This is a genomic window from Salipiger mucosus DSM 16094 (assembly GCF_000442255.1).
Lineage (GTDB): Bacteria > Pseudomonadota > Alphaproteobacteria > Rhodobacterales > Rhodobacteraceae > Salipiger > Salipiger mucosus.
The window spans coordinates 1-56,350 of record NZ_KE557289.1; the positions used below are offsets into that span (position 1 = coordinate 1).

At 67.1% G+C, this 56,350-nt stretch carries 48 protein-coding genes, 6 pseudogenes and 1 riboswitch (1 of these 55 cut by a window edge); of the genes and pseudogenes, 29 read left to right on the plus strand and 25 right to left on the minus strand.

The genetic code is table 11. The features are described from left to right. Both SALMUC_RS30765 and SALMUC_RS26215 read left to right on the plus strand, forming a co-directional pair. On the plus strand, positions 1-261 hold a 261-nt coding region (locus SALMUC_RS30765; RefSeq protein ID WP_037372998.1), incomplete at its 5' end, for a hypothetical protein. 90 nt (positions 262-351) lie between these two features. Next, positions 352-1,713 carry an ABC transporter substrate-binding protein gene (locus SALMUC_RS26215; RefSeq protein ID WP_020041637.1) on the plus strand — a complete coding sequence of 454 codons (1,362 nt, stop codon included), beginning with the start codon at positions 352-354 and terminating at the stop codon, positions 1,711-1,713. Between the two features lie 33 nt (positions 1,714-1,746). On the opposite strand, the gene SALMUC_RS26220 is transcribed toward SALMUC_RS26215, so the two are convergent. Beyond that, on the minus strand, positions 1,747-2,808 hold the full coding sequence (locus SALMUC_RS26220) for a hypothetical protein (protein ID WP_020041638.1): 1,062 nt from the start codon (positions 2,806-2,808) through the stop codon (positions 1,747-1,749). A gap of 463 nt (positions 2,809-3,271) precedes the next feature. Further along, positions 3,272-3,490, minus strand: a complete 219-nt coding sequence (locus tag SALMUC_RS26225; RefSeq protein ID WP_020041639.1) for a hypothetical protein — start codon at positions 3,488-3,490, stop codon at positions 3,272-3,274. 264 nt (positions 3,491-3,754) lie between these two features. Next, positions 3,755-3,886, plus strand: a riboswitch (FMN riboswitch). 72 nt (positions 3,887-3,958) lie between these two features. Here SALMUC_RS26225 and SALMUC_RS26230 point away from each other — a divergent pair. Further along, positions 3,959-4,432: a 6,7-dimethyl-8-ribityllumazine synthase gene (locus SALMUC_RS26230; protein ID WP_020041640.1), complete on the plus strand. Its 474-nt coding sequence runs from the start codon at positions 3,959-3,961 to the stop codon at positions 4,430-4,432. Positions 4,433-4,472: 40 nt separating this feature from the next. On the opposite strand, the gene tkt is transcribed toward SALMUC_RS26230, so the two are convergent. Then, complete coding sequence (tkt, locus tag SALMUC_RS26235) at positions 4,473-6,479, minus strand: transketolase (protein WP_020041641.1); 2,007 nt, start codon at positions 6,477-6,479, stop codon at positions 4,473-4,475. Positions 6,480-6,613: 134 nt separating this feature from the next. Between tkt and SALMUC_RS26240 the strand changes: the two genes are divergently transcribed. From SALMUC_RS26240 to fba, 4 genes are all read left to right on the plus strand, one after another. Beyond that, complete coding sequence (locus SALMUC_RS26240; RefSeq protein WP_020041642.1) at positions 6,614-7,399, plus strand: triose-phosphate isomerase; 786 nt, start codon at positions 6,614-6,616, stop codon at positions 7,397-7,399. Continuing rightward, entirely contained in the window at positions 7,396-7,857 is a 462-nt protein-coding gene (gene derI, locus SALMUC_RS26245; protein WP_020041643.1) for a D-erythrulose-4-phosphate isomerase, read from the plus strand. Before SALMUC_RS26240 ends, derI begins: the two co-directional genes overlap by 4 nt. A gap of 65 nt (positions 7,858-7,922) precedes the next feature. After that, the gene (locus SALMUC_RS26250) at positions 7,923-8,891 is read left to right on the plus strand and encodes a class 1 fructose-bisphosphatase (protein ID WP_020041644.1); all 969 of its coding nucleotides are present in this window, start codon (positions 7,923-7,925) and stop codon (positions 8,889-8,891) included. A 3-nt stretch (positions 8,892-8,894) separates the two neighbouring features. Continuing rightward, entirely contained in the window at positions 8,895-9,929 is a 1,035-nt protein-coding gene (gene fba / locus SALMUC_RS26255; RefSeq protein ID WP_020041645.1) for a class II fructose-bisphosphate aldolase, read from the plus strand. 55 nt (positions 9,930-9,984) lie between these two features. Here the strand turns inward: fba and SALMUC_RS26260 are convergent, their stop codons facing one another. The 5 genes from SALMUC_RS26260 to SALMUC_RS26280 all read right to left on the minus strand — a co-directional run bounded on the left by SALMUC_RS26260 (position 9,985) and on the right by SALMUC_RS26280 (position 14,850). Continuing rightward, entirely contained in the window at positions 9,985-10,440 is a 456-nt protein-coding gene (locus tag SALMUC_RS26260) for a GFA family protein (protein WP_020041646.1), read from the minus strand. A 131-nt stretch (positions 10,441-10,571) separates the two neighbouring features. Further along, positions 10,572-11,522, minus strand: a complete 951-nt coding sequence (locus SALMUC_RS26265; RefSeq protein WP_020041647.1) for a D-ribose ABC transporter substrate-binding protein — start codon at positions 11,520-11,522, stop codon at positions 10,572-10,574. A gap of 93 nt (positions 11,523-11,615) precedes the next feature. Next, complete coding sequence (locus SALMUC_RS26270) at positions 11,616-12,650, minus strand: ABC transporter permease (protein ID WP_020041648.1); 1,035 nt, start codon at positions 12,648-12,650, stop codon at positions 11,616-11,618. Positions 12,651-12,661: 11 nt separating this feature from the next. Further along, the gene (locus SALMUC_RS26275) at positions 12,662-14,212 is read right to left on the minus strand and encodes a sugar ABC transporter ATP-binding protein (protein ID WP_020041649.1); all 1,551 of its coding nucleotides are present in this window, start codon (positions 14,210-14,212) and stop codon (positions 12,662-12,664) included. Further along, the gene (locus tag SALMUC_RS26280) at positions 14,209-14,850 is read right to left on the minus strand and encodes a DUF2291 family protein (protein WP_020041650.1); all 642 of its coding nucleotides are present in this window, start codon (positions 14,848-14,850) and stop codon (positions 14,209-14,211) included. Before SALMUC_RS26280 ends, SALMUC_RS26275 begins: the two co-directional genes overlap by 4 nt. A gap of 526 nt (positions 14,851-15,376) precedes the next feature. Here SALMUC_RS26280 and SALMUC_RS26285 point away from each other — a divergent pair. From SALMUC_RS26285 to SALMUC_RS26330, 10 genes are all read left to right on the plus strand, one after another. Then, positions 15,377-16,978: an FGGY-family carbohydrate kinase gene (locus SALMUC_RS26285; protein WP_020041651.1), complete on the plus strand. Its 1,602-nt coding sequence runs from the start codon at positions 15,377-15,379 to the stop codon at positions 16,976-16,978. Between the two features lies 1 nt (position 16,979). Next, positions 16,980-18,488 carry a glycerol-3-phosphate dehydrogenase gene (locus SALMUC_RS26290; protein WP_020041652.1) on the plus strand — a complete coding sequence of 503 codons (1,509 nt, stop codon included), beginning with the start codon at positions 16,980-16,982 and terminating at the stop codon, positions 18,486-18,488. Next, positions 18,488-19,420 (plus strand): sugar phosphate isomerase/epimerase family protein, encoded by a 933-nt coding sequence (locus SALMUC_RS26295; protein WP_020041653.1) that lies wholly within the window; start codon positions 18,488-18,490, stop codon positions 19,418-19,420. The genes SALMUC_RS26290 and SALMUC_RS26295 overlap by 1 nt, the downstream gene beginning before the upstream one ends. Before the next feature lie 99 nt (positions 19,421-19,519). Then, a complete protein-coding gene (locus SALMUC_RS26300) occupies positions 19,520-20,455 on the plus strand; it encodes a sugar-binding transcriptional regulator (RefSeq protein WP_020041654.1) in 936 nt (311 codons plus the stop codon). Positions 20,456-20,478: 23 nt separating this feature from the next. Then, positions 20,479-21,246, plus strand: coding sequence for a DeoR/GlpR family DNA-binding transcription regulator (locus tag SALMUC_RS26305; protein ID WP_020041655.1), 768 nt, complete (start codon positions 20,479-20,481; stop codon positions 21,244-21,246). Between the two features lie 56 nt (positions 21,247-21,302). Then, complete coding sequence (locus tag SALMUC_RS26310; protein WP_021121035.1) at positions 21,303-21,641, plus strand: beta/alpha barrel domain-containing protein; 339 nt, start codon at positions 21,303-21,305, stop codon at positions 21,639-21,641. Between the two features lie 9 nt (positions 21,642-21,650). Beyond that, positions 21,651-22,049: an acyl-CoA dehydrogenase family protein gene (locus tag SALMUC_RS26315; protein ID WP_020041657.1), complete on the plus strand. Its 399-nt coding sequence runs from the start codon at positions 21,651-21,653 to the stop codon at positions 22,047-22,049. 23 nt (positions 22,050-22,072) lie between these two features. Continuing rightward, entirely contained in the window at positions 22,073-22,825 is a 753-nt protein-coding gene (locus SALMUC_RS26320; RefSeq protein WP_020041658.1) for an SDR family NAD(P)-dependent oxidoreductase, read from the plus strand. 12 nt (positions 22,826-22,837) lie between these two features. Then, complete coding sequence (locus SALMUC_RS26325; RefSeq protein ID WP_020041659.1) at positions 22,838-24,046, plus strand: acyl-CoA dehydrogenase family protein; 1,209 nt, start codon at positions 22,838-22,840, stop codon at positions 24,044-24,046. Continuing rightward, positions 24,043-25,074 (plus strand): phosphotransferase family protein, encoded by a 1,032-nt coding sequence (locus SALMUC_RS26330; RefSeq protein ID WP_020041660.1) that lies wholly within the window; start codon positions 24,043-24,045, stop codon positions 25,072-25,074. The genes SALMUC_RS26325 and SALMUC_RS26330 overlap by 4 nt, the downstream gene beginning before the upstream one ends. Positions 25,075-25,158: 84 nt before the next feature. Here the strand turns inward: SALMUC_RS26330 and SALMUC_RS30200 are convergent. From SALMUC_RS30200 to SALMUC_RS30205, 5 genes and pseudogenes are all read right to left on the minus strand, one after another. Next, a pseudogene (locus tag SALMUC_RS30200) lies at positions 25,159-25,281 on the minus strand (IS3 family transposase); the annotation flags it as partial. Between the two features lie 2 nt (positions 25,282-25,283). Further along, positions 25,284-25,812, minus strand: a pseudogene (locus SALMUC_RS30770) (transposase); the annotation flags it as partial. Positions 25,813-25,933: 121 nt separating this feature from the next. Then, complete coding sequence (locus SALMUC_RS26340) at positions 25,934-26,455, minus strand: acyloxyacyl hydrolase (RefSeq protein ID WP_020041662.1); 522 nt, start codon at positions 26,453-26,455, stop codon at positions 25,934-25,936. 105 nt (positions 26,456-26,560) lie between these two features. After that, the gene (locus SALMUC_RS26345; protein WP_020041663.1) at positions 26,561-26,863 is read right to left on the minus strand and encodes a hypothetical protein; all 303 of its coding nucleotides are present in this window, start codon (positions 26,861-26,863) and stop codon (positions 26,561-26,563) included. 1,874 nt (positions 26,864-28,737) lie between these two features. Then, on the minus strand, positions 28,738-28,875 hold the full coding sequence (locus SALMUC_RS30205; protein ID WP_020041665.1) for a hypothetical protein: 138 nt from the start codon (positions 28,873-28,875) through the stop codon (positions 28,738-28,740). Between the two features lie 169 nt (positions 28,876-29,044). On the opposite strand from SALMUC_RS30205, the gene SALMUC_RS26355 reads away from it, so the two are divergent. Further along, the gene (locus SALMUC_RS26355; RefSeq protein WP_020041666.1) at positions 29,045-29,944 is read left to right on the plus strand and encodes a hypothetical protein; all 900 of its coding nucleotides are present in this window, start codon (positions 29,045-29,047) and stop codon (positions 29,942-29,944) included. A 363-nt stretch (positions 29,945-30,307) separates the two neighbouring features. Then, positions 30,308-31,444: pseudogene (locus SALMUC_RS26360) on the plus strand (IS256 family transposase); the annotation flags it as partial. A 412-nt stretch (positions 31,445-31,856) separates the two neighbouring features. On the opposite strand, the gene SALMUC_RS26365 reads toward SALMUC_RS26360, so the two are convergent. Beyond that, positions 31,857-32,897: an IS110 family RNA-guided transposase gene (locus SALMUC_RS26365; RefSeq protein ID WP_021121038.1), complete on the minus strand. Its 1,041-nt coding sequence runs from the start codon at positions 32,895-32,897 to the stop codon at positions 31,857-31,859. Positions 32,898-33,430: 533 nt separating this feature from the next. Next, positions 33,431-37,222, minus strand: a complete 3,792-nt coding sequence (locus SALMUC_RS26370) for a hypothetical protein (protein WP_020041669.1) — start codon at positions 37,220-37,222, stop codon at positions 33,431-33,433. 248 nt (positions 37,223-37,470) lie between these two features. Here SALMUC_RS26370 and SALMUC_RS30210 point away from each other — a divergent pair, with 248 nt between their 5' ends. Continuing rightward, positions 37,471-37,707 (plus strand): hypothetical protein, encoded by a 237-nt coding sequence (locus SALMUC_RS30210; RefSeq protein ID WP_156883658.1) that lies wholly within the window; start codon positions 37,471-37,473, stop codon positions 37,705-37,707. A gap of 171 nt (positions 37,708-37,878) precedes the next feature. Here the strand turns inward: SALMUC_RS30210 and SALMUC_RS26375 are convergent, their stop codons facing one another. Then, on the minus strand, positions 37,879-38,646 hold the full coding sequence (locus SALMUC_RS26375; protein ID WP_020041670.1) for a LysR family transcriptional regulator ArgP: 768 nt from the start codon (positions 38,644-38,646) through the stop codon (positions 37,879-37,881). A 21-nt stretch (positions 38,647-38,667) separates the two neighbouring features. Here SALMUC_RS26375 and SALMUC_RS26380 point away from each other — a divergent pair. Beyond that, a pseudogene (locus SALMUC_RS26380) lies at positions 38,668-39,186 on the plus strand (dihydrodipicolinate synthase family protein); the annotation flags it as partial. A gap of 170 nt (positions 39,187-39,356) precedes the next feature. On the opposite strand, the pseudogene SALMUC_RS26385 reads toward SALMUC_RS26380, so the two are convergent. Beyond that, a pseudogene (locus SALMUC_RS26385) lies at positions 39,357-39,946 on the minus strand (ATP-binding protein); the annotation flags it as partial. A 69-nt stretch (positions 39,947-40,015) separates the two neighbouring features. Here SALMUC_RS26385 and SALMUC_RS26390 point away from each other — a divergent pair. The 4 genes and pseudogenes from SALMUC_RS26390 to SALMUC_RS26395 all read left to right on the plus strand — a co-directional run bounded on the left by SALMUC_RS26390 (position 40,016) and on the right by SALMUC_RS26395 (position 43,629). Continuing rightward, positions 40,016-40,288 (plus strand): type II toxin-antitoxin system ParD family antitoxin, encoded by a 273-nt coding sequence (locus SALMUC_RS26390; RefSeq protein ID WP_020041673.1) that lies wholly within the window; start codon positions 40,016-40,018, stop codon positions 40,286-40,288. Beyond that, complete coding sequence (locus SALMUC_RS29350) at positions 40,269-40,496, plus strand: type II toxin-antitoxin system RelE/ParE family toxin (RefSeq protein WP_084514099.1); 228 nt, start codon at positions 40,269-40,271, stop codon at positions 40,494-40,496. Before SALMUC_RS26390 ends, SALMUC_RS29350 begins: the two co-directional genes overlap by 20 nt. Before the next feature lie 180 nt (positions 40,497-40,676). Continuing rightward, positions 40,677-41,067 (plus strand): annotated as a pseudogene (locus tag SALMUC_RS31395) (transposase); the annotation flags it as partial. Positions 41,068-41,355: 288 nt separating this feature from the next. After that, the gene (locus tag SALMUC_RS26395) at positions 41,356-43,629 is read left to right on the plus strand and encodes a multicopper oxidase family protein (RefSeq protein WP_245584753.1); all 2,274 of its coding nucleotides are present in this window, start codon (positions 41,356-41,358) and stop codon (positions 43,627-43,629) included. A 78-nt stretch (positions 43,630-43,707) separates the two neighbouring features. Here the strand turns inward: SALMUC_RS26395 and SALMUC_RS26400 are convergent, their stop codons facing one another. The 8 genes from SALMUC_RS26400 to SALMUC_RS26435 all read right to left on the minus strand — a co-directional run bounded on the left by SALMUC_RS26400 (position 43,708) and on the right by SALMUC_RS26435 (position 51,914). Next, complete coding sequence (locus tag SALMUC_RS26400; RefSeq protein WP_020041677.1) at positions 43,708-44,538, minus strand: amidohydrolase family protein; 831 nt, start codon at positions 44,536-44,538, stop codon at positions 43,708-43,710. Further along, on the minus strand, positions 44,535-44,957 hold the full coding sequence (locus SALMUC_RS26405; protein WP_020041678.1) for an RbsD/FucU family protein: 423 nt from the start codon (positions 44,955-44,957) through the stop codon (positions 44,535-44,537). The genes SALMUC_RS26400 and SALMUC_RS26405 overlap by 4 nt, the downstream gene beginning before the upstream one ends. A gap of 7 nt (positions 44,958-44,964) precedes the next feature. Then, positions 44,965-46,002, minus strand: a complete 1,038-nt coding sequence (locus SALMUC_RS26410) for an aldo/keto reductase (RefSeq protein WP_020041679.1) — start codon at positions 46,000-46,002, stop codon at positions 44,965-44,967. 11 nt (positions 46,003-46,013) lie between these two features. Further along, positions 46,014-47,036: an ABC transporter permease gene (locus SALMUC_RS26415; RefSeq protein WP_020041680.1), complete on the minus strand. Its 1,023-nt coding sequence runs from the start codon at positions 47,034-47,036 to the stop codon at positions 46,014-46,016. Then, positions 47,033-48,007 (minus strand): ABC transporter permease, encoded by a 975-nt coding sequence (locus tag SALMUC_RS26420; protein ID WP_020041681.1) that lies wholly within the window; start codon positions 48,005-48,007, stop codon positions 47,033-47,035. Before SALMUC_RS26420 ends, SALMUC_RS26415 begins: the two co-directional genes overlap by 4 nt. Then, entirely contained in the window at positions 48,007-49,518 is a 1,512-nt protein-coding gene (locus SALMUC_RS26425) for a sugar ABC transporter ATP-binding protein (RefSeq protein WP_020041682.1), read from the minus strand. The genes SALMUC_RS26420 and SALMUC_RS26425 overlap by 1 nt, the downstream gene beginning before the upstream one ends. A 98-nt stretch (positions 49,519-49,616) precedes the next feature. Further along, on the minus strand, positions 49,617-50,612 hold the full coding sequence (locus SALMUC_RS26430) for a sugar ABC transporter substrate-binding protein (protein WP_021121044.1): 996 nt from the start codon (positions 50,610-50,612) through the stop codon (positions 49,617-49,619). Positions 50,613-50,759: 147 nt separating this feature from the next. Next, positions 50,760-51,914 carry an iron-containing alcohol dehydrogenase gene (locus SALMUC_RS26435; RefSeq protein ID WP_020041684.1) on the minus strand — a complete coding sequence of 385 codons (1,155 nt, stop codon included), beginning with the start codon at positions 51,912-51,914 and terminating at the stop codon, positions 50,760-50,762. A gap of 179 nt (positions 51,915-52,093) precedes the next feature. Here SALMUC_RS26435 and SALMUC_RS26440 point away from each other — a divergent pair, with 179 nt between their 5' ends. The 4 genes in view from SALMUC_RS26440 to SALMUC_RS26455 are tightly spaced (at most 52 nt apart) and all read left to right on the plus strand, a layout consistent with a single transcriptional unit that may run on beyond the window. After that, positions 52,094-52,780 (plus strand): GntR family transcriptional regulator, encoded by a 687-nt coding sequence (locus SALMUC_RS26440; protein ID WP_020041685.1) that lies wholly within the window; start codon positions 52,094-52,096, stop codon positions 52,778-52,780. After that, entirely contained in the window at positions 52,777-54,309 is a 1,533-nt protein-coding gene (locus tag SALMUC_RS26445) for a UxaA family hydrolase (RefSeq protein ID WP_020041686.1), read from the plus strand. The genes SALMUC_RS26440 and SALMUC_RS26445 overlap by 4 nt, the downstream gene beginning before the upstream one ends. Before the next feature lie 52 nt (positions 54,310-54,361). Beyond that, entirely contained in the window at positions 54,362-55,900 is a 1,539-nt protein-coding gene (locus tag SALMUC_RS26450; RefSeq protein WP_020041687.1) for a GMC family oxidoreductase, read from the plus strand. A gap of 27 nt (positions 55,901-55,927) precedes the next feature. Beyond that, on the plus strand, positions 55,928-56,350 hold the 5' portion of the coding sequence (locus SALMUC_RS26455) for an SDR family NAD(P)-dependent oxidoreductase (protein WP_020041688.1). The gene runs 369 nt beyond the window's last position; only the first 423 of its 792 coding nucleotides appear in the window; its start codon is at positions 55,928-55,930; the stop codon falls past the right edge of the window.

Below are 56,350 nucleotides of genomic sequence, written 5' to 3' on the forward strand. Positions count from 1 at the left end.
CTCGCCGAGGCTGACGGGGTCGTCGCGGGCAACATGATGCTGGCCGCCGGGCTGCGCGACGCGCTGGGGCCTGTGCCCATCGGCGCCCACGACGACGGCATCCTGCGCTACGGCCCCGACCGGATCGGCCCCCCGCTGGTGCGCAGCCGGGCGCCCCTGTCCGAGGCCTGGGGGCCGCTCTGCGCCGGGCTGGCGGCTGCGATTCGCGGCGAGCCTTGCCAGCAAACCCTTCTGAACGTGGCGCTTATCGCCGACAGCTGACGCGCGGTTGACAGCTCATGCGCGCTCCCGCATCCTGACGTCGATCCGAAACGTTTCGGATAGGCTTTCAGAAGCTCAAGGGAGGACATCATGACACGCCGCGCACCTGTTTTCGGGCTCGGTCCCGCGCTGATCCTGCTGCTGTCGCAGCCCGCTCCGGCCCAGGATCTCATCCATCCGCAGGGGGAGGGCCCCTTCACCTGGTCCGCCTACGAGGACTTCGCCGCGGCGCATGATTTCACGGGCGAGGTGCTCGAGGTGCGCGGCTCCTCGACCGGGCAGGACAAGGCCAAACTGGAGAACCTCTTCGCCTATTTCGCGGCCGCCACCGGGGCCGAGGTGCGGCTTTCGGGCTCGGACAACTTCGAGCAGGACATCGTCATCGCCGCCCAGTCCGGCGCGCTGCCCGACATCGCCATGTTCCCGCAGCCCGGGCTGGCCGAGCAGATGGCGGGCCGGGGCTTTCTGCACCCGCTACCGGACCAGAACCGCGCCTGGTTCGAGGAGAATTTCGCGGCCGGCGCCTCCTGGGCCGATCTCGTGACCTACGAGGGGGCCGACGGCGCGGCGCGCATCTACGGCACGATCTTCGGCGCGGACGTGAAGTCGCTGGTCTGGTATTCGCCCATCGCCTTCGACGAGATGGGCTACGAGATCCCCGAGACGATGGAAGAGCTCAAGGCGCTGACCGAGCAGATCGTCGACGACGGCGGCACGCCCTGGTGCATCGGGCTCGGGGCGGGGTCGGCCACCGGCTGGCCCGGCACCGACTGGATCGAGGAAATCGTCCTGCGGACCCAGCCGACCGAGGTCTACGACCAATGGGTCCCCAACGAGATCCCCTTCGACGATCCGCGCATCATCGCCGCCTTCGAGGAATACGGCTGGTTCGCGCGCAACGACGATTTCGTCGTCGGCGGGGCGGACAGCGTCGCGACGCGGGACTTCCGCGACAGTCCCGCCGGCCTCTTCACCATCCCGGCCGAGTGCTACATGCACCGCCAGGCCTCGTTCATCCCGAACTTCTTTCCCGATGATGTCGAGGTCGGCCCGGACGCGGATTTCTTCTATTTCCCGGCCTACGAGGACAGGGATCTCGGCCAGCCGGTGCTGGGATCGGGCGGGGTCATCACCTCGACCAACGACCGGCCCGTCTCGCTGGCCTTCGTCGAGTTCCTCAAGACGCCCTTCGCCCACGAGATCCAGATCAGCCAGGGCCAGTTCCTGACCCCGCACCTGAAGGCCTCGACCGAGGCCTATGCCACCGAGGCGCAGCGCACGCAGGGCGAGATCCTGACCAGTGCGACCACCTTCCGCTTCGACGGCTCCGACCTCATGCCCGGCGAGATCGGCACATCCGCCTTCTGGCAGGCCATGGTCGACTACCAGACCGGCGCTTCGGCCGAGGAGGTCACGGGGAACGTGCAGGCCCGCTGGGACCGGCTCCGGTAGGGCGCGGCCGCGCGCCAGGTGCCGGCAGGGCCTTCAGTGAAGGTTGGACTTGCCGCGTCCCTCGCGGTCGCGCACCTGCTGCAGGAATTCCTCGGGGTCGACGGTCTCCATGACGTGGTCGCAGGCGGCCCCGAAATCGGCATCCGGCTCCGAGGCGGCGATCTCGGTCGCCATGGCCTCGAACTCGCTCAGGCCGATGCTGTCCCGCTTGAGAAGCGCCGAGCGCGTGTTCACGCGCGTGTCCCGGTCGACGATCAGGAAGCGGACGGTGTCCGACCGCTTCATCCGGTCGTAGGTCGCGTTCGGCAGCGAGCCCAGGTCGATGAACTGCTCCTGCGTGAAGCCGTGCGGCGCATCGGGCGCGACCTGCCACAGCCAGTAGCCGACGCTGCCGTGCGGCGTGGGCACGACCCCGGAGACCAGCCCGACGACAAGGTCGCGCTCCTCTCCGGCGGCCTGGGCCAGCTCGGAGTCGCAGGCGCAGAGGATCACGGTCTCGAGGCCCTTTTCCGTCACCATCTCGTGGAAGAAGACCGCCTGCGGCAGCTCCTCGAGCTCGTCCGCGTCGTCCTCGTCCTCCGCCTCGGGCTCGATCATCCGCGCGATCACGCTGTCCGAGGCGATCTTGCCGGCCTCGATATCCTCCTGCAGGAAGGGCGCCGCGTATTCCGCGCCCTGCCGCACAAGGTCGAGATGCGCGTGCGGATCGTTCGTCGTGCTCGAGGAAATGCCGAGGAAGCGCGCCTTGAAGGCCGGCTTCTCGTCGGCCTTGGCCTCGCCCTTGAAGATGCCGAGCGCGACAAGGTTGTAGCCGCCGTCGAGGGCCGCGTTGACCGAGTCGGTATCGGCCACGAGGTGCACGAGCGAATGGGCCACGAGCTCCTCGAAGGTCATGCCGTTCTGTGCCTTGCGCTCGCGCAGCTGGCCCCAGTTGTCCTGGCTGAACAGCGTTCCGATCACCTGCACGTAGTCGTCGCCGTCGGGCGTGTCGAACACCCTGGGCTTGCCCTCGCAGGCGTCGCGGTCGAGGACGAAACTCGTGAAGTCGGTCTCGCCGAAGACGTGGATGATGAGGCGGTCGTCTAGGTCGGGCATCCGGGCGCTCGTGCAGGTTGCATGTCGGTGGCCATCGCGTGGCGGACGGTCTGTCGTCGGTCCCCGAAGCCGGGTCCGGGTGTCGGCGGCCGGACGTGGCTGCCGCTCCGGAAACGCGATCGGCCCCGGGTGGGGGCGCGGCGGTGTCCGGTCCGGGAGGTGCGGGGCGCCCCGGCGACGCGCTTCCGGTCGAAGCCATCGTCGTCCACGAAGCATGCGATCTGCAAGAGACCCCCGAACCACACGTCCTCCGGCCAAAATATGTGCCGGGACGCGAGGTTCAAGCGGTCACTGAAGGGGCCGGCCGGAATCGGCGGATGCGGCCCGGCGCGCCGTGGCGTCCCGGCAAGCGGCCGGACGGGGCGCGGCTGCGCGCGATTTCCGGCGAAACGCGGTCTTTCGGGCGCTCGTGGCCTGCGGCGGCACCTGGCCGCGCCGGCCGCCCGAAAGGCCTGTCCGGGGCTCAGATGTAGAGCTGATCCCGGAAAACGTGATGAACGATCTCGTCACGGCGCAGGCCGCGGCGCGCAAGCTCGGCGTCGCTCATGGCCGAGAGCTTGTCTGCCTGGCGCAGGCGCTGGTTCTTCTCGGCGAGAGAGATCAGGCCGTCGAAGATGCGGGTCAGGATGCCACGGTCGTCGGTGTCGTGGTGCGGGACGGAATGAATGTCGGTTGCGGACATGTCGGGTCTCCTTGAATGTCGGGCGTCTGGCGCCCGCTGTTGAGCCAGAACCTAGTTGCCGCACCGCAGCATAACTACCGACGATCCCGCATCCCCGCGTCCCGCCCCGTGCATGCCGGGGCGTAAGGCCCGCCGGGCCTGCGTCGCCGCCCCGGGATTTTCCGGGCATGGCAGGCCGTTGCCCGAAATGGCAGCATTCGGGGCCGCCTTGGGTCCCGGCAGGTCATCCGTCACTTGCGCGCGCCGGAGGCTCGCTTATGGTGTGCGCGTTCTCAGGGCGGGGTGAAATTCCCCACCGGCGGTGACAGCCCGCGAGCGCCCTTCCGATGGAAGGGGTCAAGCAGACCCGGTGGAATTCCGGGGCCGACGGTGAAAGTCCGGATGGAAGAGACGTATCGTGCACGGCGCTCACCCGCCTTGTGCGGGCGAAAGCTCTGGGACCTTTTGTGACCAACGGAGGGTTCCGCAATGACCGACCACACTCAAACCCGCATCGCCTTTATCCGTGCACGCTGGCACGCCGACATCGTCGACCGCGCGCACGAGGGCTTTGTCGCCGAGGCCGCCGACGTCCTGCCGGGCGCCGAGGTCGACGCCTACGACGTGCCCGGCGCCTTCGAGATGCCGCTGCTGGCCAAGCGCCTCGCCGAAACCGGCCGCTACGACGCGGTCGTGGCCGCGGCCTTCGTCGTCGACGGCGGCATCTACCGCCACGACTTCGTGGCCGACGCGGTGGTGAAGGGGCTGATGGCGGCGCAGATGACGACCGGCGTGCCGGTCTTCTCGGTGTCGCTGACGCCGCACAACTACCAGGAAACCGAGGCGCACAACGCCTTCTTCCGCGAGCATTTCGTGGGCAAGGGCGCCGAGGCGGCGCGGGCCGTGCGCGGCGTGCTGGACGTGGCGATGCCCGGCTCCGGGCTGTCGGTCGTCAACGGCTGAGGCGGATGGCGCGGCCCCGTGGTTCGGAGCCGCGCCTCCCTTATCCCGCGATCCGCGCCCTGGCGCGGGCCGCGACGGCCTCGGCGGTGATGCCGAACTCGGCGTAGAGGCGTTCCGCCGGGGCCGAGGCGCCGAAGCCCGGCATGCCGACGACATCCGCCTCGCGCGCGACGTAACGGGTCCAGCCAAAGGCCGAGGCCGCCTCGACCGCGATGCGCGGCGCATCGCCCAGCACCTCGGCCTGATAGGCCTCGGGCTGCGCGTCGAACAGCGTCCAGCAGGGCATCGAGACGACGGCGACGCCGTGTCCCTCGGCGTGCAGAGCCTCGGCGGCCTCGACCGCCAGCGCGACCTCCGTTCCGGTCGCGAGCAGCGTCACGTCGCGGCGCGCGCCGAAGCTGCGGATCACGTAGGCGCCGCGCGCGGTCAGGTTCTCCGCGCCCGCCTCGCGCAGCTGCGGCACCCCTTGCCGCGAGAGCGCCAGCAGCGCGGGCGTGGCGGGCCTGTGCAGCGCGATGTCCCAGGCCTCGAGCGTCTCGACCGCGTCGGCGGGGCGGAAGACGTCGAGGTTCGGGATCGCCCGCAGCGAGGCCAGGTGCTCGACCGGCTGGTGCGTCGGCCCGTCCTCGCCCAGCCCGATGGAATCGTGCGTCATCACGTAGGTCACGCCGAGCCCCATCAGCGCCGAGAGGCGGATCGCGTTGCGGGCGTAGTCCGAGAACACCAGGAAGGTGCCGCCGTAGGGCCGGAAGCCGCCATGCAGCGCGAGCCCGTTCATCGCCGCCGCCATGCCGAACTCGCGCACGCCGTAGCCGATGTAGCGGCCCGGAGCCTCGGCGGTGAAGGCGCTGTCCACCGCCGCCACCCGCGTGAGGTTCGAGCCCGTGAGGTCGGCGCTGCCGCCGATCATCGCGGGCACCGCCGCCGCGAGACGTTCCAGCGCGATCTGCGAGGCCTTGCGCGTCGCGACCGTCTGCGGCGCGTCGAAGAGCGCCTTGCGTGCCTCGGCGACGGCGGCCTCGTAACCTTCGGGCAGGGTGCCCTCGATGCGGTGGCGGAACGCCTCGGCCTGCCCGGAGGCGGCGAGCGCGTCCTCCCACTCGGCGCGGGCTTCGGCGCCACGGGCGCCGATGGCCTGCCACGTCCCGGCCAGCTCCGCCGGAATCTCGAAGGGCGCCGCCTCCCAGCCAAGCGCGGCCTTGGCGAGCGCGCCTTCCTCTTCGCCCAGCGGCGCGCCGTGCGCCTTGGCCGTGCCCGCGCGGTTGGGCGACCCGAAACCGATCAAAGTTTTCATGGCGATGAGCGTGGGCCGCCCGGTCTCGGCTTTGGCCTCGGTCATGGCCCTGTCCAGCGCCTCGGCATCATGGCCGTCGCAGCGGATCACGTGCCAGCCGCAGGCCGCGAGCCGCGCCGGCACATCCTCGGAGAAGCTGACCGAGGTCGGCCCGTCGATGGTGATGTCGTTGTTGTCGTAGAGCAGGTTCAGCTTGCCGAGACCGAGGTGTCCGGCCAGCGAGATCGCTTCCTGCCCGATGCCCTCCTGCAGGCAGCCGTCGCCCAGCATCACCCAGGTGCGGTGATCGACGAGGCCGGGAAACTCGGCGGCCAGCGCCCGCTCGGCCAGCGCCATGCCGACGGCGGTGGCAAGGCCCTGTCCCAGCGGGCCGGTCGTGGTCTCGACCCCCTTGGCATGGCCCCACTCGGGGTGCCCCGCGGTGATCGCGCCCCACTGCCGGAAATTGCGGATCTGCTCGATGGTCATGTCCGCGTAGCCCGTCAGGTGCAGCAGCCCGTAGAGCAGCATCGAGGCATGGCCGTTCGACAGCACGAAGCGGTCGCGGTCGGGCCAGTCGGGCGCCGAGGCGTCGAACTTCAGGTGCTTGCGGAACAGCACCGTGGCCGCGTCGGCCATGCCCATGGGTGCGCCGGGGTGGCCCGAGTTCGCCGCGTTCACCGCGTCGATCGCCAGCGCCCGCAGGCAGTTGGCGAGTGCGAAGTTCTCCGGGTCGATGGCGGCCTTGGCCGCGACTTGGGGCTGATCGAGCATGACATCCTCCTCCTGAGTGAGCGCTAACATCCTGCCTGTGATCTAACACCGTGATCTCACAAAGTCACATAAAATGTGTTGCAATGTTAGAATTGAGTGTTATTTTGAGATCACGAAACGGAGGAGCCTTCGCCATGCCCGAGGCCTGGATCGGCACAAGCTGGAAGATGAACAAGACCCTGGCCGAGGCGCTGGACTGGGCCGAGGGGCTTGCATCCGCCAGCCTCTCGCCGCGCATCCGCAGCTTCGTCATTCCACCCTTCACCGCCACGCGGCAGGTCAAGGCGGCGCTGGCCGAAACGCCCGCTCTGGTGGGTGCGCAGAACATGCACTGGGCCGATTCCGGCGCCTGGACCGGCGAGGTCTCGGCGCCGATGCTGGTCGACTGCGGCCTCGACATCGTCGAGCTGGGCCATTCCGAGCGGCGCGAACACTTCGGCGAAACCGACGAGACGGTCGGCCTCAAGACCGAGGCGGCGGTGCGTCACGGGCTGATCCCGCTGATCTGCATCGGCGAGACGCTGGAAGACCGCGAGGGCGGCCGCGCCGCCGAGGTGCTGGCAAGGCAGGTGCGCGGCGCGCTGTCGAAGCTGACCGCCGATCAGGCGCGGTCCGAGATCTGGCTCGCCTACGAGCCGGTCTGGGCAATTGGGGAGACCGGCATCCCGGCGACGGCGGACTACGCCGACGCCCGGCAGGCCGAGATCATCGCCGTGGCCCAGGAGGTGCTCGGCCGCCGCGTGCCCTGCCTCTACGGCGGGTCGGTCAACCCCGGCAACTGCGCCGAACTGATCGCCTGCCCCCATATCGACGGGCTCTTCATCGGGCGCTCCGCCTGGGACGTGGCCGGATACCTCGACATTCTCGCGCGCTGCGACGCCGCGCTGGACGCACAAGCCAAGACGGAGGAACTGACATGAAAATCGCAGTGGCCGGCGACAGTGCCGGCGAACCCCTTGCCCGGGCCCTGGCCGAATACCTGACCCAGAACCCGATCTACGAGGTCACCGAGGCGTCGCGCACCGACACCGGGCCCGACGACTACTACGCCAACCTTGCGGACCGGATCGGCACGGCGATCAAGGCGGGTACCTACGACCGCGCCATCCTGTGCTGCGGCACCGGCATCGGCGTCTGCCTCTCGGCCAACAAGGTGCCGGGCATCCGCGCGGCGCAGACCCACGACACCTACTCGGCGGGCAAGGCCGCGACCTCGAACAACGCGCAGATCATCACGATGGGCGCGCGCGTCGTGGGGGCGGAACTGGCCAAGGACATCGCCGACGCCTTCCTGTCGTCGGTCTTCGACCCGGCCGGCAAGTCGGCCAACAACGTGAACGCCATCGACGCGGTGGACGCGAAATACCACACGGTCTAAGGACCGGGGCCGATGGACCGGGCGCCTTTCGGGGCCCGGTCGTGGCTGAAAACGGATCCCCCGACATGCTGACACTGCCCAACGACCGCCCGACCGAGGCGGCGCTCCTTCACTCCTGCCTGCCGGACGGCGCACTGGGCGAGCTCATCGCCGCGCTTGCCGGCACGCTGCCGGCCATCGCGGCCCGCCTCGGCGCGGGCAAGCTGCCCGGCGACCCGGCGGCCGCCTGCGGGCAGAACGAAAGCGGCGACGTGCAGAAGGCGCTGGATGTCGGGGCGCACGATCACGTCCTCGCCGCGCTGGCGGGGCGGGGCGTCCGCCACGTGCTGTCGGAAGAGGCCGAGGCGGTCGAACTGGTCGATCCCGACGGGGCCTTCGACCTCGCCATCGATCCCATCGACGGCTCGGGCTCCATCGGGATCGGCGCGCCGCTGGGCATGCTCTTCGCGATCTATCCCACGGGGCCGGCCGATTTCCGGCGCCCGGGCCGCGAGGCCGTGGCCGCTGGCTATGCCTCCTTCGGGCATTCGCTGGATTTCGGCTTCACCGCCGGGCAGGGCGTGCAGATCGCGACCCACGACGGGCGCGACTTCCGCATCGCGGCGCGCGATGTCCGCCTGAAGCATCAGGCCTCGACCATCGCCTACAACGCCTCGAACGAACGCCACTGGAGCCCGGGCCTTCAGGCCTGGGCCACCGAGCTGCGCGCCGGGGCCGAGGGGCCGCGCGGGCGCGACTTCAACATGCGCTGGCTGGCCGCCGCGGTCGGGGAACTGCACCGCATCCTGCTCAAGGGCGGCGCCTTTCTCTACCCGGCCGACCGGCGCGAGGGCTACCGCGAGGGGCGGCTGCGGCTCGCCTACGAGGCGGTGCCCATCGCCTGCCTGATCGAGGCCGCCGGAGGCCGCGCGACCGACGGCACCCGGCGCATCCTCGACCTGCTGCCCGACAGCCCGCACCAGAACGTGCCGCTGGTCTTCGGCGCCGCCGAAGAGGTCGGGATCATCGAAAGACACCTGTCCGAGGAGACCTGACACATGGCCCGCATCACGCTTCGCCAACTGCTCGACCACGCCGCCGACCACGGCTACGCCGTGCCCGCCTTCAACATCTCGAACATGGAGATGGGGCTGGCGATCATGACCGCGGCGCGCGAGGCCGACGCGCCGGTGATCCTCGCGGCCTCGCGCGGGGCGCGGGCCTACGCGGGCGACAGGCTGCTGGCGCGGCTGATCGACGGGCTGGTCGAGACCTTCCCCGAGGTCCCGGTCTGCATGCACCTCGACCACGGCAACGCCCTCGCGACCTGCGCCACGGCGATCCAGCACGGGTTCACCAGCGTGATGATGGACGGCTCGCTGCTGGCCGACGGCAAGACGCCGGCGGACTATGCCTACAACATGGACATCACCCGGCGCGTGACCGAGATGGCGCACGCCTGCGGCGTCTCGGTCGAGGGCGAGCTGGGCGTGCTGGGCTCGCTGGAAACCGGCATGGGCGATCAGGAGGACGGCCACGGCGCCACGGAAAAGCTCTCGGAAGAGCAGCTCCTGACCGATCCGGCCGAGGCCGAGCAGTTCGTCAAGGACACGGGCGTCGACGCGCTGGCGGTGGCGATGGGGACCTCGCACGGCGCCTACAAGTTCACCCGCCAGCCCGACGGCGAGATCCTCGCCATGAGCGTGATCGAGGAGATCAACCGCCGTCTGCCCGATACGCATCTCGTGATGCACGGGTCGAGCTCGGTGCCCGAGGACCTGCAGCAGGTCATTAACAGCTACGGCGGCGACATCCGCCCGACCTGGGGCGTGCCGGTGGACGAGATCCGGCGCGGCATCCGCTCGGGCGTGCGCAAGGTGAACATCGACACCGACAACCGCATGGCGATGACGGCGGGCGTGCGCCGGGTGCTGTCGGAGACGCCGGGCGAGTTCGACCCGCGCAAGTATCTCAAGGAGGGCAAGGCGCTGATGCAGGACCTCTGCAAGGCCCGCTTCGAGGCCTTCGGCACCGCCGGTCATGCCTCGCGGATCACCCCGCTGCCGCCCGAGGCGATGGCCGCCCGCTACTGACCCCTCTCGCGGCAGGCACGGACAGGCGCGCTCCGCCCGGGCGCGCCTTTTGCTGTCAGCCCCGGCGCTGTGCGTAGTCCGCCATCAGCTCGCCGAACCGCTCCATCGGCGGAAATTCCTCGAAACCGTGCGTGGCCCCGGTCTGCGCCCAGGGCAGCTTCGTCTTCGTCCAGGTCTCGATGAAGGGCGAGAACCACGAGAGATCGTCGAACATCGTCGGCCGGACATTCACCATCCCGTGCTCGGGCAGGCGGGTGAACATCCAGGTCAGGCACGCGGGACAGAAGCTGTGCTGCAGCTCTGGGTTGCGAAGGCCGCCCAGCACGGGCTCCCCCTGCAGCAGCTCGAACCCCTCGGCCTGCACCATCGCGGTCAGCGAAAAGGCACTCGACGACATGCGCTGGCATCCGGTGCAGTGGCAGGCGGCCGTCATCATCGGCGCTGCCGTGATCCGGAACCGGGTGGCCCCGCAGCGGCAGGTCCCTTCGAGCGGAAGCGCGATCTCGTCCATGTCCTCTCCTCTCCTCGCGGCCCGCCTCGGGCCCGCGCGCAGACTGCCCCGGACCGGCGCGGTCCTCAATCCGCTTCAGGCACGAAAAAGGGGGCCCGCAGGCCCCCTTTCCCCGTCCCGTTCCGCCGGATTCAGGAGGATTGATCCAGGGTGAACGGGCCGGAGTAGGCGTCGACGTTGCTCGAGTCGATCAGCATGCAGTCGAAGAGCTGCTTCTCCTCGGCCACCTTCAGCTCGCCGTTGTTGATGAAGTGGTCGGCCTGCCGCACCGCTTCCTCGGCGAAGATCGCCACCGGCTGCAGCACGGTGTAGGTCAGCTCGCCGGCCTTGACCGCGTCGACCGCGTCGGGCGAGCCGTCGAAGCCGCCGACGACCATGCCCTCGAGCTTGCCCGCTTCCTTCAGCGCGGCGATCGCGCCGAGCGCCATCTCGTCGTTGCCCGAGATCACGCCCGAGATGTCGGGGTTCGCCTGCAGCATGGACTGCATCTTTGAATAGCCCTGCGTGCGGTCCCAGTTGGCCACTTCCTCGGCCTTCTCCACGAGGTCGGGATACTGCGACAGCACCGTCTCGAAGCCGTTCGAGCGGGTCTGCGCGTTGTTGTCCGACGGCGCGCCGAAGAGTTCGACGTAGGAGGCCTCGTCGCCGATCGCCTCGACCCAGGCCATGGCGCCAAGCGCCGCGCCCTGCGCGTTGTTCGACACCAGCTGCGCCTTGGCGAGGCCCGACTGGTTGATCTCGGCGTTGACGATGAAGACCGGGATGCCGGCCTCGACGGCCTTCTTCACGGCACCGACCGAGCCGTCCGCGTTCGCCGGGTCGAGGATGATCGCCTTGGCCTGGTTGGTGATCGCGGTGTCGACGAGGTTGCTCTCGGTGTTGGTGTCGCCCTTGTGCGCGGTGACGTTGGCGTCGTAGCCCAGCTCCTCGGCGGTCGCCTTGGCGACCTCGCCCTCGGTGAACCAGTAGGGGTTCGAGGGGTCGTTGACGATGATCGAGATCAGCCCGTCGGCCATGGCGGCCTGCGCCATCAGCGGCAGGGTTGCGACGGTTGCGAGAATGGTGCGCCTTGTGAAGTTCATCTTGGGTATCCTCCCGTTGGGATCTGGTATGTGCCGGTGGGACCCGGCGGCTTATTCGGGCGCGAGGCCTCCCTGCCTCGCGTCCGCGAATTCTCAGCGGCCGGAGCGGCCGTATTGCAGGCTGTTGAGCAGCACGGCGAGCACGATCACGGCGCCGGTGAAGACCGTCTGCCAGTAGGCCGAGACGCCGATGATCACGAGGCCGTCGCTCAGGAAGCCGATGACGAAGGCGCCCAGCATCGTGCCCAGGACGTTGCCGCGTCCGCCGGTCAGGGCCGCGCCGCCGATCACCACCGCCGCGATGGCGGTCAGCTCGTAGGTGGTGCCGGCCGTGGGCCCGGCCGAGGTCAGCTGCGAGCTCAGCACCAGCCCGGCGATGGCGGCGCAGATGCCCGACAGCACGTAGACCGAGATCTTGACGCCGCGCGTCGGCACGCCCGAAAGCTCGGCGGCGCGCTCGTTCCCGCCCGAGGCATAGAGCCAGCGGCCAAAGGCGCTGCGGGCCAGCACGAGGCCCACCGCCAGCGCGACCAGCGCCAGCACGATCACACCGATCGGCACGCCCGCGATGCGGTTGAAGCCCAGCCAGTCGAAGCCGGTGTTCCCCAGCGCCGCGTCGCCGCCCAGGTTGTTGTAGGTCAGCCCGTTGGTCATCAGCAGCGCGACGCCGCGCGCCACGTAGAGCATGCCCAGCGTCGCCACGAAGGCCGGGACGTTGAAGATCGCGATGAGCACGCCGTTGATCAGCCCCACGAAGGCGCCCAGCAGCACGGTCAGAACCACCACCGCCCAGACCGGCGGGTAGAGCACCACGCCCGCGGCCGGGATCTCGACCCCCTGCATGAGGAAGCCCGCGACCACGCCCGACAGGCCCAGCGTCGAGCCGACCGACAGGTCGATGCCGCCGTTCAGGATCACCAGCAGCATGCCGATGGCCAGCAGGCCGAAGATCGCCACGTGGCTCGACATGATGAGGAAGTTGCCGAGGCTGAAGTAGACCGGCGACAGGATCGAGAAGACGACGATGATGGCCACGAGGGCAAAGAACGCGCGCCCCTCGAGAAGGATCTTGCCGATGTTCAGGCCCATGCCGCCCCCCGCGGGCTTGGAATTCGTGATGTCCGCCATGATGGCCTCCCTTAGTGGTGCACGGCTTCGCCAGAGGCGGCCATGATCTGTTCCTTGGTTGCGGTGTGATCGAACTCGGCCGATATGCGGCCCCGGTTCATGACGACGATCCGGTGCGCGATGCTCAGGCATTCGCCCACTTCCGATGTCGAGTAGAGCACCGCCAGGCCGCGCTCCTCCGCCGTGCGGGCCAGCAGCTTGAAGACCTCGGCCTTGGCGCCGACGTCGATGCCGCGCGACGGCTCGTCGAGGAGGATCACCTCGGGCCGGGTGGCCAGCATCTTGCCGATCACCACCTTCTGCTGGTTGCCGCCCGAGAGCGAGCCGATCATCGCGCCGCCGCCGTCGGTCTTGACGGTGACCTCGCGGATCGAGTCCTCGACCACCTTGCGCTCGGCCTTGCGGCTGGTGAAGAGCCCCCGGGTGAAGGCGGCGATGGAGGACAGCGACAGGTTCTGGCCGACGGTCATGGTCTGCACCAGCCCGTCGCGCTGCCGGTCCTCGGGCACCAGCACGAGCCCGGCGTCGATGCGCTCGGCGATCGACAGGTGCGAGACGTCGCACCCGTGCAGCTTCACCGCGCCCTCGCGCGCCCGGATGCGGCCTGCGGCGCATTCCATCATCTCTGTGCGCCCGGCGCCCATCAGGCCGTAGATGCAGACGATCTCGCCGCAGCGGACACTGAGGTTCATGTGATCGACCACCAGCCCGTGACCCGAGGGATCGGGCACGCAGAGGTCCTCGATGATCAGCGCGGGCTCGCCCGTCCGGCTGGCGGGCGGCGAGCCGAGGTCGAAGCCCTCGCCGACCATGTTGCGCACGATCCACTCCAGGTCGATCTCGGCGCGCGGGGCATAGGCGGTCATCTCGCCGTCGCGCAGCACGACCGCGTGGTCGGTCACCTCAAGCGCCTCCTCGAGGTGGTGCGAGATGTAGACGATGCTGACGCCCTTGGCGGTCAGGTCGTTGATCACCTTGAAGAGCACCTCCACCTCCGAGGCGGAGAGCGCCGAGGTCGGCTCGTCCATGATAAGGATGCGGCTGCGGGCCTGCAGGGCGCGGGCGATCTCGACGATCTGCTGCTGCCCGAGGCGAAGCTCCTCGACCGGGGTGAGCGGGTCGATCTCCTCTTCCAGCTCTTCCATCAGGGCGCGGGTGACGCGCTCTTCCTCGGCGAAGTCGACGCCGCGCGGGGTGCGGATCTCGCGCCCCATGAAGATGTTGTCCCGCACGTTGAGGTTCGGGGCCAGCGCGAGCTCCTGGTGGATGATCGAGATGCCCTGCGCCAGCGCGTCGTTGGCGCCGTGAAAGCTCACCGGTTCGCCGTCGAGCAGGATCTGTCCCGAGGTCGGCGTGACGATGCCCGAGAGGATCTTCATCAGGGTCGACTTGCCTGCGCCGTTCTCGCCGAAGAGCGTGGTGACCTGGCCGCGGTGGATGTCGAAGTTCACGCCCTTGAGCGCCTTCACGGCCCCGTAGTGCTTGGCCACGTGCCGCGCCGACATCACCACTTCGCCGGTGGCCTGCGCGGCCTCGGGACGGATGCTCTGCTGCACGGTCATTGCACCTGCACCTCGACCGGGGTGATCAGCCACATCTTGGGATTGATCAGCTTGAAGACGCCGGTGACCGAGATCGTCTTGCCGGTCAGCGACGAGGTGTCGAGCCCCTCGAGAACCTCGGCCTTCATCGCGCGGTTGATGCCGGCGCCGGCGTCCTGGTACTCGATCTGGTTCTTGAAGTCGCCGAAGGCGATGTCGCCGGGCGCGTCGCGCAGGTCGGTGCCGTTGATCGCGGGGCCGGTCTGGACCCGGACGCGCACGTCCTCGACCCCGTCGACCTCGATGTCGTAGATGCCGGACTTGCCGTCGCCAACCGTACCGGAAACCCGTACGGGTAGTACAGGCATCGCGCCCCCGGTGCCGTATTGCGCGGCGGCGGCGGACTTGTCCTCGGCCAGCGCGGCGGCCAGCGTTTCGGCCTCGACGGCGCGCGCTTTCACGTCCTCGCGGATGCGGGGGAACTGCTCGGCGCCGAAGGCATCGGGCGAGAAGCCCGCGACGCGGGTGTCCTGGTCCGAGCCGATGGTGACGACCGTGGTGTCGAGCGCGATCGCGGCCAGGGTGCAGAAGGCCACCGCGCCGATGAGGATGCCCCGTCTGCCGACACGCGGTTTGATGGAAATATCGGTGGCACTCATGGCCTGTCGCTCCTCCCGTCGGGCCCCCGGACGGGGCCTGTTGATCCAAGGCGGGAGGTGCTGCCGCGGCGCCGCGTGACGTCGCCCCGCCCGATCTCCGGTGCCTTCGACAGCAGTTCTCCGTGGCCGCCTTGATGACGGCGTCCCGGTGCGTGTCGCGGCTGAGATCCGGCGTGGCCCATCCCTGCGCAGGCCGTCGTCCTCCCGTTTCGCAAGACGAATCGTGCTTCTGCCCGTTTCGCCTGCCACGTCCCGAAACCCCTTGATACGCCTGCCTTTTCCTCCGTCTGGCGGGCTGTGGGGTCCGGGTCGTGTCATCCACCTTAACTGAAAAAAATTACAACGAAAGTAAAAAAATACACTCGACATGTGATCGGGCTGGCGTATGCTTGGATCACGTCGCGGGCCGTCCGGCCCCGGCACGGACCGCATCGGCTGGAGGAGCCGCGGTCGCAAACCAAGGGAGGAGGTCGCATGGCACAAGCGCCTTGCGTGGCTCGCCATCTGCGCCCCGGAATGCCGCAGCATGGCTGATCGCGACATCATCATCGGCATCGACGCGGGGACCTCGGTCATCAAGGCCGTGGCCTTCGACCTGAGCGGCCGCCAGATCGCCGCCGCGGCGGTGCCGAACCGCTACGACAGCGGCCCGAACGGCGCCGCGACACAGGACATGGACCGCACCTGGGCCGATTGCGCCCGCGCCCTGTGCGGCCTCGGCGCGGATGTCGAGGGGCTGGCCGCGCGCACCGCCGCGCTGGCCGTGACGGGGCAGGGCGACGGCACCTGGCTGGTGGGGCAGGGCGACCGCCCGGTCGAGGATGCCTGGCTTTGGCTGGACGCCCGCGCGGCCGAGACCACCCGCAGGCTGGCCGCTCACCATCGCGACGCCGCGCGCTTCCGCGCGACGGGCACCGCGCTCAACACCTGCCAGCAGGGCGCGCAGATGGCGCACATGAGCCGCCACTGCCCCGAGCTTCTGGACCGCGCCGAGGTGGCGCTGCACTGCAAGGACTGGCTTTATCTCAACCTGACCGGCGTGCGCGCGACCGACCCCTCCGAGGCCAGCTTCACCTTCGGCGACTTCCGCACACGCCAATATTCCGACCTGGTGATCGAGGCGCTCGAGCTGCGCGGCCGCAGCCACCTGCTGCCGCCGATCCTCGACGGCAGCCGCGAGACCCACCCGCTGAGCGCGGCGGCGTCCGAGGCGACCGGCCTGCGGGCCGGCACGCCGGTCAGCCTGGGCTACGTGGACATGGTGATGACCGCGCTCGGGGCCGGGGTCCATACCGGCACGCCCGGCGCGGCCTGCTCGACCATCGGCTCGACCGGCGTGCACATGCGCGCGGTGCGCGACGACGCGGTCACGCTGAACGGCCGCTCGGGCTACGTGATCTGCCTGCCGGCCGAGAACATGGTGACGCAGGTGCAGACCAACATGGCCGCCACGCTCAACATCGACTGGGCGCTGCGCGTCGCGGCCGACCTGATGAGCGAGACCGGCCACCCGCACGACTACGCCGATCTCGTGGCGCGGATCGACGGCTGGCTGGCGCGCTCCGAGCCGGGGCGGCTGCTCTACCAGCCCTACGTTTCCGAGGCGGGCGAGCGCGGCCCGATGGTCAACTCCAATGCCCGCGCGGGCTTTGTCGGCCTTTCGGCGGGGCACCGTTTCCCGGACATGATCCGCGCGGTGGTCGAGAGCCTCGGGATGGCGGCGCGCGACTGCTATGGCGCCATGGGCACGCTGCCGGCCGAGCTGCGCCTGACCGGCGGTGCGGCGCGCTCCGGCGCGCTGCGGCAGATCCTCGCGGCCTCCGTCGGCGCCCCGGTGCGGGTCTCGGCCCGCGAGGAGGCGGGCGCGGCGGGCTGCGCCATGATGGCCGCCGTCGCCATCGGCGCCTACCCGGACATCGAGAGCTGCGTGGCCGAATGGGTCTCGCCGCTGCTGGGCCCGGCCGAGGCCCCGGACCCGGCGCTCCAGGCCACCTATGCCGATCTCTACCCCGCCTTTGCCGCGGCGCGCGAGGCGCTCGAGCCGGTCTGGGACCGGCTGGCTGACCGGCGCGAGCGGCAGGCCACCCCCGACATCGACACGCCGCGAGCCGCACAAGGAGGATCGTGACATGAGCACGCAGGAACTGGATCTCTTCGTCATCGGAGGCGGCATCAACGGGGCAGGCTTTGCGCGCGACGCCGCGGGCCGGGGCCTGAAGGTCGCGCTCTGCGAAAAGGACGACCTGGCCGAGGGCACCTCGTCGCGCTCGGGCAAGCTGGTGCACGGCGGGCTGCGCTATCTCGAGTACTACGAGTTCCGCCTCGTGCGCGAGGCGCTGATCGAACGCGAGGTGCTGATGAACGCGGCGCCGCACATCATCTGGCCGCTGCGCTTCGTGCTGCCGCATTCGCCGCAGGACCGGCCGGCCTGGCTCGTGCGGCTGGGGCTTTTCCTCTACGACCACCTCGGCGGGCGCAAGAAGCTTCCGGGCACGCGCACGCTCGACCTCAGGCGCGACCCCGAGGGGGCGCCGCTGCTCGACAAGTACACGCGCGGCTTCGAGTATTCCGACTGCTGGGTCGACGATGCCCGCCTCGTGACGCTGAACGCGCTCGACGCGGCGCAGCGCGGGGCCATCGTCATGACCCGTTCGCCCGCCGTGAGCGCGCGGCGCGAGGACGGCAGGTGGCGCATCACCACGCAGAACCGCCTGACCGGCGAGACGCGCGAGTTCGCGGCCAGGTGCCTGGTCAACGCGGCCGGGCCCTGGGTGACCGACGTGCTGACGCGGGTCGCGGGGGCCAACTCCTCGCGCAACGTGCGGCTGGTCAAGGGCAGCCACATCATCGTGCCGAAGTTCTGGGAGGGGCCGCACAGCTACCTCGTGCAGAACACCGACAAGCGGGTGATCTTCATCAACACCTACGAGGGCGACAAGGCGCTGATCGGCACCACCGACATCGCCTACGAGGGGCGGGCCGAGGACGTCGCCATCGACGACGGCGAGATTTCCTACCTGCTCGACTGCGTGAACCGCTACTTCAAGGAAAAGCTGCGTCGCGAGGACATCCTCGAGACCTTCTCGGGTGTCCGGCCGCTCTTCGACGACGGCAACGGCAACCCCTCGGCGGTGACCCGCGACTACACCTTCGATCTCGACGAGACCGGCGGCGCGCCGCTGCTGAACATCTTCGGCGGCAAGATCACCACCTTCCGCGAGCTGGCCGAACGCGGCATGCACGAGATCCGGCACGTCTTTCCGAAGATGGGGGCCGACTGGACCGAGGCCGCGGCGCTGCCCGGCGGCGACATGCCGGGGGCCGACTTCGACAGCTTCCGCGAGACGCTGAAGGCCGAGTTCCCCTGGATGAGCCGCGAGCTGCGCGAATACTACGGCCGGCGCTACGGCACGCTGACCCGGCGCATCGTCGGCGCGGCGAGCGGGCTCGAGGGGTTGGGCCGCTACTTCGGCGCCCATCTCTACGAGGCCGAGGTCACCTGGCTGGTCGAGAACGAGTGGGCGGTCACGGCCGAGGACATCATCTGGCGCCGGACCAAGCACCGGCTGGACATGACCGAGGCCGAGATCGCCGCCTTCACCGAGTGGTTCGACACGGCGCACGCGGTGGCCGCCTGATGGGCCTGACGCTTTCGCTGAACACCAATCCGCTGGTGAACCGTTTCGCCGATCCGGACGACCTGATCGACTGCGTCGCGCGCGATCTGCGCATCCGCGACCTGCAGCTGACGCACGAGTTCATCAATCCCTCGTGGCCTGCGCCGGTGATCCGCCGCCTCACGCGGCAGATGGGCGCGGCGCTGGGGCGCACCGGCGTGCGCGTGACCTCGGGCATGACCGGGCCCTACGGGCGGCTCAACCACTTCGGGCACCCCGACCGGGACGTGCGGCGCTACTACGTCGACTGGTTCAAGACCTTCGCCGACATCACCGCCGACCTCGGCGGGACCTCGGTCGGCACCCAGTTCGCGATCCTGACCTACCGCGAGCAGGACGATCCGGCGAAGCGCGCCGAGATGATCGACATCGCGATCGAGTGCTGGGCCGAGGTGGCCGAGCACGGCAAGGCTGCGGGGCTCGACTACGTCTTCTGGGAGCCGATGAGCGTCGCCCGCGAGTTCGGCGAGACCATCGCCGAGTGCATGGCGCTTCAGGACAGGCTGACCGCCGCGAACATGGCGATCCCGATGTGGATGATGGCCGACATCGACCACGGCGACGTGACGAGCGCCAACCCCGACGACGTCGACCCCTACGCCTGGGCCCGTGCGGTGCCGAAGGTCTCGCCGATCATCCACATCAAGCAGAGCCTCATGGACAAGGGCGGCCACCGCCCCTTCACCGCCGCGTTCAACGCCAGGGGCCGCATCCAGCCCGGGCCGCTTCTCGCGGCCTTTGCCGAGGGCGGCGCGCAGGACAACGAGATCTGCCTCGAGCTGTCCTTCAAGGAACGCGAGCCGAACGACCGCGAGGTGATCCCGCAGGTCGCCGAGAGCGTCGCCTTCTGGGCGCCGCACATCGAGACGGGGGCCTCTGACCTCCATGTCTAGGGCGTCTTGCGCGCGGCGCGGCTTTCCCCGGCTGCGCCGTGGCTCTATCAAGGACCGACCCGCCGATTTGCAGCCCCGCCGCCCGACACGAAGGACACCATGAACGACACTGACGAAACGCTGGCCATCCGCGCCGCCTGGATGCACTACGTGGGCGGGCTCACGCAGGCCAAGGTGGCCAAGCGGCTGGGTCTTCCCTCGGTCAAGGCGCACCGGCTGATCGCCAAGGCGGTGGCCGACGGGCGGGTCAAGGTCTCGATCGAGGGTGACATCGTGGAGTGCGTCGAGCTCGAGACACGGCTCTTCGAGACCTACGACCTCAAGCTCTGCGAGGTGGCGCCGGACATCGGCGAGGAGGGGCTGCCACTGCGGGCGCTGGCGCTGGCGGGCGCGGCCTACCTCAAGCGCCAGTTCGAGACGGGCGAGCATTCTGTCATCGGCCTGGGCCACGGGCGGACGCTGGCGGAGGTCACCCGGCAACTGCCGCGCATCGACGCCAAGGGCCTGCATTTCGTGTCGCTGCTGGGCGGGCTCACGCGGAACTTCGCGGCAAACCCCCACGACGTGATGCACCGCATCGCCGAAAAGACCGGCGCCCATGCCTATGTCATGCCGGTGCCCTTCTTCGCCAACACCGTCGAGGACCGCGAGGTGCTGCTGTCGCAGCGCGGCGTCGACGAGGTCTTCCGCATGGCCCAGGCGGCCACGCTCAAGATCGTGGGCATCGGCACCGCCACGGCCGATGCGCAGCTCGTCTCCTCGGGGATGATCGAGCCGGCAGAGATCGAGGAGATCGCGGCGGCCGGGGCGCGCGGCGAGATGCTGGGCGATTTCTTCGATGCCTCGGGGACTGTCGTGGAAACCACGCTTTCGGCCAGGACACTCGCGGTGGGCTACGATCCCGAGCGCGAAGAGGATATCGTTGCCGTCGCGGGCGGGCCGGACAAGGTCGAGGCGATCCGGTCGGTGCTGCGGTCGGGCAGGGTGGCCGGGCTGATCACCGACGAGCGGACCGCGCGCGCGCTTCTGGGCTGACGCGGCACGCAAAGGACGACCCGATGAAACGAGACGACCGGAGGCAGCACATCCTCGACGCGCTGGTGCGCGACGGCGCGGTGCAGCTCGACGAGCTGGCCGAGCAGTTCGGGGTGTCGAAGATGACGATCCACCGCGATCTCGACGAGCTCGAGGGCGAGGGGCTGCTGCGCAAGATCCGGGGCGGCGCGACGATCGAGCCCGGCTCGCAGTTCGAGAGCGACTTCCGCTTCCGCCAGCTTCAGGGGCACGATCTCAAGGAGCGGATGGCCCGCGCCGCGCTCGACTGGGTCGAGCCGGGGATGACGGTGATGGTCAATGACGGCTCGACGGCCTCGGTGCTGGGCGGGCTGCTGCCCGAGAAACGCCCGCTCACGGTGATCACCAACAACGACGCGGTGATGGAGGCCCTGAAGGCCGAGCCCGGCATCAGCGTCATCGCCCTGGGTGGCCGCTATTCCGCGAAATACAACGCCTGGGTCGGCCGCGTGACCGAAGAGGCGCTGGCGACCCTGCGCGCCGACCTGGCCTTCATCTCGACCCCGGCGGCGGGCGAGGGACGCATCTACCACATGGACGACGACATCACCCGGGCGAAACGCGGCATGATGGATGCGGCGGTGCGGTCGGTGCTGATGATCAATCACCTGAGGTTCGACCAGTCCGCGCTCCATGTCCTCGCGGGGTTCTCGGAGTTCGCGGCGGTCGTCACCGATGCCGAGCCCTCGGGAAAGGCGCGCGAACAGATCGAAGCCGCCGGCGCCCAGCTGCGCGTGGCAGAAGGCGGCTGATCCCGCCCGCGCCCGGCTAGGGTGCGAGCGGGACTCAGGCGGGTTCGGAGGACGTCGTGCCGCGCAGGCGTTTGACGTCTTTCGACGGCGATAGCCCGAACATCCGCGCGTATCCCCGGCTGAACGCCAAGGGTTTCCTGCAGGCCGCCGAGAGCGGGCTGAACCTTCCAGCGCTGACCTCCGGGTCGGCCTCGGACACCTTTCTCGCGCGAAACAACAACTCGACGCCGGAAAAGCAGATCGATGGCCAGCGCAAGCTGCGCGCGCTCTATACCGAGCACGGGCTGGGCAGCGGCCCGGTCTTCCTTTTCACCGCTTTCGGCTGCAACTGCGAGGGCGATATTCCCGTCGCCAAGGCCATGCAGCGCGCCGCCGACCTGGTCGGCGTCTGCTAGGAGGCGGGCATGCCGCCCAACCCCGAGCGCGTCCTCGTGGCCGCCGAGGCCATCGGCGTCGGCCGCCGGGCGTTGCAGAAGGCGGCGGAATACGCCAACGAGCGCGAGGTCTTCGCCCGGCCCATCGGCAAGAGCCAGTCGATCCAGCACCCGCTGGCGCAAAGCTGGATGGCCCTCGAGGCCGCGGACCTCATGGTCTGGCAGGCCGCCAAGCTCCTCGCGGCCGACGCCGCCTTCGATGCCTGCGACCGGGCTGTACGCACTCACGGCGGGTTCGGTTGTGCCAAGGAATACCACGTAGAGCGCTACTTCCGCGAAGTCGTGCTGCCGCGCATTGCGCCGGTGACCCGCGAGATGATCATGTCGTTAATAGCCGAGCGCGTGCTCGAGCTGCCGCAGTCCTACTGAGGCGACACTGGGGAGGAGACGACATGACCGATAGCAAGCAACTCGCGGGGAAACGCGCCATCGTCACCGGGGCATCCGGTGGCCTTGGCCTGCACTTCGCCAGGATCCTCGCTGCCGCCGGTGCCGAGGTGACGCTGGCCGCGCGGCGCAAGGAAAAGCTCGAGGCGGCGGTGGCCGAGATCGAGGGCGCGGGCGGGTCGGCCAATGCCGTCTCGCTCGACGTGACGGACCCGGAGAGCGTCGCCGCGGCGTTTGGCGGCGAGGCCTATGACATCGTCATCAACAACGCGGGCGTGACCGTGGACGGCCCGGCGCTCAAGACCTCGGACGAGGACTGGAGCCGCGTCGTCGAGACCGACATGACCGGCGTCTTCCGCGTGGCCCAGGCCGCGGCGCGCGCCATGACCGAGGCGGGCAAGGGCGGGAGCATCGTCAACATCGCCTCGATCCTCGGGCTGCGGGTGGCGGGCAACCTTGCTGCCTATGCCACCGCCAAGGCGGGCGTCGTGCAGATGACGAAAAGCCTCGCGCTGGAGTGGGCGCGGCACGGCATCCGCGTGAACGCGCTCTGCCCGGGCTATATCGAGACCGACATCAACCGCGATTTCTTTGCCTCGGAGGCGGGGCAGAAGCTCATCAAGCGCGTGCCGCAACGCCGGCTCGGGCAGATGTCCGAGCTCGACGGGGCGCTGATGCTGCTGGCCACGGACGCGGGCAGCTTCATGACCGGCTCCGAGATCGCCGTCGACGGCGGCCACCTCGTTTCCTCGCTTTAAGGACCAAGACCCATGGACTTCACCATATCCCCGAAGATCGAGGACTACCGCGCCCGCATCGCGCGCTTCGTCGAGGACGAGCTGATCCCGCTGGAGGCGGACCGGGCCAACTACGACCCGCACGAGAACATCCGCAAGGACCTGCTGAACGAGATGCGCGCCAAGGCCAAGGCGCACGGCCTCTGGTGTCTGCAGCTGAAAGAGGAGACCGGCGGGCAGGACCTGGGCATCCAGGGCATGGCGGTCTGCTACGAGGAGATGAACCGCTCGATCTTCGGCCCGGTCGTCTTCAACGCCGCGGCGCCGGATGACGGCAACATGAAGGTGCTGGAAAAGGTCGGCACCGAAAAGCAGAAGGAGGAGTGGCTGCAGCCCATCGTGCGCGGTGACGTGCAGTCGGCCTTCGTGATGACCGAACCGGCGCCGGGCTCGGGCTCGGACCCGGGCGGCATGATGCTGACCACAGCGACGAAGAAGGGCGACACCTACGTCGTGCGCGGCCGCAAGTGGTTCATCACCGGGGCCGAGGATGCCGAGCACTTCATCCTCATCGCCCGCACCTCGGAGGATCCGCGCAAGGGGCTCTCGGCCTTCCTGCACAGGAAGGACACGCCCGGCTTCCGGATCGAGCGCCGCATCCCGATCATGGGCCCCGAGGAGCATGGCGGCCATTGCGAGGTGGTCTACGAGGACATGGAGATCCCCGCCGGGAACCTGCTGATGAACGCGGGCGACGGGCTGAAGCTCACGCAGATCCGCCTTGGACCCGCGCGCCTGACGCACTGCATGCGCTGGCTGGGCCTGTCGAAGCGCTGCGTCGAGATCGCCAGCGACTACGCCCACAACCGCTTTGCCTTCGGCGAGCGCCTGTCGCAACGCGAGAGCGTGCAGATGATGATGGGCGACATCGCCATGCAGATCGAGGTCGGCCGCCTTCTGGTGATGAAAGCCGCCTGGGAGCTGGACCAGGGCAGCTTTGCCCGCAAGGAGGTGTCGATGGCCAAGGTCCACATCGCCAACGTGCTGCACAAGGCCGCCGACACGGCGATCCAGATCAACGGCGCCCGCGGATACTCCAGGGACACGCCGCTGGAATGGATCTACCGCTATGCCCGCCAGGCGCGGCTGGTCGACGGCGCGGACGAGGTGCACAAGATGGTGCTCCACCGCAATATCGAGAAGGAAGGCCGCGATTTCTGGACGTGGCAGGTCGGGGAATGACCATGTCCGGCGATGTCGATTTCGATCCCGCCACGCTCGAGGGGTTCCTGCGCGAGCACTTCGGCAAGACCGCCGATTTCACGCTGGAACGCATCTCGGGCGGGCAGTCCAACCCGACCTATTTCGTGACCTACGGCGATGCCCGCATGGTGCTGCGCAAGCAGCCCAACGGGCCGATCCTGCGCGGCGCCCATGCCGTCGACCGCGAATACCGCGTGCTCGACGCGCTGCACCCGACCGGCGTGCCGGTGCCGAAGCCGATCCTCTACCACGAGGACCCCGATCTGCTGGGCACGCCCTTCTACCTGATGGATCGTGTCGATGGCCGGGTCTACGCCGACGGGGCGCTCGCCGAGGCGGAGCCGGCCGAGCGCAAGGCGCTGTGGATGGCGCTGGCCGATGCCATGGCCCAGATGCACGCGGTGCGCCCGGACGAGGTGGGCCTCGGCGACTACGGCAAGCCCGGCAACTATTTCGAGCGCCAGATCGGCCGCTGGAGCCGCCAGTGGGAGGCGAGCGACAGCGAGCCGATCCCCGAGCTCGACCGGCTTTCGGCGTGGCTCAAGGAGAACATGCCCGAGGACGATGGCGCCGTGAGCCTCGCGCATGGCGACTTCCGCATGGGCAACGTGCTGTTCCACCCGACCGAGCCGCGCGTCGTCGCGATCCTCGACTGGGAGCTTTCGACGCTGGGCCACCCGCTCGCGGATCTCGGGTTCTGCTGCATGGCCTGGCACACCTCACCCGACGAGTATGGTGGCATCCTGGGCCTCGACCTCGCGGCCGAAGGCCTGCCCGCCGAGGAGGACTTCGTCGACCGCTACATGCAGAAGATGCCGGAAAGCGCGCCGCTGCTGCCGTTCCACAAGGCCTTCGCGCTCTTCCGCTTCGCGGTGATCTTCGTCGGCATTGCGGACCGCGCCCGTCAGGGCAACGCTGCGGGGGCCGACGCCGAGACCATCGGTCCGCTCGCGCGGCGCTTCGCGATCCGCGGGCTCGAGGTGATCGAGGGGACACATGCGGCCTGACGTGCAGTGCGAAGGGGCAGGAGGAGAGCCTTGGAGTTGACGGGCATGCCTCGAGTGACCTGTTCCCCTTGGAGGCCTCGTTCTTCAGTTCGCTCTGTTCAGGCTTTGGTCCTCTACTGACCGTTGGTGATCCTCCCACGGGGTGAGCCGGTCGAGGCTCGTGTGGGGGCGATGGTGATTGTGGTCGTCTTGCAAAGCTGCGATCAGCTCTCGCGCCTGTGGGCAACATTGTCGGGGCGGAACAGGATGCTGACATCGCGGTCGAATTTCGGAGCCTGGCGCTTGCAGGCACGCCTTGGGCGCCGGGCTTTTCGATGCTCGGGAAGATACCACCAATGCTCCTGCGCCATGCCTTCCTTCGAGTACATGTAGCGGTAGATCGTCTTTCGGAAGACGCGCAGGTGTGCGTCCTCATGGATCAGCCGATTGCCGATCTGTTCCGGCGTCCAGCTGTTCCGGACCCGCTCGACGACCTGTTTCAGCAGTTGAGGGTGACGGATCAGACTACGCTGCCGGGTCCGGCGCTTGGCGGCCTCGAGATGCGCGGCTGCACCGTCGTAGCCGTCATATCCCGGCATGCTTTCGTCGCTGGAGCCAAGTCCGCTTTGTCTCGCGATGGATCGTGGCTTTCGACCGACCAAGGACACGCGCCATTTCTCGGACGGGAAACTTCGCCAGTCTCCAGCGTTCGATCCGGACACGTTCCTTGATGTTCAGTTGAGTGTAGAGCGCTCCCATGGCACGGCCTCCTCATTGGATAACCCGTTGGCTTCTAATGGGAGTTGCACTTGAAGGTAACGCGCGCCCGGCTACGTCCGTGTGGCGTGGAGTGAGAGTTATTTAAAGTCCGTCCCCGCGCCTACCTCAGGGGCATGCTGACCCGGAATTGCACGCTTTCGATCCCCGGGTTCTCGTCGTAGAGACCCGCGTTGGACCGGTGATCGTAGCTCAGCCCGTAGCGCCAGCCGTTGCGCGTCTCGTACCCGATCTCGATCCCCGAGCGGAATTCCACGGGCCCGCCGAGGTCGAAGTCGTCGCCCGCGGCGTAGAGCCCCGGCATCGCGTGCAATTCGGTGTAGAACGGACTGCTGCCGAGAAACGTGTTCCAGGTCAGCCCGTAGCCCACCCAGGCACCGCTCTCCTCGCCCAGCGAGAGCCCCAGCGCCTGGCCGAAAGGCCCGATGGTGCGCCCGAAGTCGTAGCGCAGGTAGCCTTCCGGGCCTTCGTCGGCGCGCCGGGCCACCGTCGTGCCGGCAGAGAAGGCGACCCGCGATCCCTGGTCGCCGGCACCGAGGCACCCGGTGGCCGTTCCGCAGTAATTCGTTCCCATGTCGGTCAGCCCTGCGATCAGCAGCAGCGCGGCGAAGGTTCCATCGGCCATGTCAGTCTCCAGCTTCCTCTCGGTCAGGCATCGTCCAGATTGCCATTGGAGTCCAGACCGTCACGCGGTTCGTTGCACTGGAACCACCAAGCCGGCCTTTCGGGATCACGATTTCCGTTTCACCGCGGCCGGGATCAGGGAGAACTGGACCTTGAAGGCGCGCCGGGGCTCGTTTGCGGCGCGCAGGGCGTCCTCGATCCTGTCGAAGTGCCGCGCCGGCTCGCTGTATCGATATAGCCGGACGCGGCCCGCGGCATGGCCGGTTACCTCTCCGCTGCTCAGGGCGTCGCCCATACCCACGACAAGCAGGTCTCCGTCCCGCTCCCAGCGGGTGATCCCGTCCATCATGTCATGCCCGGCCGGCGCCCAGCCTTCCGATTGCGGTGTGATTTCCTGATTGTCTCCCATCAGACTGCCTTGACTTTCATGCTCGCCGGGTCGACCAAGCCAAGCTCGGTCAGGACCTCTTCCTCGCCTCTCCCGACAATATAGGCGGCAATCCGGCTCCTAGGGACATCTGCGGTCACAAGAAACCGCGTGCCGCAGGGTTCGGCGAAACGCCGCTCAAACCAGGGCGCCGTCTGCTCGCGAGATCTGAGCGCTACCCGGACCACTCGTTGGGGGCGGCTCATTCGGTCACAGCATCAGGGCCATGATCTGCTGCGCGGGCGCATTCCTGTCCTGCTGCAGCTGGCAAATCGCCTTCTGCGGCAGCGTGAAATCGATGGCTCGGCACTGGAGAACCTCCGATGCAGTGTCGAGCAGATTGACCTGCCCGCGAACATCCTGTCGTTCAGCGCGCGTCCCCGGGCCATGGCGGCGACTTGCAAATGATGCCTGACCATCAAGTCCGCAAGCAACAGGTGGGTGTAACCGAAGGTCTGAGACGCGAATGTCCTGTGATATGCACTTACGGTGACCTCGGAACGTGCAGCTTCTCGCGAGTGCCAATGAATTAGCTCATGCGACCGTGTCGTGGACCGTCCCGAGGAAAATCCTTCTGCCCGCCAGCACGGTGGGAGCCCGCAGCGGCAGTTGGGAAACTGTTTTTCAGCGTGGATCGGGCGGCCGCTTGTCCACGTGAAGCATCGGCCATGTCAACATTGGCAGAGCGGGATCGGTCTCTGGCACCATCGGAGCGGTCGGTGTCACCGTTTGACGATGTCGGTTGCCGGCGAGGGAGATGGTAAATGCCAAAGTGGCAGGGCGTCGCGAACGCAAGCGGCAGTCTCAGGCCGCCAGCCATCGGCGTGATCTCGTGGGTGCTATGCGGGGCTGGCAGGGAATGGGGCGCTTTCACCATCGGTCAGGAGCCTGGAGGGTGGTCGGGGTCTCGGCGTTCCAGCCCGGAGGCAGACCGGGGCCTCCAGAGGGACGTGGTGCACGGGACTTCCGTTGTCGGTCGCGCCGGTTTGTGAGGCGTGCCTGTGAAGTTTTGAAGGGTGCCCCTTCCGTCGCGGTGAGCAGCCATCGTCTGGCCTTTCCGCGGCTGGAAATCGTTTGGCGCCCGGACTGACGCCTTCGGTGAAAGGGGACCTGCATTGCACGGCTCGTGCCTATCCGGAGAACGGAAACCTGGGCTTGGTTTTTGGGGCTTGCTGATCTTGATCCCGGGAGGTCTCTCCCCGTTACTTGCCAAAAAAGTATCGCGGATAAGCAGAAAAGTAACAAAAATATCGAAGCGGTCTCGGACGTCTCGCGTGACCTCGATCCGAAGCGCGTACGCGCAGCATTCTTGTTGCGAAGCTCTCGAAATTCCTTTCGCCGGTTGCGTTGAGCCACGGTTTGACCCTTGGCGCGAGACCATGTCCGGGCCGGTTTTGCCGTGCGTCTCGACTGCGCAACCTTTGTCTGAGCCATCGCGCTGCAGTTTCTGCATCGGTTTTCTGGTGTCATGAATGCCCAAGAGAGCGCTCGGAGCGGTCTCCTGCGAGCGCGCAACGACGGGCGAGTAAGAAAAATATCAAGACAAGTATCGCGGATGGCCGGAAAAGTATCGCAAAACGGCAAATTGCATTGAGGTCAGGATGACCTGCGCGCAAACTGCGTCGACCCTCATGCAGATCGACGTGATTTCCCTCAAGGTCTACGCGACCTGATCCGCACTTTATGTCATGCACGACAGGTCGCGTCGTTCAATTGTCCGGTGGGCCTCGACACCGGGCGCTTCGGCAAGGGCGATACGGCTCCGCCGTCCCGTGTCTGGCGAACAAGCGATCAAGGCGGAGCGCGACACCATCGACGACATCGTGACGCGCGCACGGGCCGGCCCGGACTTGATCTCAGCCGATTGTGCTGGCGGCCTCGCGCACAAGGTGCAGGCGGTCACGCTGCACCGACATCGCCTCGTCCCCAGCCGGGTCGTTGCCCGCGACCGTGACCACGGCTTCCCGCTCCTCGCGTGTGTCGCCCAACCGCATGCTCACGTCCTCCAGCCGCCAAAGAACCGGGGTCGATCTGTCGGCGGAGGGGCAATCGGGATCTCCTCGACGCTTTCAGGATCGGCGGCGTTTTGCATCAAGCGCACGGGTCACGTCGGTGATATCATCGCGCAGAACATCTGGCTCCTTGACCAACGGAGACCTCCCCATGCCCGTTTCGAAAAAGCCGCGCAAAACATCATCCCGATCCCCGGGCAAGGCCGAGCTGGCGTCCCTCCCAAATCCCGTGACGCTCGAGGCAGAGGGGAGGCTCTCGGGGCCGTGGCCCGATAACGAGGCGCTCGGCGACGCACAGGATCTGGTCTACGAAGCCTGGGAGACCGAGGACGGCCGCAGCCGCTACGCGCTTGCCCGGCGGGCGCTGCAGATCACGCCACTTTGTGCCGATGCCTGGCTCATACTTGCCGAGCGTCCGTCATTGTCGGCATCCGAACGGCGAGAATATCTCGAGCGTGCGGTCAAGGCTGGTGAGCTGGCGCTCGGGGAAGGTGGTTTCGCTCAATGTGATGGGCACTTCTGGGGGTTCCTCGAAACCCGACCGTATATGCGCGCACGCCACCAATTGGCCGAGGACCTCTGGAGCTCCGGTGACCGCGAAGCGGCTGTCAGGCACCTGCGCGGCATGCTCGTCCTCAATCCGGGCGACAACCAGGGGCTGCGATACATCCTGCTCGCCTGGTTGCTGACCCTGCGGGATGACGCAGCCGTGGAAGACCTCCTTCGCACGCACAGCGACGAAGCCAGTGCATTCATCTGTTACACGCGAGCATTATTCGCCTTTCGTCGGGATGGCGACAGCGTCGCCGCACGCCTAGCCGCCGCGGAGGCCTGGGGATGCAATCGACACGTGCCGGGGCGTCTTGCACGGAAAACACGCCCGCATCTCAACGACACCGGATACTACATCCTGGGCGGCGAAGACGAGGCCGCCTACTATGTCGACGAGTACGGGTTCGCCTGGAGAGAGACGCCTGGCGCCGTGGGTTGGCTGGTCAACATCACGAAAACCCTGACACCGCTGCGAGAGGGCCGGGCGACATTGCACTGACCGTGTCTCTCTGCCATTGCGCGGCCAGGTCGTTTCCGGAGGCAGTATCGCGAAACCGGGTCCTGCAGGATGCTAGCGGTCCGCCGGGCAACGATTCGGACGGTTGCCTTGCTCTTTGCGCCCGCGCGCATTCGGAGAGAGTCGGGAACGCTGGAAATTCCGTTGCCTTACGAACCGCTGAGCTCGCGGCGCCCTGTCGGCCGACAACCGCCTCGGCCGGTAGTGTCCCAACGCTTGGTGTAGGAGGCCGCGCGCGGAGCCCCCAGCGTAGCGCAGCGCGCGGCCGGGTGTGACGCTGGCGGCCACCGCCGATCTTCGAGAAGGTTCGGGTTGCGAGACCTTGAACCAAGAACGGAGATGACGATGACCGATGACAGAATGACGCTGATTGAGCTGGTTGAGAAGCAGGCCGATGGCGATCTCGTGCGCGAGATGCTGGCCTTCGCGGCCGAGCGGATCATGGAAGTGGAGGTCGAGGCGCGAACCGGTGCCGCGAAGGGCGCTCGCTCTCCCCTGCGGGAGGTTCAGCGAAACGGTTACCGGGACCGCGACTGGGACACTCGTGCCGGTCGGATCGCGCTGGAAATCCCGCGGCTGAGAAAGGGGAGCTACCTGCCCAGCTTCCTGGAGCCGCGACGGACTGCTGAGAAGGCGCTGGTGGCGGTGATCCAGGAGGCTTACGTCCACGGGGTCTCGACGCGCTCCGTAGACGATCTGGTGAAGGCGATGGGCGCTGGCGGCATGTCGAAGAGCCAAGTCAGTCGCCTTTGTGTCGAAATCGACGAGCGGGTGAATGCATTCCTCTCCCGGCCGCTCGAAGGCGCCTGGCCCTATCTCTGGCTCGACGCGACCTACGTGAAAGTGCGCGAGAGCGGGCGGATCATCAGCCGCGCCGTGATAATAGCGGTAGCTGTGAACGAGGACGGCAAGCGCGAAGTTCTCGGCGTCGCCACCGGTCCATCCGAAGCAGAAACGTTCTGGACCGACTTCCTGCGCTCTCTCGCCGACCGTGGCCTGCGCGGCGTGAAGCTGGTGGTCTCCGATGACCACAAGGGGCTGCGGGCTGCCGCGCGGCGGGTGTTCGACGCGACGCACCAGCGCTGTCGCGTTCACTGGATGAGAAACGCGCTTGCCCATGCTCCGACCAAGCAGCGCACGGCCGTGGCGGCAATGCTGAAGACGATCTTCGCCCAGGAAAACAAGGCGGATGCCGAAGCCCAGTGGGAGGTCGTGGCTGACGCGCTGCGCGAGAAGCAGGCGCGGCTCGGCGCCCTCATGGACGCCTCGCGCGACGACGTCCTCGCCTACATGGATTTTCCACGTGAGCATTGGGCCCAGATCGCGTCGACGAACCCACTGGAGCGGGTGAACCGGGAGATCAAGCGCAGGTCTGACGTCATCGGCATCTTCCCGAACGACGAGGCCATCGTCCGTCTCGTCGGCGCGCTGATGCTCGAGACCAATGACGAATGGACGGTTGCGCGGAGATACATGTCGCTTCCGTCTTGGGGCCTTGGTCGTCAATACGCAATCTGCATAGGAACGTTGCCGCATTTGCCGGGCTGGCAGCGGAACGCGAGGCGCGGGTGGCGCGTAGACCCCAGATATCGGAGCGCAACCCGCGCCTCGCGTTCCGCTGGGTGGTATGCTCCCTCAGCAGCGCCATCAATTCCACTCCCAGTTCCCGTACCGGTGTAATGCTTCCGTCCGTGGTCGGCACATTGGCCGCCTACTTGATGTCGGTGAGATTGGTTTCCGGGCACCCATCTTGAAAACGCGCTCGGACGGAACGTCCGGTGGCAGGCACATGTCCGGCGTCGCCGGAAACCGCGTCCCGGCAGGGACTTCGTCGTGGCGAGGGCAGACCCTGCCAGGAGTTGATCTTCTCCTTCTTTCCGTGTCGATGGTCGTCTCAGGAGGCCAATGTCACCGTATCGCGCTGCAACCGGAACTCAGTTCCGTCCAGCCACATGCGGTGAAGCACGACACCGATCCGTCGTGCCACGGCGACCGTGGCGCGCTTCGAACCGCGGCGCCTGGCAACCTGCATGCCCCATGCCTTGAGCCAGCAGGGCCTCGCATTATGCATCATCACGGTGGCAGCGTTGAAGAGCGCCGTTCGCAGGGCGGCATCTCCTGCCTTGGTGATCCGGCCGGTGACATCGCGCTCGCCGGACTGCTCGCGCCGAGGTGTGAGGCCGACCCATGGTCCGACGTCCCGCGACGATCTGAACCGTGCCGGGTCGTCGATCGCCGAGCGCACCGTCAGAGCGATCACGGCGCCGATGCCCGGCATCGTCATCATCAGCCGACAGGCTTCGTCCTGCCGGGCAAGCTCGAGCACCCTGCGGTCCAGCGCCGACAACTTGTCGCGCAGCATCGCCCGGGCGTCGAGGATGGCCGATGCGGCTGTCTCCAGCGCAGCATTCCCCGCGACAAGTTCGCGGACCCGTGCCTCATAGCGCCCTTTGCCCTTGCCGACGGGACCAAGCTTCATACCGAAATTACGGAGCACGCCGCGCAAGGACTGCTCGATGTCGAGTGCTGCTTTCTGGACCGACTTGCGGGCGCTAAGCAGGGCGCGCATTTCCTGGGCAGATACAGACTTGCAGTGAACCGGCCTGAACCAGCCCATGCGAAGCAGTTGCGCGATCCCCTCGGCATCGCGGCGATCTGTCTTCACTGGCATGGCCTTCAAGACCGCCTTGACCTGCCGCGTCTCCATCAGGATCAGCGCGAAGCCGGCGTCCCCCAAACTGCGGTGAAGCCACTGCGACAGCGGGCCGGCCTCGAGCCCAATCGCCTCGATGGTCCAGGGCAAGTCCCGCAGGAACGCTGTGAACGCCTCGGGCTCGCTGTCGATCTGCGCCCGCTTGACGACCTGCCCATGTTCGTCGAGCACGCAAACTGCGGAACTCGCGAGCGAAACGTCAATGCCGATGAAGGTCTTCATGCCGTCCTCCTCTGGGATGTGGAAGCGCCAGCCTATCCGGTCTTGGCTGCCCCATGACGACATCTTGAAAGCCTGGCGCGTGTCACCGACACTACAACCGTCAGGCTGTCCGCCGTGGCGACCTGATCAGCCTTGGACCTCTCCGAAGGTCGGCGCTCTTACACCATCTCTCGGGGCACTACCCCTCGGCCGGGACCGTCATCCAGGGTGGCCGGTTCCGACCGCTGCGAATGGGCCTGTTAGCTGGCGCTTTCCTCCTCGAGTTTGTCGATGGAGCGACATCCCCCGAACTGGGGCGTCCGTCGGGTCATTGACGAGGGTCTTGCCACCGGGGTGCCGGGATCTGTGGAGATAGCGCTAGATGCGTCGGGGTATCCCGTTCGGCGAACGCGATCTCGGCGAGGGCCGCCAGCAGGCGGGCGGCGGCCCATCCCTCAGTATCCATGCGGTCGATACGCGCGCCCAAGGTCTTTGCAGACTTGGTAGGCGCATCACCGCGAGCATGGGCATTGACCGGACGGGGAGGGCGCTCCTCACGGCGGCATGCTTGAGCCGCTCAGAGACGGATCGTCATAGCGAAGCTGCGTCCACTCTTCCGCGGCAGGTATCCGGAGGACGTCGCGGGGCAACGGGTCGCTCGGGACGGGCTCGGGAGCCACGTCCCCGACGCTTTCTGTCGCGGCGGCACTTTCAGCCTGGATCGCCGCCACAGGCTCGTCCCGGGCCTCCGCCGCATCCAGCGCCTCGGTCCAGCCGGGGACTACCTCGAATGTCCGCAACTCGCCGGCCACCGCCTCGAGCTGCGCCCGGGCGGCTTCTGGAGGCGCCCAGACCAGTGCGTGGTGCATTCGGCCGGCCCGGCCTCCGGGCGTTCTGGGCGCGCTCCGGTACCGGACGAGGAGCGATGTGCTTAACTGCCGAAAATCCGAATAATCTATACTCTTCGGAAAATCGGCAGTTAAGCCCTCGACGATGTACCGCCAGCGCGGCAGATCTTCCTGGGCTGTCTGGCGTGCTCTCCAGATGCCCGGGAGCAAGCGTGGCGCTTCGCTGTCGGAAAGCGGCAGGACGCCCGCCGCCTCGATGGCTCGGCTCGGCCGGTTGCCGCCTTTCTTGAGATCGATCCACCGCTCGACGCGATCCACGGTGACGTCCAGCACCAGCTCCGCGAGAAGAAAGACGGTGACGGGAGAGGCCTTGAAGTGTGGCCGCAGGCGGTCGATGCCCTGGACGAGTTCGCAGTCCCGGACCTGCCGCAACACCTTTTCCGCCCACGGGTCGGGGTGGCAGTTCACGTCGACCGACAGGCGAGACTTGTCCCGCATGCGCAGTCCGCGGGCGGCCTTGTCCCAGCGTCCGAAGCTGCCGTCTGGGCGGCCCAGGCTGTTGAAGGGCGCAGTGTCCGCGGCGGCGAAGGCCCGTCCGATGCGCTCCACGGCCTCGGTCGGCTCTTCCCGGCCGATAACGATAGCGGTCGAGCAGTCCTTCCATTCGTTGCGTCCACGAAGGGCATTGTAGTGAGCGACGGGATTGGACAGGCCGTCGGCACGGAGCGCCTCGATCACCGCCTTCGGGGCGATCACGAGAGCGCCGGGCTTGGAATGGCAGAAATCGATGAGTTCCCGCCGCAATGTGGCGGCCTCGGCCTGTTGCTTCTGAGCTGTGAATCCGTTCCCGGTGATGCTCGTTTTTGACCACGACCGCCCGGACACCTGCACGACATGGGTGTTGCGCTCGACGCGGTAGCTGGCCCGCTCCATCGGGCCGAAAATTCGCTCGGCCAGCTCGTGATCTCCGGTCCCGTCGAGATGCAGCAGGGGAGTGTTCGCGGAAAAGTGCGGGCGGTTCAGAAAAAGCGCCTCGATCCCTTTCACGACACCCTCGGACCGTGTGCCGGCATTGATGTTCTCGCAGCGTAGCACCGCGTTTGCTGCCTCCCGCCCGGTTTCCAGCTCGGGCAGAAGCGCTTCCAGAACCTGCCGGAACGCCTTCACGGCCTTGTCGTCGTGGCCCTCGATTTCCTTCAGGAGCCGTGCGTCATGATCGACCGTCCGGTTCTCCCTCAGGCGGGCAAATGTCGCGGCTTCGAACGCGGTCTTGGCCTTCGCCGTGATGACCCGATCTTCGAATTGATGCAGGGCCGCGAGCGTCTGGCGGATCATCGCGTCAGTGATGCCGGCCTGCTTCATATGGGCCAGCGGGCGATCTGGAGCTTGCTGGAAAGCGTCGCGGAGCGCGGTCCGAAGTGGCCTGACGAGACGCATGCTGTCCTCGAGGGCGTCGGCCATGCGTCCGGCGTCGTGCATTTTTCCGAAGCGCTGGCCGCCGGGCTCGTATGCAAGCGTCTCGCCCAGGGTCTCGAATGAGATCGTCGCGCGGTCGGCCGCGAGCCTGCGGGGGGCCTCATCGAAGATCACCATGTCCGGCGTCACGTCGCCCGGAAGCGGGATGAACGCGAACTCCGACGGCGCCACGATGACGACGCCCTCGGGACTCTCGGAGAGCCGTTTCAGGCGCGCTTCCTGGCGCATGTGCCCGCACGCGTTCCGCATGGGACAGACGGGACACAGAACCTGCTTCGGGCTCAGTCCCCGCGCCGCCAGCGAGTCGGCCGATTGCGAGACATGACACATGCGGTTTTCAGACTCGTCCGGATCGAAGGCGCGCCTGCCGCGCAGCACGATGACCTCGGGGCTGTCCACGTCGGTTGCAGCCCGGTATTCCTCGGCAAACTCAGCTGCCTTGGCGTGATCAGGCTGCAGAACGAGCGTGACGATGCCCGGCCAGCGCGCGAGCGCCCTGATCGTGGCCTGGGTCTTTCCGGTGCCCTGCGCCCCGCTTAGCATGGTGCGCGGGCAAGGCTGGCCGTCACCGGGCATCGAGGCCGGGAGGAACTCGAGGTCGAAGCGGTCCCTGACGTGCCGCAGGATTGCCGCTTGCCGGCGTGTCCGCTCTTGCGGATCGAGGTCACGCGCGCGTTCCGCCAGCTCCTCGTAATGCCTGGCCACCATCTTCTGCGCCCGGACCATCCGGGCGGCCTCGTCTATGAAGCTGAGAACGGTCGCGGCGTGGTCTTCCTTTCTGCCACCGGGCTCCGGGTAGAATGGCGGGCGTGCCGGGGGACGTTCGAACCTGGCAAAATGGTAGACCGTGCGCAGCCCGCGCGCGTGAGAGACAAGGCAGGGCTTCTCATCCGGCCGGCCGGGGCGCGGGCGCAGGAGAAGTGTCGCCTTGTCCGCACCATTTTCGAGGCCCTCGACGGGGTCGGGAATGCCGCGACGGTCGTATGTCTCGAGATTGTCGAGTATCTCGCCGACACGCAACCATTGCCCGGACGGCAGCTGGAGCTCGGCCTCGTCATCGAGCGACGCGCCCTGCATCATCTGCTGCACTGCGATGCGCGCGGCCTTGAAGGTCGATCCCGTGCGGTCTGCCGCCTGCCGGGCGCGATCTTCGACGAAGGCCTCTTCGACCATGTCCGCCTTGGGCCTGATCCGGTGCCGGGCGATCCGCTCCGCCTCCCGCGCCTGTGCCGCCGTTTCGGATTGCAGCTTCGGGACGGTCAGATCGATTTCGGACTCCTGGATGACCGAGGGCCTGGCAATCCGCGTGACTGGTGCGTGCAAGATCGGCGGGGCCTCGAAAATCAGCCGTTCCGGAGAGCCAACAGCCACGTCGACAATCGACCGCACGAGCATGGCGCCTGACTTGCTCAGGGCAATCCATGCAAGTCCCTTGGCCCATGCGCGGACTTCGAGGGTGTTCAGCATGTCCCTCGACCGGGACACGTCGGAGACGCGGAAGAAGCCGTGCATTCCGCTGCTGCTGAGCTCACCGCAGCCCGGGGCCGTCACACCGTCGGACGACGACGGGCGCACGAGGTAGGCTCCGTCCCGGGCCTCCGGCCAGATTTCAAAGAGCGCGGCGAGCGGGCCGCCCAGCTCATCGATCCGCGTCGTGACATCTGCCGGCATGGTCTTGTCATCGTAATCCCAGAGCAGCCAGCCGGGGCCCTTCGGGAAGTGGAAGTTCTCCAGCGAACGGGTGGCGGCGCCGTACCTCGCCTGGTTGCGCGTGGTGATCACCGCACTCTCCCGCCCGATAAGGACGCCGGAGGCGATGGCCTGGCACCGGGACAGGCCGGAGAGCAGGTCTTCGAGGGCCCTCGCGGTCGGTGCCGGGATGGTTTCGGCGCGACCTTCGTAGAGCGTGGCGACCGCCTGCTTGTGGATCTTGCCGTTGTCCGCCCAGAACTGCTTCGCGAGCGGCTGACCACTGGTCGTGAAGAGCGTGATGGAACTCGGAGATTGGACTGGCGCGGTCATGCCGGAACCCTCCCCGAGACGGAGAGCGGTTCGAATTCAAAAGAGGAAATGCGTGTAGTCAATGTCATGCCGGGGACACTGACCGACGTCGCTTTCGTGGAATTTAAATGGCTCGGGGAGCGCGCTGCGCGGAGACTGTCGGACGTAGAGGCGTACGTCTCCAGACGGCCTGGTTCGGTCTGCACACGGCGGTCAGCCGGCGTGAGCGCTGGTTTCGAGAGCGGCGGTCAGCTCAGAGCGCGGCGAGGATGGCGGCGATCAGAAATGAGATCGGCTCGGGCATTTTGAGAATTGTGATCACTGGTGCCGAGGGCGTGCCAGGTCGTCACTTTGGACAGGCAGCGCGTGGGCCGGTCGTCATCGATCTGATCTCCGGCTTGATGACGCTGCGTCTCGGAAACTCGGCGAATGACGGCGATACGCCGCTTCGGGTTCCGCTGATCAGCCGCGAGTGGTCTCGACGCCGTAACCGCAGTCGACGATAGCGAGTGCCGGCAGACAGTTGGTCGGCACGTCGACTGGACAGCATCACAAAGTTCTGCCCTTTTCTGTCAGAAGCAGTGCCTCTGACCTGGTTGTCCATGTCGAAGCGGCCTTTCGCTGCGGCGGCCGCGAGTGCCCGCAGCGCGGGGCAAATCTGTCCTTTCTCACGGGCGTCATGCTCCTGAGTTGAGCTCGCGCCGCGCTACCGAGAGCATCGACCTGGACAGCTCATGAAGTTGGTCGGCGGCCAGCCGGTTGATCTGCCAGAACAGGTGCCGCTCCAGCACCTTTCCGGGGACAAGCTCGACGAGATCTCCGCGCTCGAGGTGGCTCTTCGCGAGTTGGACCGGATTGAGCGCCCACCCCATGCCGGCAAGGCTGCCTTCGAGAAAGCTCTGCGTCGAGGGAAGCCAGTGGGTGGGGAATGACATGTCGTGCCCGAATACCTCGCGCGCCCAGACATTCTGAAGGCGGTCCTTCTGGTTGAAGGTGAGAGCTGGCGCGCGCTGGAACGCCTCCTCCATGAGGCCGTCGGGGAAGTATCGGGCAACGAAGTCAGGGCTCGCCGTCGCACTATAGTGGAGCGCGCCGAGTGGCGTGACACGGCATCCCTGCACGGGACGCTCCAGCGAAGTGACAGCGGCAAGCACCCGGCCACGCCGCAGCCAGTCGGCCGTATGGTCCTCGTCGTCTATCGCCACGTTCACGAGATAGTCGCTGGCTTTGGTGAAGGACGCGATGGCCTCGAGAAACCAGGTCCCGAGGCTGTCGGCGTTGGTGGCCACGTTGAGGGTCACCCGTTGCCCGGCATCTTCCGGCCCGGAGAGCTCGGGCAGCTGCGCCATAAGGTCCTTCTCGAGCATCCCCACGCGGTCCATGTGCCGGCAGAGCGCAAGACCCGTGTCCGTGGCGGTGCAGGGCGTCCCACGCTCTATGAGCATCGCGCCAAAACGCTCCTCGAGATGCTTGATGCGCTGCGAAACGGCCGACGGGGTGCGGCGGGACGGACGCCGCTCATCGTCGGTGTCGGTGCCCTCACAACCGATCTCGCCGAGGACCTCGCGCGCGACGCCAGGGAGGCCGGTTCAGACGGCCTGCTTCTCGCGCCCATGTCCTACCAGCCGCTGACCGACGAGGAGGTGTTCCGCCATTTCGAGGCCGTCGCTGCGGCCGGCGGACTCCCCCTGTGCATTTACAACAACCCGGGCACCACGAAATTCACCTTCAGCCCGGACCTGATCGCGCGACTGGCCGAGCCTCCGAACGTGATCGCGGTGAAAATGCCTCTGGCTGCGGACGGCGACTATGCGGGCGAGTTGCAGCGCCTGCGGGCCATGACGCCGGCGGACTTCGCCATCGGCTACAGCGGTGACTGGGGCGCGAAGGACGCGCTGCTCGCTGGTGGCGCCTGCTGGTATAGCGTGGTGGCCGGTCTCCTGCCGGAACCCGCACTCGCGCTAACCCGTGCGGCCCAAGCGGGGCATACCGCCCGCGAAGTGGCCGGGATCGCTGCGCTGCCTTCTGTCAATCGGCACGCAATCTTGACCCCCTATCGGCGTCCTAAAATGCCCCCCTTGGAGCGCACGGTAGCTGGCCCGATGCGGCGTAGCTCCCATACAGCGCAACCGTATCGGCCCAGCGTGGGTGTCGGTCATTCTCGGGTCTTGAAGCGCCAACTCTCGTTGACGGTTTCAACGATGTCGCAGTTCGAGCCGGTGCGCGCAGCGCTGAAACGTCCGGGGGACGTTTCAAGGCCGAACGGGTCAGGCGGTCTAGGAGAGCCTTGGTCATCTTCGCGTCTCCGGACACCGATGGCCATTCGCCGAAGTCGAGATTGGTCGTGACGATGATCGATGTGCGCTCGTAGAGGCGGCTGATGAGATGGAACAGCAGCTGGCCGCCGGTCTGCGCGAAGGGGAGATAGCCGAGCTCGTCGAGGATCAGGAAGTCGAGGCGGCAGAGCAGGTCTGCCGTGCGCCCCTGTCGGTCGGCACGGGCTTAGGCATCGAGCTTGTTCACCAGGTCCACGACATTGAAGAAGCGCCCCCGCTTGCCGCGCCGGATGCAGGCCCGGGCGATGCTCACGGCAAGGTGGGATTTGCCGGTGCCGGTGCCACCGATGAGCACGACATTGCGCTGCTGTTCGAGGAACTCACCGGCGGCCAGGTCGCGCACCAGCGTCTCGTTGACCAGCGTTTCCTCGACGCTGAACTCGTCGACCTCTTTTGTCAGCGGCAGCTTTCGGCGCGACTTCACAGAAGTTAATTAAGAAATCTTTGGGCAGCTTGACAAAATTTGCCAATATTTGCCATGCTCAAGATGGAGGTGCTTATGGCAACGATGAACGTGTCCCTGCCTGACCCGATGAAGGAATGGGTCGAAGGACAAACAAAGAGCGGGCGCTACAGCAACGCCAGCGACTACGTGCGCGACCTGATCCGCCGAGATCAGGATCGACAGGCAGCGGTAGCGGAGTTGCAAAAGCTCGTAGATGAAGGGCAGGCAAGCGGCCCGACGCAGAAGTTCGACATGGAGACGTTCCTGACGCGCAAGCGGGAGGATCATGCCACAAAGCCCGATTGAGGAATATCGCGTCTCACCGGCGGCGGAGCTCGATCTGAGTGGCATCTGGGACTATACCGCAGAGATGTGGTCGCCTGACCAGGCGGACAACTATCTGCGCGGCCTGGGAGAAAAACTCGAAAATCTATGCAGCCACCCTGAGATCACTCGTGAGCGCACCGAGATCGATCCGCCGGTGCGGCTCCATCCCTACCGCGCTCCCACTTGATCATCTATCGGATCGGAGGCGATCACCTTGCAGTCATCCGCGTCGTCCATAGCCGCCAGCACTGGCAGGTACTTCTGAACGAGTAGATGAAGCGTTCATTTTTCTTGATTTTCAATCCGGAGTGCGCCCCGCCGGCTGGACAGGTTGAGTGAGTCAAATTGACCGGGAGCGGGCTTTCAGATTCATGGCGCTACGTCGGACGGGCGCGCGGTTTTACGCAAGAAGCTGTCCCGACCACAGATCGCGAAGTTCATGTCAGTCCTGAAGTCATGCATCGTGGCCATGGAGGCCTGCGGGGCCGCACACTACTGGAGCCGGGAACTCGCCGGCCTCGGCCATGACATCCGGCTCGTCCCCCCCGTCCATGTCAAACCCTTCGTGAAGCGGCAAAAGAACGACGCCGCGCATGCGGAACCGATTGCTAAGGCGCTCCATCGCCCGCACCCGCGATCTGCTCGTCGATCAGCGCACCCAACTGGTCAATGCACTGCGCGGCCATCTCGCCGAACACGGCATCGTTCTGGGTAAGGGCATCGGCAACGTCGAGCGCCTCGCCATTCGTCTGGAAGAGGATGACCTTGCCGGACCTCGTCCGGCATCTGGGGCAGCTCTATCTCGAGCAGATCGCACGACTGGGGCCGTCGCGTGAAAGGCCGAATACAGGGTCGCGATGCGGATCACAGCATTCAACCTGGAATTGAAAGTAATCGCGTGACACCATCTTTGGTAATTTAGTACTAAAATGAAATTCCGATTCAGGGAACTTCTTGTCATGCAGTTTTCGCCCAGTCGTCGAACGACCCCGAGGTTTCTGATCGGACTCGCTGCCGGTATCGTCCACCTGTCTGGCAGTGCAGCCATGGCTCAGGACATCGCCTCTCCTCCGAGGGCTGCCGCGCTGGCACGAACTAGCATGCCCGAACGGATGGTGTTTCCGGCACCGGAGGCGCCCCGGGGCATGAATGCCCGGCCGGAGGCCCTGATCGAGACGGACGACTGTCTCGGCGCGGATGTCTGCTACGATCTCTCGCTTCGATACGTCGACGGACAACTCCGCAACCCCGCGTTTCCGGCGGATGATCCGGGGGGCTTCGATGACGTCCGCCTGCGGGCCTATGGCGGGCTGGTCCTGGATGACCAGGGTTCGCCGGTCGCGCAGGACAATCCATTCGTCGCGCCGGTCGTGGAAATCGCGCCCGGCGACACCTTTCGCCTGACATTCGAAAACGAATTGCCGCGACCACGGGACATGGTTCTTCCCGGCGAGGCGCCCGGAGGCGGATCGCTGAGCTGCATCGGGGAGCCGGCCGATCACAATGCACCGCATTGCTCGAATTTCAATCTCACCAACATTCACACGCACGGGCTTTGGGTCAGTCCGCTGGGGAACAGTGACAATGTCCTTTTGACGGTGAACCCCGGGATCAGGTTCACCTATGAATACAACATCCCCAACGATCATCCGGCAGGCACCTTCTGGTACCACGCCCACCGTCATGGATCGACGGCCCCTCAGGTTTCGAGCGGCATGGCCGGGATTCTGCTGATCCGCGGCAATCGCCAGCCCGTGCTTGGCGCCGCCGGCTGGGCTCTGCCGGGCGATCTCGACGTGATTCTCCCGCGGCCGGAGGTCGGAGGCCATGACCTGACCTTCCCGGAGCGTACGATGCTGTTCCAGCAGATCGCCTATGCCTGTCGCTGGTCCCGTGACCAGGTGGCTGCCCTGGAGGCGTCCGGAACACCTCGGGATGAGCTCCCCGTCGTCGGCTCCATCAAGACCGATACCGAGACGGGGGCGTGGATCTGTGACGAGGGCGATGTGGGAATGGTCGAGCCCGGGCCGGTGAATGCCTTCGACCAGCTGACGCCCACCGCCTGGCCGGCCTCTGGCCGATACACCGCGATCAACGGCGGCATCCAACAGGAGCAGCCCGGTGCAGTCGCCGGGCGGGTCGAGCGCTGGCGGCTCATTCATGGCGGCGTCCGCGAAACGATCGGTGTTCAGATCCGGAAGGTGGAAACCCGCCCCGTGGATGCGCTGCGGACCCGGCTTTCCGAAGGCAGCGAGGGCCGGGACAGGGCCGACGAGACCGTCGAGGAGTTCTGCTCGGGCGCGCCCGTCGAGTTGGTGCGTGTCGCGACGGACGGTCTGACGCGGCCGGACATCCGCACCGGGTCCGAAGTCATACTTCAGCCTGCCTATCGCGAGGACGTTCTTGTCAGTTTCCCGTCCGAGGGAACCTATTGCATCGTCGATGCGGAGAGCGCGGCGCAGGCCGACATCAACGTCAACGATAACGACAGCGCGATTCTGGGCTTCATTGACGTCGCGCCGGCCGAGGTTCAGCTTGAGGGCGGGAGCGGCGCAGATCACGTCCTGGCGATCCTCGCGCAGTCGATCGAAGCGACGATCGAAGACGGCGCGGCGCGGGATGTCATTCTCGACGATCTGTCCGCGGGGCGCCTCGACGCCTTCGTGAAGCACCGGGACATTTCGGACAGCGAGGTTTCGGGAGGGCAGACCGTGGGCTTTGCGCTCAACCTCAAACCCGGCGGCGTCGCCTTCGAGATCGGCAACTTCGTTCCAACGCATGTCAGCAACGGTGCGCCCTTCGCGCTTGTCGACGAGGCCGCGTACGAGGCTAGCAGGATCGACCGGGTCCTGCCCCTCCGGGGCGTTGATGAGTGGACACTGTCATCCTTCGGAAGCATCGCCGTCGGACATCCGTTCCATATCCATGTGAACCCGTTCCAGATTGTCGAGGTCTTGAAGTATCGGCCAGACCCTGGATGCACTTCCGGCACCGGCGGAACGCCCTCGGAGGGAGCGCAAGGCTGCAGCATCGATCCGAATGACCCTTCGACCTACATCGACGTGAGTGTGCCCGACAGTATCGAGCCCCAATACGCCGGCTTCAAGGATACCTGGAAAGACACGCTCTTCGTGCTGCCCGGCTACCTGGTGAAGATGCGCACACGCTACGAGCGCTACATCGGGGACTTCGTGATGCACTGCCATATCCTCGACCACGAGGATCAGGGGATGATGCAGAACATCCGCATCGCGCTGCCCGACGGCAAGGGAGGCTTCGACGGCTCGATGACCCGACACATCGCGCAAGACGGCGACTAGGCCCGGCATCGGGACAAGGTCGCCGTCTCGTGTCAGCGTCTCTCTCGGAAGCCGTCGCGCAGGGCCGGCCGCGCGACGTCAGCCCAGGCCGTAGAACGCCACCGCGTTGGTGTGGAAGATCCGTTCGAGATCCTCCGGGCCGTAGATCTCTCCCAGCAGGGTTCGGGCGAGGTCGACGACCTCTGCATGGCTGGCAGCGAGCGTGCAGACCGGCCAGTCGGTGCCGAAGACCAGCCGCTCGGGGCCGAAGAGCCGCGCCGCGTGCTGCACGAAGGGGCGGATCCGGTCGGCGGACCAGTCGGTACCGGCCTCGGTGACCATGCCGGAGATCTTGCACATGAGCCGCGGGTGCGCGGCAAGGCGGGCCATGTCCTGACCCCATTGGCCCAGTTCGTCCGTCATCATGTCGGGCTTCGACAGGTGATCGACGATGCCGCGCAGGTCCGGTGCCCTGCCGAGCGAATCGAGCATTGCGGGCAGATGCCGGGGGAAGGTCAGGATGTCGAACGGGATGTCCCGCCGCGCGGTCTCCTGCAGCGCGGCCAGGAAGGCGGGGCTTTCGATCAGTGCCGGGTCGTGTTCCTGCAGCATCGGCCGAAGGCCCAGCCATCCAGGCCGAGTGGTGTAGTGATCGAGCCGCGCAGCGAAATCGGGCGCGGTCATGTCCAGCCAACCGATCACGCCGGCGACGAAGTCGGTCCGCGCGGCGAGGTCGAGCAGGAAGTCGGTCTCGGCTTCGGTCTCGGCCGCCTGGATCACGACCGTGCGGGAGATCCCGGCCGCGGCGTTCAGCGGGGCGAGGTCCTCGGGGCCGAAGTCGCGCAGCAGCGGCGTCAGGTCCGGTGTCATCCAGCCGTAGTCGCCGCGCTCCACATCCCAGAAGTGGTGATGGGCGTCGATGATCGTCATTTGCGCAGCACCCCCTTCTTGAGGATCAGGTTGGCGTAGAGCCGCCGTTCACCGGTGGCGACCACGGCGTAGGCCTGGCAGGCCCGGTCGTAGAAGGCGAAGCGGTCGATCTCCTCGACCTGCACGGGCGCGCCGGCGGCTGTTTCCAGTACCTGGTCGAAATCGTCGTAAATCTCGGGGCGGCCGTCGGGAGAGGCCATCGCGGCTGCCGGAGCGTCGACGAAATCGTCGAGAGGCAGGAGCGAGAGGATCGCCTCGGCGGCGCGGTCGGCCGCGATTCCGGGCAGGCGGACCAGCCGCTGTGCCACCGTGGCGGCGGGAAAGTTGGCGTCGGTCAGAACGATCTCGTCGCCGTGACCCATGTCGCGCAGTATGGCGAGAAGGTCTCCGGTCAGGATCGGGTCGATTGTCTTGAGCATGATGTCCTCAGGCGGCTTCGGCGTTGGCAAGCGCGGTGTCGAGATCGGACCACAGGCTGTCGGGCAGGTTCTGGCCGAACCAGTCGACATTCTGCTGCAGCTGTTCGGCGGTCTTGGCGCCGATCACCACGCTGGTGACGGCGGGGTGTCGGATCGGAAAACGGATCGCGGCGGCGGCCAACGGCACCCTATGGTCGTCGCAGACGCCGCGCAGCGCCTCGACCCGTGCCACGACTTCGGCCGGGGCATCGGCGTAGTTGAACTTGCGCCGTCCGCCCTTCGGCGCCGCGAGGATGCCGGAGTTGTAGACGCCGCCGAGCGCCAGCGCGACGCCCCGTTTCTGCGCGAGCGGGAGAAAGGTTTCCTCGGCATCGCGGTCCAGCAGCGAGTAGCGGCCGGCCAGCATGCAGCAGTCGAGGTCGGTCTCCTCGAGTGCGTCGCGGATCACTTCCCACTCGTTGACGCCGAGGCCGAAGCCCTTGATGTCCCCGGCGCCCTTCAGTTCCTGCAGCGCGCGGAAGCCGCCGCCGCGGGTCAGCGCCTCCCAGTGGCGGGCGTTGGCGTCGCCGTGGGTGACGGGACCGATGTCATGGACGTAGAGCAGGTCGATGTCGCGCAGGCCCAGCCGTTGCTGGCTGTCGTCGTAGCTGCGCATGATCGCGTCGTAGGAGTAGTCGAAGACCTCGCGGAAGGGCAGGGCGTTGTGAAAGCCCGGGTCCAGAGGATTCTTCGGCGGTTCGGGCGGCAGTTGACGTCCGGCGCGGCTGTTGGTCATCAGGCGACCGACCTTAGTCGAAAGCGCGTAGGGCTCGTGCTTTTCCCGCAGGACGTGGCCCAGGAGGTGTTCCGACCGGGTGAGCCCGTACATCGGCGCCGTGTCGAAGTAGCGGATGCCGAGGTCCCAGGCCCGTTCCAGCATGGCCAGCGCCTGCTCGCGCGGGACGTCGGCGTAGAGCCCGCCCAGCGGGGCGGTGCCGACGCCGAGCGCGGTGAGCGAGAGGCCGGTGTCCGAGACCGGGCGAGGGGTCGAGGCGGTGATGGTCATGGAGATGTCCTTCAGGCCGTTTTGCGTTTGTGGGTGCGGGTGCGAGCGTAGACGACCAGCCCGACGCCCACGAGAAGCAGCGACCCGCGCACGATCTGGCGCTGGCTGTCGGTCCAGCCCAGCAGGGCGGCGCCGTTCAGCAGGCCGGTGAGAAAGATCACCGCTGCCAGCGTGCCGATCACGTTGGGTTTGCCGAACTTGAGGGCCATGCCGCCCAGCAGCACCGCGGTCAGCCCGTCGAGGAAATACGAGGTGCCGAGGTAGGGCTGTCCCGAAGACAGGTTTGCCGCCAGCAGGATGCCCGCAACGGCCGAGACCACACCCGACAGCACGTAGAGCATGAACATCAGTCGGTTGACGGGCACGCCGGCTTCCTCGACGGCGGCGCGGTTCTGCTCCAACGCGTAGACGTAGCGACCGAAGGTCAGCTTTTCCTGCATGAACCAGGCCACGACATAGATCGCCGCCACGATGACTGCCAGCAGGGGCAGGACGCCGACGCGCATATCGAGCAATGCGCCGACATAGCCTGTGGTGGACAGCGATATCGAGGTGCCGAGGCCGATCGCCGCGGCGATCGAGGCGGCCAGCGCGCCCGAGGCGATGGTAATGACCAGCGCGGGCAGGCGCAGGCCGGCCACGAGCGTGGCGTTCAGAAGCCCGAAGAGCACGCCGATGCCGAGTCCGCCCAGAGTGGCCAGTGGCCAGTCTGCGCCGCCCGAGACGAGGCCCGCGACGGTCATGTTCGACAGCGCGGCGACCGACATGAACGAGACGTCGATCTCGCCCGCCGCGACGATCCAGGTCAGCCCGAGGAACATCAGGGCGGCGATGGACGCGGACATCAGCATGCCGTGGATGTTGCCGGGGGCGATGAAGGTGGGGCGCAGCACCGCGAAGACCACGAAGACCGCGATGACGAGGCCGAAGAAGCCGTAGCGCATGAGTGCTTGGCCGGGCTGCAGCCCCTGGCGTGCCGGCGCACGACGGGCGGCGCTTGCGGTGGGGACGGATTGCTGGGTCACGTCGGTCATGCCAGTTTCTCCTTGCGGGCCGGGATGAGCCGGCGCAGCGCGCCGGAGATGCGCGGATCGAAGCAGGTGATCGCGAGGATCAGGACCGTGCTGACGATGGCATCGGAGTAGTAGTAGGGGATGGCGAGCAGTGTGAAGCCGTTGAGCATCAGTGACATCAGCATGGTGCCGGCGAGCGTCGCCAGGACCGACGGCCGCCCGAAGAGCGCCGCACCGAGGTAGACCGCCGCGAAGGCCGGCATCAGGAGCTGCGTTCCCGCCGACACGTTGGCCGCGCCGGAGGAGGCCACGAGCAGCACCACTGACAGGCAGGCGCAGAGTCCGCAGAGTGCAAAGGCCGCGACCACCATGGCGTTGACGGGGACGCCGGAATACCAGGCCGCGGTCTCGTTCTCGCCGGTGGCGTAGAAGGCGCGACCGAAGCGCGAGGCGTTGAGGATCAGGATCCCGATCAACGCCGCGCCCAGCAGAATGGCGAAGGGTCGGTCGAGCCCAAGGAATCGCCCGTCGTTGATGTCCAGCAGCCCGGACATGAAGAAGTTGCGGCTGATCGAGGTGCCGTTCGAGTAGAAGTAGCTGAACCCGATGGCGAGCCCGCCGGTGGCGATGGTTGTCACGATATCGGGTAGCTTGAAACGGGCCACGGCGATCCCGTTGAAGATTCCGAACAACAGCCCGACGGCCAAGCCGCCGCTGATGGCCATCCACAACGGCTGGCCGCCGGCGATGAGCCAGCCCATGGTCATCGCCCCAAAGGAGGCGACGCCGGGAAAGCTCAGGTCGAAATGGCGCACGACGATGACGAAAGTGAGCCCGAGCGCGGCGACCCCGTTCACCGACATGTGGCGCATCAGGGCGCGGATGTTGCCGGTCGACAGGAACGCGGGGTTCTGGCTCCAGAACAACCCCGCGATGATGGCGACGATGGCCCCGAAGGCCAAGATGCGGATGAATAGCGTATTCGTGGTCATCAGACGGCCTCTCCCATGATGCCGGCATGCAGCAGGTGGTCCCGGGTGATCTCGCGCGATGGGGCGCCGATGGGCGCGCCCTTGTAGAGCGCGACGGTTCTGTCCGCGACGCCGAAGACCTCGTCACAGTCCGACGAGATGACGATCACCGCGGCGCGGTCGGAGAGCTCGCGCATCAGCGTGTAGATCTTGGCCCGCGCGCCGATGTCCACGCCGACGGTGGGCTCGACGAAGATGTAGACATCGGCCTCGCGGTATAGGCCCTTGGCGATGACCACCTTCTGCTGGTTGCCCCCCGAGTAGCCGCGCAGCGGCCGGTCAAGCTTGCGCGGTTGCAGGTCGACGCGCTCGGCCAGCGCGCCGGAGTCGCGGCGGTTGCGGCCGAACCGCATGAACCCGCCCAAGGATGCGCGGCCGAGGTTGGCGACGGTGGTGTTGAAGATGACGTTCTCGTCCATCGAAAGGCCCTCGGTCCGGCGGTCGCCCGGCACGAGGAAGATGCCCGCCTTGAGTGCCTGGGCGGGTGAGCGGAAGCGCACCCGGCGGCCGTTCAGGTGCAACTCGCCGGAGTCCGGGCGCAGGACGCCGAAGAGCGCCTTGGACAGCTCGTCGACCCCCGAGCCCACCAGTCCGAAGATGCCCAGGATTTCTCCCTTGCGAGCGGAGAAGCTCACGTCCTCGAATTCACCCTGACGGGAGAGGTCGCGCGCCTCGAAGACCACCTCGCCGTCGACGCGGTCCGAGCGCGGCGGAAAGATGTCCCCGGCGACGCTGTCGAGCATCAGGTTCGGAATCGAGATGCCCTCGCGCTGCGCCTCGGCGACGCCGTGCGTGGCCACGCGCCGGCCGCCCCGGAAGACGGTGAACCGGTCGGCGATCTCGAACACCTCGTCGAGGTGGTGGGTGATGTAGATGATTGCGAGACCCTGGGCCTTCAGCGTCTGCATCATCTCGAAGAGAGACTCCTTCTCGCGCTCCGTCAGGGTCGAGGTGGGTTCGTCGAGGATGAGGATACGCGCATTCTCGAGCCGCAGCGCGTGCAGGATGGCGACGATCTCGCGGTCCACCGCGGGCATGTCGTCGACGGCTCGGTCGAGATCGACGTCGATTGGGAACCGCTCGAGCAGGGCTGCGGCGCGGCGCCGGATGTCCTGCCCGTTCACGGGCGAGAACAGCCCGCTGCGCCTGTGTTCCTGCCCGAGAAAGATGTTCTCGGCGCCAGTCAGATCGCCCACCAGTTCGGGGTGCTGCTGTACCACGGCGATGCCCGCCTCGATCGCCGCGCGCGGCGAGCCGAGAGCAAACTCCTCGCCGTCGATGCGGATGCTGCCGGCGTCCTTGGAATAGACCCCCGAGAGGATCTTGATCAGGGTGGATTTCCCGGCCCCGTTCACCCCCAGAAGCGCATGGATCTCTCCGGCTTCGAGTTCGAAATCAACGTCGTTCAGGGCGCGTACATCCCCGAACCGCTTGTCGATACCGCGCATGGCGAGAAAGCTCTCGGCGCCCATCGTCTCCTCCCTCCGTGTTGTCGTGCCGGTCGCCCGGCCCCGTTCCGGGACGGCGGCTCCTCTGCCGCCGCCCCGGCTGGGTCGTCATGCCGTGGCGCTCAGAGCACCCGGTTCCAGCCAAGCTTGGCGGCCTCGCCCGGCTGGTCGTAGGTGTCGGGCATCTGGTCCATGCCCTCGAGGCTATCCTGCGTCACCGCATACGCCGGCGTGATGACGAACCGCGGCGCCTGGCGGCCCTGGGCGACCTCGACCGCGTAGAAGGCGTTCATGTAGGCCATCTCGTAGAAGCTCTGCGCCATGGTGATCTTGAACGGCGAGCCGGCGGCGATGTACTCGAAGCTCTGCTGTCCGCCGTCGATGCCGGTGATCATCACGTCGCGGCCCGCCGCGCGGATCGCGAGTGTGCCTTCCGACGCGGCGCCGTCCCAGGCGCACCAGATCGCGTCGAGCTCGGGGTTGGCGGTCAGGATCTGGTCGACCACCTGGCGCGGGGTCGTCGAGCCGCCGAGCGCGAAGGCGATTTCCGAGACGATCTCGATGTCGGGGTGCCGAGTGAATACCGATTTCGCGCCGAGCGTCCGCTGGTCCCAGCTTTCGTTCGAGGGCAGCGAGACGAGCGCGACTTTGCCCTTGCCGCCCAGCTTCTCGACGATGAACTCGGCCGGGTAGGCGCCGAGGCCGAAGTTGTTGGACATCGCGGTCGAGGTCACCGTGGTGTTCGGAACGTAGCTGTCGCCGATGAAGATCGGAATGCCCGAGGCCACCGCTTCTTGCACCGCCGGAGAGATCGCCGCCGCGTCGGCGGGGGTGATGAAGATCGCCGTAGGCTTCGATTCAACGAAGGCGAGGATCTGGTCGGCCTGCTTCTTGATGTCGTAGTTGGCGTCGGCGATGGTCAACTCGCCGCCCAGCTTCTCAACCGCGTCCTTGTAACCGTTCACGATGTGGCGGCCAGATTCCCAAACCGTCCAGCCCAGAGAGGCTGCAAACTTCATGTCCGAGTTCTGCGCCCAGGCGTAATCGGGCCGCAGCATCGTGGCGGCAACGGTCGCGGCGGCGCCGGCGCTGAGCAGGCCGCGGCGGGTCAGCTGCACGCCGCCGTGTTGCGAAAACCAGCTCGGGGGTCTTGTGTTCGTTGTCCATGATAGATCCTCCCTTCGGGCGCAGGGGCCCGTTGTTGCCCCGTTCGGGGCCGTTGAGCGGGCGCCCCTCCTCGTGGGCGCCCGGGTTCAGGGGTGGCGTCAGGCCGACTCCCTCAGAATGTCGAGATATTCCTGCTGCGTGGCGACGCGCGGGTTGGTCGCGTGGCAGTGGTCCTTGAGCGCCGCCTGCGAGACCTCCTCCATCATCGTTTCGGTCACGCCCATCTCGGCCAGGCCCGATGGCATGCCGAGCCGCGCGTTCAGCGCCGCGCAACGCTCGGCCGGATCGCCGCCGAAGCGGTCGGTCAGCACGTCCCACTTGGCGCCGATGGCCTCGCGGTTGAAGCGCAGCACTGCCGGCATCAGGACCGCGTTCAATGTGCCGTGGTGCAGGTTCAGCTCGCGGATTGCGCCCAGCGGGTGGGTCAGCGCGTGCACCGCGCCCAGGCCCTTCTGGAAGGCCATGGCGCCTTCCAGCGCGCAGATCATCATGTCGCAACGCGCGGCGACGTCCTGTCCGTCGGTCGTGGCCGCCTCGATGGCGCGCAGTCCGCAGTCGAGGCCATGCAGGGCGATCGCCTCGGCCGGCGGATTGAAGGCCGGTGCCATGTAGGTCTCGAGGCAGTGCGAGATCGCGTCCATCCCGGTCGCCGCCGTTAGCATCGGCGGCAGGCCGTAGGTCAGCTCCGGATCGCAGAGGGCCACTGTGGGAAGGTTGTGCGGCGACAGGATGCCCAGCTTGCGCCCTTCTGCGGTGATGATGACCGAGGCGCGACCGACCTCCGAGCCGGTGCCCGACGTGGTCGGCACCGCGATCATCGGGCAGATGTCGCCGTGGATGCGCGCGACACCGCCGTTGACGGCCGCGTACTGGTCCAGCGGGGGCGGATGCCCGGTCAGGATGCGGACGGCCTTGGCGAGATCCAGCGACGAGCCGCCGCCGATGCCCACGATCCCGTCGCAACCCTCAGCCTTGTAGACCTCCCAGGCCTCGAGGACAGCGTCCTCGGTGGGGTTGGCGGGTGTGCCGTCGAAGATCGCGAATTGCGGCAATCCTGCAGTCGCCTTGTCGACCAGGCCGGTTGCGACGAGCCCCTTGTCGGTGGCGATGAGCGGCCGCGACACCCCGATCTGCGCGAGCAGGTCGGGCAGATCGGCGACCCGGCCCTCTCCGAACTCGATCCGCGTCAGGTAGGAAATGGCGCCCGACACGCGGCCGCGCCCCTCAGTTGCGGGGGTGCTGCGAATGTTCATCTTGTCCTCCCGTTTCGCTTTTTCCAGCCGAGTGATCCAGCCGGGGATGCCTAGTCTCGACCGGCCATCCGATATACTAGTTACCCTGCAACCAATATATGAGTCTGTCAACCTCAGAAGTTTGGTATTTACTTTTTACATTATTATAAGGATGATAATCGAAGAATGGAGGATGGCACATGGCGAACAGGCAGCCCCAGAAAGCCGATCAGATATATGAGATGCTGCGCCGCGCGATCGTGATGCTGGAGATGAAGCCCGGCTCCCCAGTCGCCGAAAAAGAGATCTGCTCGGTCTACAACGTGTCCCGGACGCCGGTGCGCGAAGCGGTCCAGAAGCTGGCTGAGGAAGGGCTGGTGAACGTGATTCCGCATTCCGGCACCTACGTCAGCCAGATCTCCTTTGCCGGTGCCGAGGAGGGTTTCGTGATTCGTCGGTCACTCGAGGTCGAGGGCGTCCGCCGGGCCGCGAGCCGCGCCACGAGCGAGGCGGAGGCGCTCAAGAACCTCGACGACATCACCGTGAACATGACCCGGATCCTCGAGCAGGGGCAGCACGACACATACATCGACGCCGACGACGCGCTGCACAGCACCGTCGCAAAGATGAGCGGCATGACCCGACTGTGGAAGTTCATCTCGATGGCCAAGGTCGACCTGGACCGGATGCGCCAGCTGTCGGCACCGGTGCCGGGGCATCTCGAGCGGGTGACCGAACAGCACATCCAGATCGTCGAGGCGATCCGGCGCGGCAGCCCCGACCAGGCGGAACTGGCCATGCGAATTCACCTGGATTCCTCCTTCGAGGTCATGTCGAGCCTGATCCGCGGCGCGAGGGGAATATTTGTTGAGGAGACCGACCGATGAGCGCAAGGGACAACTACGTGTCGCCGCTGATCCGGCTGAATGCGGATGACAATGTGGCCGTCGCCCGTGCGCGCATCGACCCGCAGGAGTTCGGCGAGGTCGACGGCATCGCCCCGCTGGCGCCGATCCCGCGCGGCCACAAGATGGCCCTGCGCGCCATCTCCGAGGGCGAAGCCGTGGTGAAATACGGGCAGGTCATAGGATTCGCGACGCAGGGCATCGCGGCCGGAGAGCACGTGCACCTGCAGAACATGGGCATCGGCGAGTTCATGCGCGACCATGCCTTCTGCACCGACGCACGAGCACTACCCCCGATCGAGCAACAGGCGCAGTTCATGGGCTATCGCCGTGCGGACGGGCGGGTCGGCACGCGAAACTACATCGTCGTGCTGTCCTCTGTGAACTGCTCGGCCACCGTGTCGCGCGCCGTCGCGGCGCATTTCACGCCCGAGGTGATGCAGCGCTATCCCGGCGTGGACGGGGTCATCGGACTGACCCACGGCGGCGGCTGCGCCTTCAACACGCAGACCGAAGGCTACGACTACCTGACACGCACCATCGCGGGTTACGCCACGCATCCAAACGTCGGCGGCGTGCTGATGATCGGCCTGGGCTGCGAGACCAACCAGATCCCCGCCCTGCTCGAGCGCGAAGGCCTGGCCGAGGGCGACCGTCTGCGCACGATGACGATCCAGGCCGTGGGCGGCACGCGCCGTACGCTCGAGGCCGGCATCCGCGCGGTCGAGGAGATGATGCCCGGTGTCGGCGCGGCGCGGCGCGAGCCGGTTCCGGCCTCGGGGCTGACCCTCGCGCTGGAGTGCGGCGGCTCGGACGGGTACTCGGGCATCTCGGCGAATCCGGGCCTTGGCCACGCGGCGGACCTGTTGATCCGCCACGGCGGCACGGTGATCCTTGCCGAGACGCCGGAGATCTACGGCGCAGAACACCTGCTGACCCGCCGCGCCGCGCGGCCCGAGGTGGCCGAGAAGCTGCTCGAACGCATCGAGTGGTGGCGCGACTATACCGCCCGCAACCGCGCCGAGATGGACAACAACCCCAGCCACGGCAACAAGCAGGGTGGGCTGACCACCATTCTCGAGAAATCGCTGGGTGCCGTGGCCAAGGGTGGCTCGGGTACGCTCGAGGCGGTCTACGAATACGCCGAGAAGGTGACCGCCCGGGGCCTCGTCTTCATGGATACCCCCGGATACGACCCCGTGGCCGTCACGGGCCAGGTGGCCGGAGGGGCGAATATCATCGCCTTCACGACCGGGCGGGGCTCTGTCTCGGGGTTCAAGCCGGCGCCCTCTCTCAAACTGGCCACCAATTCCGAGATGTATCGTCACATGAGCGAGGACATGGACCTCGACTGCGGCACCGTGGTCTCGGGCGAAGAAAGCATCGAGGAGTTGGGCGAACGGATCTTTCGCACGATGCTCGAGACGGCCTCGGGGGAGGAGACGGTCAGCGAGGCGCTCGGCTACGGCGACAATGAGTTCGTCCCCTGGCAGGTCGGCGCGATCATGTAACTTACCCGCCGCCGGCGGGGGCCGGCGGACCGAAGCAGGAGGAGGCTCCGGAATGGACATGACAGATAAATTCTACGACGTGGTGATCGTCGGTGCCGGGGTCGGAGGCGGCGCCATGGCCAACCGGCTGGCGGCCACCGGCGCGCGCGTGCTGGTGATCGAACGCGGCACCTATCTGCCGCGCGAGGCCGACAACTGGTCGGTGAAGGCAGTCTTTCACGACAAGAAGTACACCACCGCCGAAACCTGGCGCGACCGCACGGGCAAGGCATTCAACCCCTCGACCTTCTACTACGTGGGCGGAAATTCGAAGTTCTTCGGCGCTGCTACAGTACGTTTCCGCAAGGAGGATTTCGAGGATCTCGAGCACGAGGACGGCGTGGCCCCGGCTTGGCCCGTGAGCTACGACGAGTTCGCGCCCTACTACGACGAGGCCGAGCGCCTGATGGGCACCCACGGCACCGCCGGCGAGGACCCCATCGAGCCGCCGCGCTCGGGCCCCTTTCCGCATCCCGCTATCGGGCACGAACCGGAAATCCAGGCCATCGCCGACAAGCTGCGCGTCAAAGGCCTGCGCCCCTTCTCGCTGCCGATCGCCATCGACCGGCACGAGGGCGGTGCCTGCATCCGCTGTGCCACTTGCGACGGCTTCGCCTGCAAGCTCGGCGCCAAGAACGACGCCGAGGTGCGGCTCGTGGGCCCCGCCCTGAAGACCGGGCTTGTGGACCTCGTGCTCGAGACCAAGGCGCTGCGGTTCCTGACCGACACCACCGGCCGCAAGGTGACCGGCATCGAGGTCGAGCAGGACGGACACCGCCGAACGATCAACGGCGACCTGTTCATTTCCGCCGCCGGTGCGATCAACTCGGCAGCGCTGCTGCTGCGCTCGGCCAATGACGCGCACCCCAACGGGCTGGGCAACAACAGCTCGGACCAGCTCGGGCGCAACTATATGGCGCACAACAACACCGCGATGATGGCGGTGAACCCGTTCCGCAAGAACGGGGTGACCTTCCAGAAATCCCTAGCGATCAATGACTTCTACTTCGCCAACGACGTGAAGCCCTATCCGTTGGGCAACGTACAGGGACTTGGCAAATTGCAGGGCGGCATGCTGACGGCCAGCGTGCCCTTCATCCCCGAGTGGCTGATGGACCGCTTCGCCGAGCGCTCCGTCGACTGGTGGCTGATGTCCGAGGATCTGCCCGATCCGGAAAACCGCATCACGCTGGACAGCGACGGCACGATCCGGGTGAACTACACGGCCAACAACCTCAAGGCGCACCGCGAACTGGTCAAGCACTGGTCGCGCGTCATGCGTTCGCTGGGCTACCCGATCGTGCTCACGCAGAAGATGGATATCACCGTCTCTATGCACCAGTGCGGCACGGCCCGGTTCGGCGACGACCCTGCGACCTCGGTGCTGGATACGAACTGCAAGGCTTGGGACCTCGACAACCTCTACGTGGTCGACGCGTCCTTCCTGCCAAGCTCCACCGGGTTCAACCCGTCGCTGACCATCGTCGCGCAAGCAATCCGAACGGCCGAACACATCGCGGCAAACGTGCTCCGGGCCGAGAAGGTGGCCTGAGCCGAACACGACCACAGGGAGGATTTCATGAACAATGTGACAACCGGGGGTCTGTTCGACCTGACCGGACAGGTGGCGCTCGTCACCGGGGCATCGCGCGGTATCGGCCGCGAACTGGCACTCGGCCTTGCGGGGCAGGGGGCGGACGTGGTGGTGAACTACGCCTCCGCCGCCGATCGCGCGCAGGCCGTCGTGGCCGAGATCGAGGCGCTGGGGCGCCGCGCGGTGGCCATCAAGGCGGATGTTTCAAAAGAAGATGACGCGGCGCGGCTGGTTGCCGAGGCGGTCGAACAACTGGGGCGCGTCGACATCCTGGTGAACAACGCCGGCATCGTCCTGCCCAGCAATGCCGAGGACCAGGACTTCGCTGACTGGCGGCGCACCATGGAGGTCAACCTCGACGGTGTCTTCCTTGTCAGCCAGGCCTGCGGGCGGCACATGATCGCCGCA

Coding starts and splice junctions, on each gene's coding strand:
- SALMUC_RS26285 (WP_020041651.1), top strand. CDS start 15,377: ATGGCTGATCGCGACATCATCATCGGCATCGACGCGGGGACCTCGGTC.
- SALMUC_RS26390 (WP_020041673.1), top strand. CDS start 40,016: ATGCTCAAGATGGAGGTGCTTATGGCAACGATGAACGTGTCCCTGCCT.
- SALMUC_RS26370 (WP_020041669.1), bottom strand. CDS start 37,222: ATGACCGCGCCAGTCCAATCTCCGAGTTCCATCACGCTCTTCACGACC.
- SALMUC_RS26240 (WP_020041642.1), top strand. CDS start 6,614: ATGCCCGAGGCCTGGATCGGCACAAGCTGGAAGATGAACAAGACCCTG.
- SALMUC_RS26275 (WP_020041649.1), bottom strand. CDS start 14,212: ATGACCGTGCAGCAGAGCATCCGTCCCGAGGCCGCGCAGGCCACCGGC.
- SALMUC_RS26425 (WP_020041682.1), bottom strand. CDS start 49,518: ATGGGCGCCGAGAGCTTTCTCGCCATGCGCGGTATCGACAAGCGGTTC.
- SALMUC_RS26295 (WP_020041653.1), top strand. CDS start 18,488: ATGGGCCTGACGCTTTCGCTGAACACCAATCCGCTGGTGAACCGTTTC.
- SALMUC_RS26400 (WP_020041677.1), bottom strand. CDS start 44,538: ATGACGATCATCGACGCCCATCACCACTTCTGGGATGTGGAGCGCGGC.
- SALMUC_RS26345 (WP_020041663.1), bottom strand. CDS start 26,863: ATGGGAGACAATCAGGAAATCACACCGCAATCGGAAGGCTGGGCGCCG.
- SALMUC_RS26445 (WP_020041686.1), top strand. CDS start 52,777: ATGAGCGCAAGGGACAACTACGTGTCGCCGCTGATCCGGCTGAATGCG.
- SALMUC_RS26410 (WP_020041679.1), bottom strand. CDS start 46,002: ATGACCATCACCGCCTCGACCCCTCGCCCGGTCTCGGACACCGGCCTC.
- SALMUC_RS26315 (WP_020041657.1), top strand. CDS start 21,651: ATGCCGCCCAACCCCGAGCGCGTCCTCGTGGCCGCCGAGGCCATCGGC.
- SALMUC_RS26320 (WP_020041658.1), top strand. CDS start 22,073: ATGACCGATAGCAAGCAACTCGCGGGGAAACGCGCCATCGTCACCGGG.
- SALMUC_RS26270 (WP_020041648.1), bottom strand. CDS start 12,650: ATGGCGGACATCACGAATTCCAAGCCCGCGGGGGGCGGCATGGGCCTG.
- SALMUC_RS26225 (WP_020041639.1), bottom strand. CDS start 3,490: ATGTCCGCAACCGACATTCATTCCGTCCCGCACCACGACACCGACGAC.
- SALMUC_RS26365 (WP_021121038.1), bottom strand. CDS start 32,897: ATGAAGACCTTCATCGGCATTGACGTTTCGCTCGCGAGTTCCGCAGTT.
- SALMUC_RS26220 (WP_020041638.1), bottom strand. CDS start 2,808: ATGCCCGACCTAGACGACCGCCTCATCATCCACGTCTTCGGCGAGACC.
- SALMUC_RS26290 (WP_020041652.1), top strand. CDS start 16,980: ATGAGCACGCAGGAACTGGATCTCTTCGTCATCGGAGGCGGCATCAAC.
- tkt (WP_020041641.1), bottom strand. CDS start 6,479: ATGCTCGATCAGCCCCAAGTCGCGGCCAAGGCCGCCATCGACCCGGAG.
- SALMUC_RS26325 (WP_020041659.1), top strand. CDS start 22,838: ATGGACTTCACCATATCCCCGAAGATCGAGGACTACCGCGCCCGCATC.
- SALMUC_RS26215 (WP_020041637.1), top strand. CDS start 352: ATGACACGCCGCGCACCTGTTTTCGGGCTCGGTCCCGCGCTGATCCTG.
- SALMUC_RS26440 (WP_020041685.1), top strand. CDS start 52,094: ATGGCGAACAGGCAGCCCCAGAAAGCCGATCAGATATATGAGATGCTG.
- SALMUC_RS26230 (WP_020041640.1), top strand. CDS start 3,959: ATGACCGACCACACTCAAACCCGCATCGCCTTTATCCGTGCACGCTGG.
- SALMUC_RS26435 (WP_020041684.1), bottom strand. CDS start 51,914: ATGAACATTCGCAGCACCCCCGCAACTGAGGGGCGCGGCCGCGTGTCG.
- derI (WP_020041643.1), top strand. CDS start 7,396: ATGAAAATCGCAGTGGCCGGCGACAGTGCCGGCGAACCCCTTGCCCGG.
- SALMUC_RS26305 (WP_020041655.1), top strand. CDS start 20,479: ATGAAACGAGACGACCGGAGGCAGCACATCCTCGACGCGCTGGTGCGC.
- SALMUC_RS26355 (WP_020041666.1), top strand. CDS start 29,045: ATGCCCGTTTCGAAAAAGCCGCGCAAAACATCATCCCGATCCCCGGGC.
- SALMUC_RS26405 (WP_020041678.1), bottom strand. CDS start 44,957: ATGCTCAAGACAATCGACCCGATCCTGACCGGAGACCTTCTCGCCATA.
- SALMUC_RS26375 (WP_020041670.1), bottom strand. CDS start 38,646: ATGCTCATAGAGCGTGGGACGCCCTGCACCGCCACGGACACGGGTCTT.
- SALMUC_RS26330 (WP_020041660.1), top strand. CDS start 24,043: ATGACCATGTCCGGCGATGTCGATTTCGATCCCGCCACGCTCGAGGGG.
- SALMUC_RS26265 (WP_020041647.1), bottom strand. CDS start 11,522: ATGAACTTCACAAGGCGCACCATTCTCGCAACCGTCGCAACCCTGCCG.
- SALMUC_RS26260 (WP_020041646.1), bottom strand. CDS start 10,440: ATGGACGAGATCGCGCTTCCGCTCGAAGGGACCTGCCGCTGCGGGGCC.
- SALMUC_RS30205 (WP_020041665.1), bottom strand. CDS start 28,875: ATGCGGTTGGGCGACACACGCGAGGAGCGGGAAGCCGTGGTCACGGTC.
- SALMUC_RS26450 (WP_020041687.1), top strand. CDS start 54,362: ATGGACATGACAGATAAATTCTACGACGTGGTGATCGTCGGTGCCGGG.
- SALMUC_RS30210 (WP_156883658.1), top strand. CDS start 37,471: ATGGCGGCGATCAGAAATGAGATCGGCTCGGGCATTTTGAGAATTGTG.
- fba (WP_020041645.1), top strand. CDS start 8,895: ATGGCCCGCATCACGCTTCGCCAACTGCTCGACCACGCCGCCGACCAC.
- SALMUC_RS29350 (WP_084514099.1), top strand. CDS start 40,269: ATGCCACAAAGCCCGATTGAGGAATATCGCGTCTCACCGGCGGCGGAG.
- SALMUC_RS26415 (WP_020041680.1), bottom strand. CDS start 47,036: ATGACCGACGTGACCCAGCAATCCGTCCCCACCGCAAGCGCCGCCCGT.
- SALMUC_RS26395 (WP_245584753.1), top strand. CDS start 41,356: ATGGCTCAGGACATCGCCTCTCCTCCGAGGGCTGCCGCGCTGGCACGA.
- SALMUC_RS26420 (WP_020041681.1), bottom strand. CDS start 48,007: ATGACCACGAATACGCTATTCATCCGCATCTTGGCCTTCGGGGCCATC.
- SALMUC_RS26340 (WP_020041662.1), bottom strand. CDS start 26,455: ATGGCCGATGGAACCTTCGCCGCGCTGCTGCTGATCGCAGGGCTGACC.
- SALMUC_RS26250 (WP_020041644.1), top strand. CDS start 7,923: ATGCTGACACTGCCCAACGACCGCCCGACCGAGGCGGCGCTCCTTCAC.
- SALMUC_RS26280 (WP_020041650.1), bottom strand. CDS start 14,850: ATGAGTGCCACCGATATTTCCATCAAACCGCGTGTCGGCAGACGGGGC.
- SALMUC_RS26300 (WP_020041654.1), top strand. CDS start 19,520: ATGAACGACACTGACGAAACGCTGGCCATCCGCGCCGCCTGGATGCAC.